Origin of the sequence: Lipingzhangella rawalii (genome assembly GCF_031628175.1) — a bacterium.
GTDB classification, from domain to species: Bacteria; Actinomycetota; Actinomycetes; order Streptosporangiales; family Streptosporangiaceae; genus Lipingzhangella_A; species Lipingzhangella_A rawalii.
The window spans coordinates 449,903-506,636 of sequence record NZ_JAVLVT010000005.1; the positions used below are offsets into that span (position 1 = coordinate 449,903).

Consider the following 56,734-nt stretch of genomic DNA (forward strand, 5'->3'; position numbering starts at 1 on the left):
GGGGGCACGGGGGGGCGGGGGGAATGGCCGTACCTCCCGCGGCGCACGCCGCCCCGGGACGCCGCGGCGGCGGATCCGGCTGCGTTGGCTGCTGGCCTTGATCGTCCTCCTGGCCATTCTGATCCCCGCGGTGACCTGGACCCGGGTGTGGTACACGGCCAGGATGGACGAACGGCCCGCCTCCGATGCCATCCTGGTGCTCGGTGCCAGCCAGTACAACGGTCAGCCGTCCCCCATCTTCGAAGCTCGGCTCCAGCACGCCGCCGAGCTGTACCAGCAGGGGGTCGCTCCCGCGATCGTGACGGTTGGGGGCAGCCAGCCCGGTGACAACTTCACCGAGGGGGAAAGCGGACACAACTGGCTCGTGGATATCGGGATTCCTCCCGACCAGGTGGTTGGCGTCGGGGAGGGCAGTGACACCCTGGAGAGCATCGAGGCGGTGGCCCCGGTGTTCGAGGAGAACGACTGGACCAGTGCGGTGATTGTCACCGACCCGTGGCACGCCCTGCGGTCGCTGAGCATCGCGAACGACATCGGGATCGAGGCGGCGTCCTCACCGGCACGGTCCGGGCCCGCCGTCCAGAGTCGCGAGCTGCAACTGTGGTACATCACGCGCGAGAGTGCCTCGCTGATGTACTACCGCACCTTCGGTGAGAGCGCTGACGTTACGGTGGACGCCGCCTGAGGCACCCCAACGGACGACCCCACCGGACCCACCGTGAGTCAACGCGAGGCCATTGACGAGCTATGCCCAGCTACCATTCTCACGATCGCCAGCGCCGGGTCAGCGAGCCGGCGAAGAGCGACGGTCGCAGCCCCTTCGAGCGGGACCGGGCGCGGGTGCTGCACAGTTTCTCCCTGCGCCGACTGGCAGCCAAAACGCAGGTGGTACAGCCGGGCGTTAGCGATTTTCCGCGTACGCGACTGACCCACTCCCTGGAGTGCGCCCAGATCGGCCGGGAACTGGGCAGCCGGCTGGGCTGTGACCCCGACCTCGTCGAAGCCGCCTGCCTGGCGCATGACCTGGGGCATCCCCCGTTCGGGCACAACGGTGAGGCGGCACTTGACGCGGCGGCACGGGACTGTGGCGGGTTCGAGGGCAACGCCCAGAGCCTGCGCCTGTTGACACGCCTGGAAAGCAAGGTGCTGGACCCGGACGGCGCTAGCGCCGGGCTGAACCTCACGCGTGCCACGCTGGACGCCACAGTGAAGTATCCCTGGACGTGCGCCCAGACCCGAACCGCGACCCGCGGGCCGGCTGCTGCGGGAAAGTTCGGATGCTACACCGAGGACATCGCCGTCCTGGACTGGATCCGTGCGCACGCCCCGCACGGGCGGCGCTGCCTCGAGGCGCAGGTCATGGACTGGGCCGACGACGTCGCCTATTCCGTTCACGACGTTGAAGACGGATTGTACGCCGGGATGATCCTTCCGGAGACGCTCGATTCCGACTCCGAACGCCAACACCTTGCCGAGCTGGCGGCACGGTCCCTGGCGGAGTCGGCTCCGGGACTCGGGGCGCCGCTGTTGGATGATGCCGGTCGTCCGCCCGGCACGGAAGAGTTGCGTCAGGTGCTCGAGGATCTGCTGGGGGAACCGTTCTGGCCACGGCAGATGGCTGGGGACCTCCGCTCCCTCGCCCGGCTCAAGGACCTGACCAGTGCACTGATCGGACGTTTCTGTGGGGCCGCAGAGCGGGCTACTCTGGCCCGGCAGCGTGCGGAGGCACAGGAGTGGGGCCGATACACCGCTGAGTTGATCGTTCCGCGACGTCAGGTGCTGGAGTGTGCGCTCCTCAAAGCGATCGCGGTCCGCTATGTCCTGGGGCGCGACGGGGCACGCGAACACCAGGAGTGGGAGCGGGGCATCGTGACCGAACTGGTCGCGGCGGTCGCGCACGGGGCTCCGGCCACACTCGATCCGGCCCTGCGTCCGGGGTACGTAGCCGCCGGGGACGACGCCGCTGCCCTGCGGGTGGTCATCGACCAGGTGGCGTCCCTGACCGACACCTCGGCCCTGGCCTGGCACCGTGAGCTGTGCGGATGACCTCCGGCCGCGGTGTGGAACTGGGTCCCGTGCGGGCGTGGGGATAGGTCTGCCCAGCACCACCCGGAAACGAGGCACAGCGAGGAACGGAGCCTGCATGGATACGCTCCGTTACCACCCAGCCGGGATCAGTCGCCGTCCCCATCGGCGTCGACGGCACCCGTGAAGGCGAGAAACTCCGCACGGCGATCCGGAAGCCCCCAGGCTGCGAGGGTCTCGGCGACCTCCGGTAGTTCCCATGCGGCGGCTGGCAACTCGGTGACCGCCCACAGGACTTCCTGGCGGTCCTGACTGTAGCTGTCGAAGGCGTCCGGCTGCGCAGTGTCCTGCTGTTTGGACCGGGGGCCGAAAACCAACTCGAAGGCGTCGGCCAGTAGCGGGGACGGGTCGTCGGTCTCCGGGTCCACCCCGGCGAACAGCGTGGGGTAGGCATCAATGCAGATCCACCGGCCCTGCTCACCCAGCAGCCGCGCCGTCAGTGCCAGATAGCCGTGATCGTCGACGTCGGCGAACGGGGAGGGAAAGACCTCGGCGAGATCCGGGGTGCTCAACCAGGGGCCGAGTACCGTCCCCACACGCTGCGGGGCAGCCTCACCGAGCTGGTGAACCAACCCCACCGCCGCCGCGACCGTGCGCGGATCGTCCTCCTCGCCGTCCACGAACCGCTCCAGATAGGCGGTGCTGTCGGTGTCCTGTGGGCCCGCCAGCATCCCCACCGCGTACAGCACCGAGGCGAATTCCTCATCATCGACGAAGGTGGCCCCCTCCAACGCCCGCAGGGCAGGGATGAGGGTCTCGGCATGCTCCGGAAACAGCGCCAACAGGTTCGCGGTCTCCTGGGGCACGAACTCGCCGGAGCGCAGCTGGGAGTCCGTCACCAGTTCCAACAGGTGGGAAACCTCGCCGCTGAGGGCCTCGTAGGTAGCCAGCTCCGCGGCGAGAATCTCGGCCCCCGCGGGCTGGTCCAGCGCCGCCAACTGCGTTCCGGCCCGACGCCGCTGCTGCTCGGTGTCCGCCGTGTCCAGCACCTTCTGGAAGTGGTTCCGCGCCTCGTCGACGGAGACGGAACCAACCCAGGCCACCTCGCTGCGCCATTCCGCCAGGTCCTCCGGCCCCGGAAACCGCGGGACCCGGTCCCCGGGAACGCCGGCGGCGAGTTCGTGGAGCAGGCTGAGGACGTCGTAGGGCTGGGGAGTCTCCGGGTGACAGGCCAGCCGCACCAGGAACGGGACCGCCCACGGTGCGGCGCGGTGTCCGGGCTGCGGATAGTTGAGGATCTCCCCCAGTCGCAGCGCCGACTCCACCGAGGACTCCGCGGAACACAACCCCCGCAGTAGTCCGGGTATGGCTGGCCCTCCGTCCGGGGCCAGCTCACGCCAGTCGACGTCGACAATGCCGCTCAGGGGATGGGTGCTGGGTTGGCTCGCCATGCGCTCGACACTATCGCCCCCGACTCTGCGGGCCGACCGCAGCACGGGCAGTCGGCTGTGGCTGTTTCTGTGTCGGTGTCCACTGTCCGCGTGTCTCTAGACTTGACGACTATGGCCGGACGGATCCGCGCAGAGGACGTCGCAACAGTACGGGAGCGTTCCCCCATCGCCGAGGTGATCGGGGAGTACCTTGAACTACGCAATGCCGGAGGCGACTCACTGAAGGGCCTGTGCCCCTTCCACGACGAGAGCACCCCCTCGTTCCACGTGACCCCCTCGCGTGGCCTGTACTACTGCTTCGGCTGCGAGGCCGGAGGGGACGTGCTGGCCTTCGTGCGGGAGATGGACCAGCTCAGCTTCAGCGAGGCCGTGGAGGCCCTCGCGCAGCGTGCCGGGATCCAGCTGCGCTACGAAGAGGGCGGGTATGTTCCCCGTAACGAGCAGAGTCAGCGCCAGCGGCTCCTCGAAGCGCACCGGGTGGCCGCCGAGTTCTACGCCGAGCAGCTGTTGACCTCCCGGGCCCACGAGGCCCGCCAGTTCCTCAAGGACCGGGGCTTCACCCGTGCTGACGCCGAGCATTTCGGTGTGGGCTACGCGCCCCCCGGATGGGAGGTGCTGACCTCCCACCTGCGGCAGAAGGGGTTCACCGACGCGGAAATCATGCTGGGCGGGCTCGCGAGCCAGGGCCGGCGAGGTCCCTACGACAAGTTCCGTAACCGGCTGGTGTGGCCGGTGCGGGAGATCACCGGGGAGGTCGTGGGCTTCGGGGCGCGACGGCTCGACCCCGAGGACACGGGGCCCAAATACCTCAACACCCAGGAAACCCCGATCTTCAAGAAGAGCAGCCTGCTCTACGGCCTGGACCTGGCTCGCAGAGAGATTTCCCGGCGAGCACAGGTGATCGTGGTCGAGGGCTATACCGACGTGATGGCCTGCCACCTCGCGGGAGAGAAGACCGCAGTGGCCACCTGTGGCACCGCGTTCAGCAGTGGACACGTGCAGTTGCTCCGCCGCCTCGTGGGCGGTCCCTCCTCCGGGAGCAGCGTCATCTTCACCTTCGACGGGGATGCCGCCGGACACAAGGCCGCGGTACGCGCCTTCGAGGAGGCACGCGGCGAGTTCACCCACACCTACGCCGCTATCCAGCCAGACGGCCTGGACCCCTGTGACCTGCGGCTGGAACGCAACGACGCGGGACTGCAAGCCCTGATCGACGCGAAGCGCCCCCTGTCCGAAGTCGTGATGGAGAACCAGGTGGCGCGTTTCGACGTCAACACGATCGAGGGCCAGCTCGCGGCGATCGACGCCGCAGCCCCCGCACTCGCCACCGTGCAGGACCCGGACGCGTGGGAGAAGACCGTGCAGTGGTTGGCGCGTCAGGTCAAGGAAACCAACCTCGACCTCGTCAAGCGCCGGGTACGTGTGGGCGCCTCTGCCCAGCCCGGCCATCGTCAGGACGAGGAGACGCAGCAGCGTCCCGCCCCGGCGACGCGTGCACGCACCTACGACCTACGGGACCCCACCGTGCGGCGGGAGCGCCAGGCCCTCAAGCTCGCGATCCAGTTTCCTCACCTGGCTCGCAGTTTCGACGAGCTGGACCCCACGGCCTTCACCGTCCGCGAGCACCAGGCCATGCACGAGCTGATTCGTGGCCGCGGCGGGGTGGCCGCGGTGGAGTACCCCCAACGCTGGGGGCTGGACCTCTACGATGCGGCCCCCAACGAGGTGCAGGCCGCCTTCCTCACCGAGCTGGCCAGTGAACCGATTGAGGTGGATGGGGAGCTGAGCGAGCAGGCGGCCACCGAGATTCTGCGGCGGATACGGCTGGACGTGGTGAGCCGCCAGATCGCCGAGATCCGGGCGCAGCTGGAGCGACAGGACCAGCAGGGCGACCCCGAGGAGTACAACCGGGTCTTCGTCGAGCTCATGACCCTCCAGGAACGGAAGCGAATGATACAGGAGGGGACGCACGGCGCGATGTGACATCGCGGTGAGAAAACTGGCGCTCTACATGTGGCGAGGTGAGCGGGCACACTGGAGGTGTGGCTCGCGGTACGCTGCCCAGCATTCCGACCAACGGTCGGCCAACGGCCGACCTGGAACCTCACGTCGCCGCACCCGAGCTGGAGTCGGTTCCGGCGGAGGTGCCCGAGGCGGACGTGGCCGAGCTGGTGGGGCTGGAGCCGGATCAGGCCTCGACCCGCAGCGGCCTGGGTGATCTGGTTCGGGTCTATCTCCGCGAGATCGGCCGGGTGCCGCTGCTGACGGCCGAGGAGGAGGTCGACCTCGCCGCGGCCGTCGAGGCGGGGCTGTATGCCGAGCAGCAGCTGTGCGGACACGCGGCCGCACCGTCCTGGGCTCCGCACCGCACCACGGAGGAGCTCCAGGAGCTGGTGCGGCGGGGGGAACAGGCCAAGCGCCAGCTCATCGAGGCGAACTTGCGGCTGGTGGTGTCGATCGCCAAGCGCTACACGGGCCGGGGGATGCTGTTCCTGGACCTGATCCAGGAGGGCAACCTCGGGCTGATCCGCGCGGTGGAGAAGTTCGACTACACCAGGGGCTACAAGTTCTCCACCTACGCCACCTGGTGGATCCGCCAGGCCATCACCCGGGCCATGGCCGACCAGGCCCGCACCATCCGCATCCCGGTGCACATGGTCGAGGTCATCAACAAGGTGCTGCGGGTGCAGCGCCAACTACACCAGGAACTGGGACACGAACCCGACCCGCAGCGCCTGGCCCGGGAGTTGGGGATGGAGTGTTCCCGTATCCGGGAGATCCAGCGCATCGCCCAGGAGCCGATGTCGCTACAGAGTCCGATCGGTGCCGAGGATTCCGATTTCGGGGAGTTCATCGAGGACGCCGACACCGTGGCCCCGATCGAGGCCGCCGCGTTCCTGCTGATGCAGGAGGAACTGGCGGCGCTGCTGGAGACCCTGTCCGTGCGGGAACAGCGCATCATCGAGCTACGGTACGGGCTGCGGGACGGGCGTCCCCGCACCCTGGAGGATGTGGGACGCGAGTTCGGGGTGACGCGCGAACGTATCCGCCAGATCGAGGCGCGGGTCCTGGCCAAGCTACGTCATCCCGCCCGGGCGGAGCGGCTTCGGGGGTTCCTGGACTGAACCCGGGTCTGGTGACCGAATTCCGCCATTTCTCGGTCACCCTGCTGCGGCGGAGTGCCGGGAGCGCTAGGTTCGATAGTGATGACGCGTACTGGCACGTCTGGCGGATCCGCCACGCTGGCTCAACGTAACCGGGTACTCCTGGGGGTCGCGGTGGCTGCGGTCCTCGGAGCACTGTTCTTCAGCGTTCTCACCGTGATCACCACCAACGGGTCCCGCGGTGGTGGGGAAGGTGCTGACCGGGAGCGGGTCGCCTACTTCGCGGACTGGAACACCGCGAACCGTGGATACCGCATCCTGGATGTGGCCGAGAGCGGGGCGGCCGAGCACATGTCCACCCTGCTGTGGGCGTTCGGGGACGTCAACGCGGAGGGGCTGTGCTACATCGACCCGGATGCCAACCAGCCCTGGGAGATCTACCAGCGCCGTTACGACGCCGCGGACAGCGTGGACGGGGAAGGTGACGAGCATGACCAGCAGCTCGCCGGGAGCCTGAACCAGCTGGACAAGCTCAAAGACGACCATGCACACCTGCGCGCCGGGATTTCGCTGGGCGGTTGGAACTGGTCGACGTACTTCTCGAACGCTGCGGCCACCGAGGAGTCCCGCGCGGAGTTCGCGCGGTCCTGTATCGATCTGTGGCTGCGGGGCAACCTGCCGCAACTGAACGACGAGCCCCAAGGCGGCGAGGGTGCGGCCGAGGGCGTCTTTGACGGTATCGACATCGACTGGGAGTGGCCCGGTGGGGGAGGGCACGCGGATAACGTGACCCGCCCCGACGACGGGGCGAACTTCACCCTGATGGTGCGTGAGCTGCGTCGCCAGTTGGATGACTATGCCGAGGAGAGCGGCCGGGATCTGTTTCTGAGCGCGTCGTTCCCGCACAGCGAGGAGCTGATGCGGGCCGGGGTCGAACCCGAGGTCTTTGACTACCTGGATTTCGCCACCGTGCAGGGATACGACTTCACGGGTACGTGGAGCGATGTCACCGACCACCATTCCCAGCTGTACGCCCCGGAGGGGGCGCCCAGCTCCGCCAGCGCGCACGCGGCCGTGCAGCGCTATCTGGACCACGGCCTGCCCGCCGAGAAGCTGGTGTTGGGGATTCCGGCCTTCGGTCGTGGCTGGACCGGTGTGGATCGCGCCAATTTCGGCCGGTTCCAGCCGGGCGAGCCCGCCGAGGGCTCCTACGGTGCGGGTGTCGACCCGTACAACGAGCTTCAGGAACGCCCCGGGCAACGGTTCTTGGACCCGGTGAACGGTGCCTACTGGATCTATGACGGCACCGAGTGGTGGACCTATGACACGCCGTGGATCGTGAACATGAAGGGGGAGTACGCCCGGGAGCACGATCTGGGTGGGCTCATGCTGTGGAACCTGGATCAGGACCCCGACGCTGAGCTGGTCGAGGCGATGGATACTGGCCTGGCGGAGTGACACATAGGTACTCAGAGTGATTCGGAGTGATTCGGAGTGACGCGGTAGTGCACTCCGTGGAGTGGCGGAATGCGGCGTTGCGGGGTGTCGTGGCACCCCCGCGGCAGCCCCCTTCCCCCGCTCTCTAGCACCTCATTGGCCGTGTGGTGCCCACATTGGCCCCCTGGGGGCTCCACTCGTCCGGGGTGGCCCCGAAGCTCCATAGTCACCCCGACGCCACCCGGGTGGCGTCGCGACGATCGGGATTTGGAGTGTGGCCTGGTCGCCCGCAATTGGATCTCGAGCAACTGGCCAGTTGCGTCGATGGGTGGGTGCCGGGGCTTGCACCTGGTGGAGGGGCCTACGGGCGGTGCGTCTCGACGAGACCGGATTCGGGACGCCAGTGACGAATCAGGAGCGCATCGCGCTCTTCGGTCAGGCCAACCGTGACCACCGAATCCAGCTCCAGCCGGAACAGGTGCGCCGCTGGGTCTTGCTGCTGTATCTGGTCGAACAGGGGGCCGGATGTGATTTCCTCGGCTCGGCCCGTGAGTTTGGCGTCCAGCAGACCATCTGGGGACGCGGTGCCGTCTCCCGGATTGCTGTGTAGGGCGAACCGCGGATCGCGGAGAAGGTCGCGGGCCTTGCGGGCTCCTGACATGGACCCGACAGTGATATCGATGTCCCCGAACTGTACCTCGGTTCCGCTGACCCGCGGGGAGCCGTCGGCACACAGGGTCGCGAGGACGTGATGGGTGGCGGCTTCGAATCGCGCCTGCACCTCGGCGGCGAAACTTGGCTGTTCGGTGGTGAACTGCTGCCAGGTGGTCATGGTTTCCATCCTGGCGGGAATCTCTGACATTTACGGCTACGGAACCGCGCGTAGTCCTAGATTCCCATGCGCTCGCGCAGCTTGGCGAGGGCCAGTCCGGCCCGGTGGTTGATTTCGGCGTCCTGGGAATCCAGGCCCTCGTCGAACCGGGCGTGCCAGACGATCTCGTCGGTGGCGGGGGAGCGGCGGGCCACCAGCCGGACCCCCCGTCCGTCCCCGGTCAGTGGCACGTGCTGATTTACCGTGATGGTCGCAGTCACCCGCTCCTGGACGACCTCGGGAACCCGACCCGGCTCGCGCACAGTGACGTGCTGGGTACCCGAGCCGACTTCCAGAAAACTCAGCCCATCCTCGGTCCAGTTCGCCCAGTCGATCATCTCCCAGGGAACGGATCGTCCCTGCGGAAGGTGCAGCCGGTGGTTGGTCACGACGAGGTGCCCATCCGGGGCGGTTGCGTATGCCAGGGCACGCTCCCCGCGCGCCAGGGACAGTCGTGCCCGCACATTGGACGGAACGGCGGAACCGAACAGCCACATCACGATCGGCCTCCGGGGCGGTGTAGAGCGGGGGTGGGCCGGAGCTGGGAGAGCGGTCCACTCACCGGTTGTTGGATGCGCCGGGATCGGAGCTGTCCCCGCGGCTCGCCTCGGCCTGGATGGGCGGGGTGTCGCCTCCGGCGTCGCGCGGCTCGGGTACCTCGTCCCACAGGTTCAGTTCTGTCTGTTCCTGCGGGCTGGGCCGGTCCAAGAAGTCGTGCACACCGGGCACACGGTCGACGATGGTGGTACGTACCTTCCGCCCGGCCCGGGTGACCTGGGAACCGATCAGGCCGGCGGTCTCCTGGGCGGCAGGGCTGTCGGCGACCCGGCGTGCCATGCGGGTGATCTGCTCGTAGCGCCGGCGACCTGCCCGTGTCCCCAGGACGTATCCCACAGCCAGCCCGGCTGCGAAGGTGATCCGGTACCGCATACGTCCTCCTCCACTCGGCTCCTCCAGTGATATCCGAAAGGCTACCCTCGTGGAACCAGCGAGCCGCGGACCGGCACGGAACTCGCGACGATGTGCAGACCACTCCCGCAGATGCGCTAAGGTGGATGCCGTTGGCGCGGCGGACAGCCCGCCGGCAGCGCGATCCCGCGTAGCTCAATCGGCAGAGCAATCGGCTGTTAACCGATAGGTTACTGGTTCGAGTCCAGTCGCGGGAGCTCTCCACGGCCAGGCCCATAGGGCCTGGCCTTTCGCATGCGCCGTGACACCCCCATCGGCTTTTCCTGGCCCCCATGGTCTGGGGGGTTACCCCGAGTCGCCAGAGCGGCCTCGAACCCACCCACCCGCGTCACGGATCGACTATGGCGGCTCCGGACCTTACGCGACATGCGGCGCGGTCGAGCATGTTGGGCCGTTGGAGAAAGAACCGTCTGCCTCCGCCCGGTGCCGATACGCCAAGCTCAGGCGGCCACGCGTGTATGTGTTAGCATCGGTACATATCGATGCAGCGGACCAATGTCTACGCGGACCCCGAGGACCTGGCCCTGATCAAGGAGGCCGCCCGGCGCCGTGGCGTCGCGGAGGCAGAGATCATTCGCGAAGGCCTGCATCTCGCCGCCATGGCGAACCGCGTCTGGGACGATCCCCTCGACTGGCCGACCTTCGAAGGCAGTGGCGAGCCCGTCACCCGCGAAGAGATCACCGAGACTGTCGCCGAGGGGCGCCGCGGCGCATGATCGTCATCGCCGACACCTCCGGAATCATTGCCGCGTCCGACCGTAACGCGCCTGAGGCGGCGGCCTGCCGGTCCGTGCTGGAGCAGGCCGGTACGGTGATCATTTCCGGGCTGGTTCTGACGGAACTGGACCACATGGCCAAGGCCCGGTTCGGCTCCGAAGCGCGGAGCCGACTGCTGGACCACCTCCTCGCTCAGGTACATCGCATGCGTTTTCAGGTCCCGGAGCCGAGTATTGACGTCCTCGATACCGCGCGAGCCGTGCAGCGGCGCTACGCGGCCCTGGATCTGGATCTCACCGACGGCGTCAACGTCGCCCTGGCCGCCCAGTATCGGACCGATGCACTGTTGAGCCTCGACCGGCGCGGTTTTCGAACCGTGCGTCCGCTCACTCCGCATCAGGCGTTCCGCCTGCTACCGGACGACGTCGCATGAGCCTCGGGCTTGTCACGGCGGGCGTCATGATCACAGGAACCTCTGATTGCGATCGCGCATCCGCACCCTTCGCTCCAGCAGCCGCACCGTGTCCGGGATGACCTCCATTCGCCGGCCGATCCGCGCCAGCGACCACTTCAGCACGTACAGCCGTGCCGCCTCGTTGATCTGTTCGGGGGAGCGGCCGGTGCGGCGCAGTTGCCTGCTGTGACGCGTGCGGATTGTGCTCACCGTCTGTCGGGCGATGCCGAAGCGCCGGCCCAGGTCATAGACCGTGGCTCCGGCCTCGTAGGCGGTGACGATCTCCCGCGCCTGGTCGCTCTTGATCTGCTTGGCGCGGGCGGGGAGGCTCGTGCGCTCGCGCGGAGCGACTGGTGCTGAGGCATCGGGGAGCGTGGCCAGCAGGGCCTCCAGATGCTCTGGGCTGCCGGGCCGGGTTCGAGAACAGGAGTTGCCAGGGGAGCCATCCACGGCCAGGCCCTGTGGCCTTGGCCGTTCTGGGCACTCCCCGCCCCCCATCCGCGGCGGCTTTACCCCCATTGGCTTTTCGTTGCCCAGTCCGCTGAGGGGAACCCCCGAGTTGCTATTTCCCCATTCCGACGCACCCCCGGTCAGTCCAGACAGAATTCGTTGCCTTCGGGGTCGGCCATGACGATGTGACCGCCGTTCATGGGGGGATCGGGCTCGTGGCGCTGGATGCGGGTGGCGCCGAGGGCGATGAGCCGGTCGCACTCGTTCTCCAGTGCGGCCATCCGCTTCTCGCCCTCGAGGCCGGGAGCGGCGCGCACATCGAGATGGAGTCGGTTCTTGGTGACCTTGTCCTCGGGGACCTGCTGGAAGAACACGCGTGGCCCGTGCCCCTGCGGGTCTTCGATAGCGGCGGCCGAGTTGCGCTGCTCCTGTGGGACACCGATCCGTTCGAGGAACGTGTCCCAGGCGGCCAGGGGGTCGGAGTCGGGGGCCAGGTCCACGCCGGGCGGTGCCGGGTGGTCATAGCCCAGCACGTCCCGCCAGAAGCAGGACAGGGCCCGTGGATCGTGGGCGTCGACGGTGATCTGGATGGCGCGGCTCATCGGGCGGTTCCTTTCGTTCGGTGGTCCTGGGTGTCGTGCTGGCGGGACGGCTCCATGCGGCCGGGGAGATGTTGGGGCAGGGGCCGGTAGTGCCGACCGGTGAGCCGCGGGGCCGTCGGGACGTTCAGTGCTCCCAATAGGCGAGCTGGCGCAGGGCACGGGTGGTGTGGGTGAAGTCCTCGTCGCCGAGGAGTGCTCGTAGCTCGCTGTTGAAGCGGTCCACCTCCGGTTGGGCGGCCCGTACGGCTTCCTCGCCCGCGTCCGTGGTCTCCAGCACCACCGCGCGGTGTTCGGTCGGGTGCGGTCGCCGGGCGATCAGCTCGGCACGGGATAGACGTGTAACCAGTGCGGTGACCGCGGATTCGCGCAGTCCCAGGACACGGGCCAGCTGCTGCTGGGTGGTTCCCGGTTGGTCCCGGATAGCGAACAGCGCGCCAAGTTGGGCGGTGGTGATGCCGGCGGCGGCGAGGCAGCGTTGGTCCGCGCTGGTGCGTAGTTGGTGTGCGGCCCGCTGGAGCAGGAAGAACAGGCGCTGGTCGGGCTCGGACATGGTTCGATATTGACAGACGCGAGGGGACACGGGATTCTCACTTCACTAATGAATTGAATGTCGCGTCGCAAATCGAGGTGCACTGTGTCCGCATCCCTGAGCCTCACAGCCGCCCAACGGGTCCTCGCGGATCAGCCGTTCAGCCAGTTACTCGGCGCACGCCTGACCCGTTTCGACGAGGGGCGGGCAACCTTGGAGCTTGACATCCGCGATGACCTCCGCCAGCAGCACGGGGTTCTCCACGGAGGAGTCCTCAGCTACGCGGCGGACAATGCGTTGACCTTCGCCGCGGGTACCGTCGCCGGGCCGCGGGTGGTGACCGCCGGGTTCACCATCGACTATCTCCAGCCCGCCGTCGGAGAACACCTGCGGGCTCGGGCGCAGGTGGTGCGCGCCGGACGCACCCGCGTGGTGTGTCGCTGTGCGCTGGTCACCGTGGACGCTTCGGGCCAGCAGACCCACTGCGCCGCTGCTCAGGGCACGGTTTCGGTACTGGCGGCCGGGACGGAGGCCCCGATCGAGCGGTGACGCCGTCGTTGTGTATCCGTTCGGGCGTGCCGCCGGGCGACGCGGGGAAGGACCAGGCCCGACAACCGCTATGCCACAACGGGGGAACCATGTCCTTGACCTTGGGCGGAGGGCCGCTCGCGGCGGACCATCCGAAAACGGTGAACTACCGTCTCGACGGGCCCGAACGTCTGCTGTACGCCAGTCCGTTTCCGCGGCGGGTGCGTGCCGTGCTGGGTGGGGAAACGGTACTGGACACCGACCGGGGGATTCTGGTGCACGAGACCGGACTGCTCCCGGTTCTCTACGCACCCTGGGAGGACGTCCGGCACGGCCATCTGGAGGCCAGTGACCGGCGCACGCGCTGTCCGATCAAGGGGGAGGCCGCCTACTGGCACCTTCGCGTCGGCAGCCAACTCGCCGAGAACGCCGTGTGGTCCTACCCCGAACCCACCGCCGGAGCTCGATGGCTCCACGGGATGGCCGCTGTGTACTGGGCATCGGCCGATGCCTGGTTCGACGAGGAGGAGCGGGTCCATGGCCATCTGCGTGATCCGTTCCATCGGGTGGACGCGCGGCACAGCAGGACTATCGTGCGGGTGTGCCACGGCGAGCACACCGTGGCCCTGAGCTCACGTCCCCTGCTGCTCTCGGAGACGGGGCTACCGAACAGGTACTACATCCCGGTCGACGATGTTGATCCGGCCCTGTTCACCGCGAGCCGAACCCGCACCCGGTGCCCCTACAAGGGTGAGGCCACCTATTGGAACCTGCTGGTGAACGGACGCGAGATCCCGGACGCCGCCTGGTCCTACCCGCATCCGCTGCCCGACGGGCCGGATATCGCCGGCCACGTCTGCCTGCTGCATGCGGAGTTGACCACCGATACCGAACGCCAACCCTGAGCGGCCGGACTGGCCCGAACGGCGGGGTTCAGGCACCGACCCCGGCGATGGAGACCCCGGCCAGGGTGGCCCAGGCCGCGACGATCGCCCACAGCACGGTGGCCGTTCCGATCCATAGGAAGGACTTGCGTGCGCTCAGCCCCAGGCTGATCCCGACGAGCGCGGAGAGTTGGGTGCCCAGTCCGATCGGGCCGAGGGCGGCCAGTGCGGGCACACCCCAGCGTTGGGCGATGCGCTGCGCCCGTTGCCAGCTCCCCGAGGAGGACCGCTCCGCTGCTCCGTTCTCGGCGTCGTCAGTGGCGTCGGTGCCACAGTCGTCCCCGGCATTCCCGACACCGCTGGGTGCGGACTGTACCGGCCGCATCGGCTGTACCGGCTGCGCGGGCTGGCGCCGGCGGGACCGGCGGCGCCGCCACCACACGCGGATCCGGTCCCCGAACCAGGCAGCCACGGCGACGGTGAGGAGGTTGCCGACCGTGCCCGCGATCACCGTGGCGATTGGGTTCAGGCCGGCCAGGATCCCGGCGGGGATGACGATGACCGCCTCCAGCCACGGTGCCGCCCCGCCCAGGAACACCCCGAGCAGGAGCACCAGGTCGGTGGCGGTCATGCTGACTCCTTGGCCTGGGGTTTCGGGAAGGGCCGGCTGGGTGCGAGCGCACGCGAGTCTGATGTGGCCAGCGTGAGTCGCACAATTCAATATACCGTCTGGACGGTCAAGTGGACGGGATGCGTCCGCGTGGTAAGGGGTGATTCTCGCCACTGCCGCGAGGGTGGGTTGGCCCGCGTGCGGGGCGAGAGCCTGTCGGGTGCGGGGGTGGCCGGTGTCGTCAGCCCACTGGTGCCGTGACCACCGGCTCGGTGTCGGTGGTGCTGGCGGGAACCACCATGGGTGTGCCCGCCACCGGATCGGTGATGATCTGGGCATTGAGGTCGAACGTCGTGGCCATGAGTTCGGGTGTGAGTACCTGTCGGGGGGCCCCGGCCTCGACGACGGTGCCGTCGCGCATGGCCACCAGGTAGTGGGCGTAGCGCGCCGCCAGGTTCAGATCGTGCAGCACCATGACCACGGTGCGCCCGTGCCGACTGTTCAGCGTGCGCACCAGGTCCAGGACCTCGATCTGGTGCGCGAGGTCCAGGAACGTGGTGGGCTCGTCGAGCAGAAGTAGATCAGTGTCCTGGGCGAGGGCCATGGAGATCCACGCGCGCTGGCGCTGTCCGCCGGAGAGCTGGTCCAGGGCCCGCTCGGCATGCTCCTGCATTCCGGTGAGTTCCAGGGCCTCGCTGACCGCGTGGTGGTCCGTCGTGGACCACTGGCGGTACCAGCTCTGGTGGGGATGGCGTCCACGCGCCACCAGATCGCCAACGCTCAGGCCCGCTGGTGCCTGTGGGGACTGGGGGAGAACGGCGACTGTGCGGGCGACCTCTTTCGGGGGACGCGCGGCGATGGGGGCGCCGTCCAGAATGACCTCGCCGGCCGCGGGGCGCAACAACCGGCCCAGGGCGCGTAGCAGGGTGGATTTGCCGCAGCCGTTCGGCCCGATGATCGCGGTGACACCCCGGTCCGCGACGGTGAAGTCCAGGTTCTCGGCGATCACGTGGTCGCCGTAGGCCAGCCGGAGACCGGTGCCGTACAGGCGGGAGGGCGTCTCGGTGCCGGTGGTGTCAGAAACGGAAGCCATACCGGTATCTTAGGCTAGCCATGCCTAATATTGAAAGGTCAGCCGGACTGTTGCCGATGGCGGCGCACCACCAGGTACATCAAATAGGGCGCCCCCAGGATCGCGGTGAACACCCCAACCGGTAGTTGGGTCGGCGCGAACAGTCCCGCAGCGAGCTGATCGGCGACCACGGTGAGCGCCGCTCCGACCAACGCGGAGCCGACCAGCGGAGGTTGGGCCCGCCGGGCCAGCCGTAGTGCGATCTGTGGAGCAGCCAGAGCGACGAAGGCAATGGGCCCCGCGGCCGAGGTGGCCACGCACACCAGTAGGGCCGCGTATCCCAACAGTGCCAGTCGGGCGCCGGTGACCCGCACGCCCAGACCCCGGGCGGTGTCCTCTCCCAGGCCCAACGCGGCCAGTGGACGGGCCACGAACAGCGCTGCCGGCACGAGTAGGCCCAGAGCCAGGGCGGTGGGAGCCAACCGTGTCCAGTCCGCCGCGTGCAGGCTTCCGCTCAGCCAGGTCTGGGCGCGCGCGGCGTCTTGGAGGTCGGTCCAGGTCATTGCCCAGTACACGAGGTTTGCACACACGAGGGAGGTGGCCACCCCGACCAACAGCAGCCGGTCACTGGCCAGCCCGGTTCGCCAGGACAGAGCGAACACCACCGCGGCGGCACCCAAGCCTCCCAACAGAGCCCCCACCGGGAGCCCCAGGTCGGCGGCCAGCCCGCTGACTCCACCGGCACTGCCTGCCGTCACGATCACGGCGACTGCCCCGACGGCGGCCCCCCAGGTGATGCCGAGTACGTCCGGGCTCGCCAGGGGATTGCGGGTCAGCCCCTGCATGATAGCTCCCGCCATGCCCAGGGCGGCTCCGACGAGCATTCCCGTCAGGGCCCGCGGAAGTCGTAGCTGGAATACCACGAACTCCGGGCCGGGCTCTCCTCGCCCCACCAGCGTGGCCAGGACCTCCCCGAGGCCCATGGGATAGTCGTCGAAGGCCAGCAGGGCACGAAGCAAACCGACCAGGAGGACCGCGAGTACGCAGAGGTTGACGAGCAGGGTGCGCGGCTGCCACGGCCATGCGGCGACCGGCCCCAGGCGCAGCATCCGCGGACGCGACGCTGTGCCGGTGCTGGGGGATGTGGGCGTCATGGAGTGTGCAACCTTTGTCGTCGTACCAGAGCGATCAGGAACGGCCCACCGAGCACCGCCAGGACGATTCCGACCTCGATCTCTCCCGAGGCGGGCAGTATTCGACCTGCCACGTCGGCGAGCAGAAGGAGTACCGCGCCGCTCAGCGCGGCGTAGGGCAGAGCCCACCGATGGTCAGGGCCGGTGATCCAACGGGCCAGGTGCGGTGCCATCAGGCCGAGAAAGCCGATCGGTCCCGCCGCGGCGACCGAGGCTCCGGTGAGTAGGGCGATGGCCAGGACGCCGACTGCGTGGGTGAGCCATACGCGCTGCCCCAGGGCTGTGGCCACCTCCTCACCCAGCGCCAGGGCGTTCAGGCCGGGGGCGTTCGCCAGGGCGAGAACGAGGCCGGTGGCGAGGAAGGGCAGAACCTGAAGAGTGACCTCGGCGGGGCGCCCGCTCAGCGAACCGATCCGCCAGAAGCGGAACACCTCCAGACTCTGGTGGTCGAGAAGGACCACCGCGGAGGTCACCCCACTGAGTAACGCGGTCATCGCCGCGCCGGACAGGATCAGGGTGACCGGGCTGGGTGTCCGACCACCTCCGGAGGCCAGGGCGAACACGCCCACGCCCGCGAGCAGCGCACCCGCGAGTGCGAACCACACCTGCTCGGTGAACCCGGACACTCCGAACAGGAAGATGCTCAGCACGATCGCGCACGCCGCACCGTAGGTGACACCGAGCAGACTGGGCTCGGCAATCGGGTTTCGGGTGTGACTCTGCATCAGCAGCCCGGCGGCTCCCAGAGCCAGTCCGACCACGAGCCCCAGCAGGGTGCGGGGGATGCGCAGCTCCCGCACGATCGTGCTGGACTCGCCCCCATCGGGAGCCACCAGCGCTCGCAGGACCTCCTCGGCAGGAATGGAGCGCGCCCCCACGGCGATGCTGAGCGCGGTGGCGAGGGCCAGGGCGAGCACCAGGATGGCGAGGCCCGCGTTGAGCCGCCGACGGCGGATGGCGGCGCGATCGGCGAGTCCGGGTGGGTGGCCACGTTCCGGGGACGTGGTTTCGATCACGGGGGAACGTCCTTGCCTACGAGGAAACGATCCGTATTAGGATAGCCAAACCTAAAATAGTGCAAGGAGTTCCATGTTTCACCCCAGCAGGCCAACTCCGGGACCGACTCGCAGCCTATTCGCTGCCCTGATCGGCTGCGCTGTGATGCTCGCCACGGGATGTGGTGAGGCCGGGACGGAGGAAAACACCGCGGGCGACGAGGGCGAGTTCCCCCGAACGGTCGACCACGCGATGGGCGAGACCACCCTGGAATCCGAGCCGGACACGGTCGTCGCCCTGGACACGGCCCTACTCGATGCCGCGATCGCCCTGGAGGCCACCGTGGTGGGGCGCACCCAGTACGCGGACGGCCCCGAACTGCGCGACTATCTCGGCCAGGCGGGCGAGACCTACGCCGGCGACTCCGACATCGTCGGCACGTTGGAGGCTCCGGACCTTGCGGAGATCGCCGCGCTCGAGCCCGATGTGATCCTGTCCGCGAACGTCCGCCACGAGGACATCTACGACCAGCTCTCCGAGATCGCGCCAACCGTGTTCACCGAGACCGTCGGTGCCCCGTGGAAGGAGAATCTCGAACTCGTCGCCACCGCCCTGGGAGCCGAGGAGCGCGCCACCCAGCTACTGGCGGACTACGACGAACGCACCACCGAGCTGGCCGAGGAGATCGTGGCGGCCAACGGTGGTGCGGCGCCCACGGTGGCGCTCGGTCGGTTCGCCGGCGAACCGACGATGCGCCTCTACGGGCCCGACTCCTTCTTCGGTGTCATCCAACAGGACCTGGGGCTGCCCGGGCCCCCGGACGCCCCCGAGATTCCCGAGGACCAGATCATGGCCGAGATCAGTCAGGAGGAGATTCTCGACATCGACGCCGACCACATTTTCGTCGCCCAGTGGCAGGACGGGAGCGGGGAGTCCGCGGAGCAGGCCGACACGTTCACCACCAACCCCCTGTGGGGCCAGCTCACCGGGCAGCAGCACGACGTCGACGACCGCAGCTGGGTCAGCTCCACCAGCATCCTCGGTGCCGAGGCGGTCCTCGACGACATTTCCGAGCTTCTCGTCGAGCAGGACTGACCCTCCCGGGGTGGTGGGGCGACCGAGATCCCACCACCCGTGGTCCCACCAGCACGACGGTCTCCACCCCCGGGCGGCGAGGAGCTGGGACGGCAACAGCCCAGCCGCCTTGGCCCCGATGATGCAGACCCGGGCACACATCGCCTGCTCCCTGCGGGAGTCCCGAGGGTGCGGCGGGGCGGTCAGCCCTCGCCGGTGTCGGGATCGGACGTGGTGGCCAGCCCGAACTCGGACAGGATGCCCTGTGTCAGCGCGAATGCCCGGTTCGCGGCGGGGACGCCACAGTAGATCGCAGCCTGGAGGAAAACCTCTTGCAGCACCTCCGGCGGGGTGCCGTCCCGCAGGGCCGCGCGCACGTGCATCGCGAGTTCCTCCCAGTGCCCCAGCGCGGTGAGGGCCGTGAGCACCATGCACCGCCGGGTCTGGCGGTCCAGTCCGGGCCGGGTCCAGATCTCTGCCCAGGCGTACCGGGTGATCAGGTCCTGGAACGGCTCGGTGAAGGGTGTCGTGTTCGCTTCGGCCCGGTCCACGTGTGCGCTTCCGAGAACGGACCGACGCACTGTCATGCCGGCGGCGTGCCGGGCGGCGTCGCCTCCCGATCGGTCCGGATCGGGGTGGTGCATCGCGGATGTCCTCACTCCGGGGTTTTGCCATGGACGTGGTCGCTGACGAGTTGGGTGACGGCCGCATCGCGCTGCACGTTGACCAGGTGCGCGCTGTCTTCGAGGAGGACGTATCGGGCCCCGGGGATGCCTCCCGAGACCTGTTCGACCACGCCCGGCGGAGTGGAGGGGTCCTCGGCGGCGGCGACGACCAGGGTTGGGGCGGTGACGGAGGGCAGGTCCGGCACCAGGTCGGCACCCTCGATGGCGCCGCAGCAGCCCGCGTAGCCCTCGGCTGGGGTCGCGGCGACCATGGCGCGGGTGCGGGCCACGGTCTGGGGGTTGGCTTCGGCGAACTCGGGGGTGAACCAGCGCCCCACCACAGTGTCGGCAATCGCTTCCGTTCCCTCAGCCCGCACGGTCGCGGCGCGCTGCGCCCAGGCCGATGCCGGCTCCAGACGGGGTGCCGTGCACATCAGGGTCAGTCCCGCCACCCGGTCCGGGGCGTGTGCACCCAGCCACTGGCCCACCATGCCACCGATCGACAGGCCGACCACATGGGCCCGCTCCACACCGAGACGATCGAGTAGCCGCACCACGTCCGACCCCAGGTCCGCCATCGAGTACGGTCCCTGTGGCACCGGCGAGCGGCCGTGTCCGCGCATGTCGAACCGCACCACGCGAAACTCCGCGGACAGGCTGGCCAACTGTGGATCCCACATCTCCAGCGTGGTCCCCAGCGAGTTGACGAGAACCACGACGGGGGCCGTGTCGGGACCGTCGACCGTGTAGTGGACGTCCACGGCTGACATTGCATCAGCTCCTTTCAGTATCGGCTTCGGCAGCGGAATCCGTAGCGCGGGGAATGTGCTCGTTGGATCCTGCGGATCCGGCGGCCCTGTGTGTGGCCAGGGCACGGTCGGTGAATGCTCCGGCGCTGCCCAGGTAGTCGGTGGGGTCGAGGAGACGGGCCAGGTGGTCGCGACTGCGGATCCCCTCCACCCGCGTGTGTAGCTCCGCCACAAGGTCGGTGTCTGGGCGTTCCGTAACGGTGGTGCAGGCCGTGCGTACCAACTCGTGCGCCCGCTCGCGGCCCAGATCCCCCGCGAGGTCGGCGCTGACCCGTTCGGCCAGGAGTACCCCACCGAGCCGGTCCAGGTTGGCCCGCATGTTCGACTCGTTGACCCGCAGCCGCTCGACGCAGGTCCGCAGCCAGGTGACCGCTGATCCGGTTCGGCTCAGCAGCTCACGTACCGGCATCCACTCGGCGTGCCAGGCGCCCGCGGCCCGCTGGTGTTCCTGCACCATCGTGTTGAACAGGGTCGACACGATGCCGGGGGTCTGCTGGGCACAGGCCAGGGCAGTGACGGCGGCGATGGGATTGTGCTTATGCGGCATCGTGGACGAGCCGCCCGTGGTGCCGTCGCCGTGTTCGCTGAGCTCGCCGAGCTCGGTCTGCGCCAACAGGGTGACGTCCCGCGCCACCGTGCCCACGGACCCGGCGATTCCTCCCAGCGCGGCGGCCAGCTCGGCGATCCGACTGCGTTCGGTGTGCCAGGGCAGGTCCGGGGCCGTCAGGCCCAGCTCGGCGGCGTAGACCGTGAGCATCTGCGGCCCCGGGGCGTCGAAGGCGGACAGTGTGCCCACCGCCCCGCCCAGCTGCACGGCCAGGCGCTGGGAAGCCACCTGTTCGAGGCGGTGGCCGCTCGAGTCCAGGCCGTGCAGCCAGGATGCCACGACCGCGCCGAAGGTGGTCGGTAGCGCCTGTTGGAGTAGGGTCCGCCCCACCATCGGGGTGGTGCGGTGGGCGGCAGCGAGCGTCGCCAGCTGGTGGGTGAGCTCGGCGAGTTCCGACCGGATCGCTGCGCAGGCCCGGCGGGCCACCAACATCATCGCCGTGTCCACAATGTCTTGGCTGGTGGCTCCGAGGTGCACCAGGGATGCGGCCGAACCGTGCCCCCATTCGGTGAGGATCTCGCGCAGCCGGTGCACCAGGGGGATGACCGGATTTCCGCCTGTGGTGGAGTGACGCGCCAGCTCCGCGGGATCGAGGTGCTCCGCGACACAGGCGCGGTCGATCACCTCGGCCTCGGCCGCGGGAATCGTTCCGAGGCGGGCGTGGGTTCGTGCTAGCGCGGCCTCGGCCTGCACCATCGCCACGATCCACGCGTTGTCGTCGATCTCCGCTGCGGCGGAGCCCCGAGCGAACAGCGGTCCGAACAGACCCCCCACCGGTTCGTCTTCCTGCACCCGCCCCCCCTCAGACGTCGAAGAACACGGTCTCGTCCGGACCCTGGACCCGAATGTCGAAACGATAACCGTAGCTGTCGGCGTCGGCGATGAGAGTTGCGCGCGCCGCAGGATCCCCGATCGACGTGAGCACGGGATCCCTGGTGTTCGCGGCGATCTGATCGGAAAAGTAAATCCGGGTGACCAGCCGGTGCAGCAGTCCTCGAGCGAATACGGACACGTCGATGTGCGGGGCCTGCATCGTTGCCTGGGGGCCGCGCACGGCCCCGGGAACCAGGGTACGGATCGCGTATCGACCCTGCGCATCGGTGCAGCACCGTCCGAAACCACGGAAACCGGCTCGGGACAGCGCCCCGTGCGGATCATCCGGATGGTCGAAACGGCCCTCGGGGTCGGCCTGCCACGTCTCGACCAGTCCGTCGGTGATCGGGTGCCGCGCACCGTCGTACAGCGTGCCGTGAATCCACACCCCCTGCGGGTCGTCCTCGGGCACCACGAGTGGCCCATCGGGCCAGGATAGGCCGAGATGCAGGTACGGCCCCACCGTCTGGGCCGGTGTGGTGGCGGGTTTCGCATCTGCCTGGGTCACGCTCTGCTCCTAGGTGTCCGATTCGAAGGGGGTGGCCTCGCGCCCCCGCAGCACGATGTCCCACTCGTAGGCCAGGGCCCACTCCGGCTCGGTGGCCTGTGCGTCGAACCGCGCCAGCATCCGCTCCCGAGCGTCGACCGGAACCGAGTTCCACATCGGATCCTGGTCGAACAGGGGGTCCGCGGGAAAGTACATCTGGGTGACCAGGCGTTGGGTGAACGCCCTCCCGAACAGCGAGAAGTGGATGTGGGCCGGTCGCCAGGCGTTGTGGTGATTGCGCCAGGGGTAGGCCCCCGGTCGGATCGTCACGAACCGGTAGCGGCCGGCGGCGTCGGTGACGGTGCGACCGACACCGGTGAAGTTCGGGTCGAGGGGGCTGGGCCAGTTGTCGTTGGCGTGCCGATACCGCCCTCCAGCGTTGGCCTGCCAGATCTCGACCAGGGTGTGCGGCACGGGCGCACCACCAGAGTCCCGCACCTGTCCGTGCACGATAATCCGCTGGCCCTGCGGCTCGCCCTCGTGCTGGCACGTGAGGTCGTGGTCCCGCTCACCGAGACGCCGGTCCCCCAGGAGCGGGCCGGTCAGTTCCGTGAACGTGTGGGGCAGGTGGACCAGGGGCCGGGTGGGATGTCGCAGTGTGGTACTGCGGTATCCCGGGTAGTCCAGCGGTGGGTGGCTCGCGTGGTCGCGTACGTACCCGGTGGTGGGCGATGATGACATTGCTGACTCCCGTGTGTGATGTCCGGGGCCGAGCGACGTGCACCGCCGGCGACGCCCGGCCCCGCGCTCCGGTCAGGCGTGCAGCACCATGGCCAGTCCCTGACCGACGCCGATACAGATCGCGGCCAGCCCCCAGCCGCCACCGCGGCGACGGAGTTCGTGGGCGAGCGAACCCAGGATGCGGGTTCCGGACGCCCCCAGGGGATGGCCGATGGCGATCGCACCCCCGTTCGGGTTCACGATGTCGGGGTCCAGGTCCGGCCAGGACCGTAGGCAGGCCAGGGACTGGGCGGCGAAGGCTTCGTTGAGCTCCACCACGTCCAGGTCGGCCCACCCGATCCCCGCCCGGCGCAGGGCCGTGTTGGCGGCCGCGACCGGACCGATCCCGAAGGTGTCCGGATCGACCGCGGACACCCCGCGGCTGACCACCCGGGCCAACGGCGTCTGTCCGGTGGTACGCGCCCCCTGCTCGTCGGCGAGGAGGATGGCCGCGGCGCCGTCGTTCAACGGTGAGGAGTTTCCCGCCGTAACCGTGCCGTCGGGGCGGAAGGCCGGCTTGAGCTTGGCCAGCTGCTCCATGCTCGTCGAACGGATTCCCTCGTCGCGGGAGAGCTCCGTATCGGGAACCGTGACGACCTCGGTGTCGAAGATCCCGTCGGCCCAGGCTTGGGCCGCCTTTTCGTGACTGCGTAGGGCGAAGGCGTCCTGCTCCTCGCGGGTGATGCCGTGGCGCTCGGCCAGACGCTCGGTGCACTCGCCCAGGGAGATCGTCCACTCGGCCGGCATCGCGGGATTGACCATGCGCCATCCCAGAGTGGTGGAGTGCAGGGTGGCATCGCCGGCCGGAAACCCTGCGGCCGGTTTGGGTAGCACCCACGGTGCCCGGCTCATCGACTCCACCCCGCCGGCCACCACCACGGAGGCGTCACCAACCGCCACGGCCCGGTTCGCGGCGATGGCCGCCTCCAGACCCGATCCACACAGCCGGTTAAGGGTCGCACCGGGCACACTTGTGGGCAGTCCGGCGAGCAGTCCCGCCATCCTGGCCACGTTGCGGTTGTCCTCGCCCGCCCCGTTAGCGTCACCGACGTAGATGTCGTCGATGTGGGTGGGGTCCAGCTCGGGAGAGCGACCCACCAGCGCCCGGACCACGTGGGCGGCCAGGTCGTCGGGACGGGTCTCCGAAAGAGCGCCCCGGTACTTGCCGATGGGGGTGCGCACCGCGTCGAGCACGAACGTGGCGGACATGGTTCTCCCAACTGTCTCGGTCTCTGCGCGGCGCGGGTCACGCCGGCGTGTCTACTGTGCCCGCAGTCGCCGCAGCGCCGAAAGTTCCGTCTCGGTTGGGCTGGGCGTGGTGGTGAGGTCGGGGGCGATGGCCAGGGGCCATCCGGTTGCCGCTCGGGCCTCGTCGGCGGTGACACCGGGGTGGAGGCAGGTCAGTGTGAGTTCCCGGGTCTCGGGGTCCGGCGTGAGGATGCCGTAGTCCGTGATCACCTGCGAGGGGCCGGTTCCGCGCAGCCCGAGTTTCTCCCGGTCCCGGGGGCCGCTGCCGTAGCCCACCGAGGTGACGAAGTCGACCGGGTCGACGAAGGTTCGGGTGCTCTGCCGCACGACCACGATCACCTCGCCGCAGGATGCGGCGATTTCGGGGGCTCCGCCGGCACCCGGCAGACGTACCTTCGGGGCGGTGTAGTCGCCGACCACAGTGGTGTTGATGTTACCGAGGCGGTCGATCTGGGCCGCACCCAGGAATCCAACGTCGATGCGTCCCGGCTGGAGCCAGTAGTTGAACACTTCGGGTACGGACACCACGGCGTCGGCGGTGTCGGCGAGGATCCCATCGCCGATGGACAGGGGAAGCGTCTCCGGCTTGGCCCCCAGAGTGCCCGACTCGTAGATGAGCCACAGTCCGGGAGCGTGGGTGCGGCGGGCCAGGTTGGCGGCCACACTCGGAAGGCCGATCCCCACGAAACAGGCCATCCCGTCGCTGAGGGCGCGTGCCGCGGCCACGGTCATGCGTTCGTCGGCGGAGGCGGTGTCCGTCGCCTGGGGTGAGGCCGCGGTCGCGTCTGCTGGTCCACCGGATGCGCTACCCGTCACGTGTTCCTCCTGGGGTGGTGGCCTGTGGGGTCAGGACCTGTGTGTCCAGCCAGTGTGTGAAGCGTTCCCGATCCCGGCTGATGGCGTCCCAGTTCTGGTAAGCGGTGTTGTCCCGTTCGTAGTAGCCGTGCGCGTAGGAGGGGCGGGCGCCCTGCGGGGCCTCGGCGACCGCGGTGACCACGCGGCTGGGGAGAACGACCGCCCCGGGGACCGGTGTCAGCTCGGGGACGATCTCCTCGACGGTGACCAGACTGGCTCGGGCGGCAAGGAGCGCCTCCTTCTGCACCCCCGTGATGCCCCAGAGTTGAACGTTGCCGGTGCGGTCGGCCCGCTGGGCGTGCACGATGGTGACATCCGGGGTGAGGGCGGGAACGGCAGTCAGGTGTTCGCCGGTGAAGGGGCAGGTGATAGGGGCGATAGTGGCGGTCTGCCCGACCAGGTCCGTTCCGACGTAGCCCCGCAGTACAGCGAAGGGAATTCCGGAGGCCCCAGCAACGTACCGGTTGACCATACCGGCGTGGCTGTGTTCCTCGATCTCCAGGGGACGGGGCCACCCGTTCTGGATGGCGTCCCGAAATCGGTGCAGGGAGCCCACGCCGGGATTCCCACCCCAGGAGAACACCAGCTTCCGGGCACAACCGGCGCCGATCATCTGGTCGTAGACGATGTCCGGAGTCATCCGCACCAGGGTCAGGTCACGGCGGCGCTGGCGGATGATCTCGTGCCCGGCGGCCATGGGAATGAGGTGGGTGAACCCCTCCAGCGCGACGGTCTGTCCGTCGGCGATGAGTTTCCCGATCGCCTCCTGCAACGGCAGGATCATGCCGACCCCATCTCTGTTCGGACTACGAATTCATGTTCTTAGAGCGAACATCAAAGCGAACATGACGCTAGCCGGTCTCGGTGCTAGGGGTCAAGCACACCCTCGTGCCAGATCGGCCCATGCCGGTCCGGCAGGACCGAGGCGTGGGCGGACTGGTGGTCGTGTCCCGCAGCTCCAGACCAACGAGATCAACGAGGCGAACACTGCTCGGGCGCGGGCCCTGGTCCGGGTGTTACGCGCGTGTCGAACGTGTGGCGATTTCCAGATCGGCTTCGATACGCGCGGTCGTGGCGAGGAGGGCGGGAAGCAGGTCGCGGCGCAGGTCCTCGACCGGGGCCCGGCTGGAGTGTGCCGAGACGTTGGCCGCGGCGACCACGGTTTGGGAGCTGTCGCGGATGGGTGCGGCGACCGAGCGCAGTCCCTCTTCGAGCTCCTGGTCCACGATGGCCCAGCCCTGGCTGCGTACGCGTTCGAGTTCGGCGCGCAGTTTGGCTGCGCTGGTGATGGTTCTGGAGGTCAGGCGCCGTAGCTCGGCCCGCTCCAGATACGCCTCCACCTCCGGATCGGATTTACCCGCCAGCAGTACCCGGCCCATCGAGGTGGCGTAGGCCGGAAAGCGAGTTCCCACGTTGATGGACACGGTCATGATGCGCGAGGTGGGCACCCGTGCTACGTAGACCACGTCGTCGCCGTCCAGAACGGAGACCGAGGAGGATTCCCGGACTTCGGTGGCCAGTCGTTCCAGGTGGGGTTGGGCGAGTTCGGGCAGACTCGCCGAGGACAGATAGGCATACCCGAGTTCGAGGACCCGCGGTGTCAGCGCGAATCCCCGACCGTCACTGCGAACGTATCCCAGATCGGTGAGTGTCAGCAGGAAGCGCCGAGCCGCGGCCCGAGTCAGGCCGGTCGCGCGGGCCACCTCGCTGAGGGTCATGGTCGGGCTGTCAGCGGTGAACGCGCGGATCACCGCGAGTCCCCGCTCCAGCGACCGTACGAAGTGGTCCTCCCGCGACGCCGCGTCCTGGTCCGGCTCAGTGCTCATGGGTTCCCTCGGATCGAATCGATCGTGCGCGGTGGCCGTCTCCCGGGGAGGGTTCGGTCGGTGCCACCCCTGCCTTCGTGATGTTCCCAAACGCGCCGGCGTCCCGCACCTCTCGTCGAGGGTAGCCCGTGCTGGTGGTCTGCTCCGGGGGGCGGTGGTGGTGCCGTTCTGGGGTTCGGTGACGTGATGCTTGACGCAGTGACGGCCATCACTTATGTTCGGCCAAAGAACTTGTGTTCGCCTGCCGCACGATTGTGTGTTGTTGGCGAAGTTGGCGTTTTGGGAACGCGCGCCCCCGTCCCCGAGCGCGGGCGACAGCCGCACGGAGTCGCGCTCTGAGTAGTGCCGGGATCGTTCCCGCCGCCTCGCCCCCTTCGACCTCGGCCCGTACCCACCCCACACAGTGCAGGAGCGACGATGGCACTCTTCGACACCGACGTCTGGTCCGGACGCATCTTCACCGGAGACTGGACCGTATCCCGGGGTGGCCACAGCCCCGTCGTCTCCCCAGCCACGGGAGTCGAACTCGGGCGGGTCGGCTTCGCCGACGCCGAGGACGTCAGCACAGCGGCGGCTACAGCGGCCAGGGTGCACAGCGACTGGGCCGCCACCCCCTACTCCGAGCGGGCGGCCGTCCTGCGCCGGGCCGGTGAGCTTCTCCACGAGCACAGCGCGGAGATCGCCGACTGGCTCTCTCGGGAAAGCGGTGCGGCCGCGGGAATGGCCGGATTCCAGGTCCGCGTCGCCAGCGCCGAGTGCCAGGAGGCGGCCGCCCTGGCCAGCCAACCCCACGGCGAGATCCTACGGACCGAGAAACCCCGACTCAGCTTCGCCCGCCAGGTGCCCGCCGGGGTCGTTGGTGTCATCGCCCCGTTCAACGTGCCACTGATCCTCGGCATCCGCTCCGTGGCGCCGGCCCTCGCCCTGGGTAACTCCGTGCTCCTCAAACCCGACCCCCGCACCGCGGTGTGCGGTGGTGCCGTCCTGGCGGAGGTGTTCCGGCGAGCCGGCGTTCCGGAGGGGGTGTTCCAGGTGCTGCCCGGCGGGGCGGACGCGGGAGCACGGCTGGTCACCGACCCGAACGTGCGCATCATCTCCTTCACCGGGTCCACCGAGGCCGGGCGGAAGGTCGGCGAGCTCGCCGGGCGGCACCTCAAACGTGCGCATCTGGAACTGGGGGGAAACTCGCCACTGGTCGTCCTCGACGACGTCGACATCGACGCCGCGGTGGCCAACGGGGCCTGGGGGTCCTTCCTGCACCAAGGACAGATCTGCATGACCTCCGGACGGCACCTCGTGCACGAGCGCATCGTCGAGGACTACGTCGAAGCCCTGGCTGCCAAGGCCGACGCGTTGCCGGTCGGCGATCCGAGCGACACGACGACGGGCGCGGCCCTCGGGCCGATCATCGACACCGGCCAGCGGGACCGGATTCACGCGATGGTGACCGGCAGTGTGCAGGCAGGCGCACGCCTCGCAGCCGGCGGCACCTACGAGGACCTGTTCTACCGGCCCACCGTGCTTGCCGAGAACGGCACCGACAGTCCTGCCTACGCCCAGGAAGTCTTCGGCCCGGTCGCCCCGGTGCTGAGCTTCTCCTCCCTCGACGAGCTGGCCGATCTCGCCGCCAGCGGACCCTACGGCCTGTCCCTGGGTGTTCTTACCCGCAACCCGATGCGTGGGCTCGAACTCGCCGACCGGATCCCCAGCGGAATCGTGCACATCAACGACCAGACCGTGGACGACGAAGCCGTGGCCCCCTTCGGCGGACTCGGCGCCTCCGGAACCGGGTCCCGACTGGGCGGCACCCGGGCCAACCTCGACGCGTTCACCGAGACCCAATGGGTCACCATGCAGGCCGAACCCGCCAGTCATCCCTTCTGAGGTGCGCCGCGGCGCCCGTATCCGCGTGCACCGCTCCGTGCGCGTGTGGCCAGCGCGCCTCCCTGATGGCCTGGAGCCTGTTCCCGAGGGTGACGGGCGGATAGTCTGCCCGGGCATCGAGACGTGGTGCCGGTGAAGCTGTCGATGTCGCCGGCACCGACAGCGCGGGAGCCAGGGCGGTTACGGAGGTAGCACTGTGCATGCTGACCATGCGGGGAATGTCGCCACCGCGGGACCCACCAACAGCCTGTTGGACGTCCCCGGGATCCGAGTCGGGCACCACAGCGCGCACGACGCCGGCCGGCTCACGGGCACCACGGTGGTGCTCGCGCCACCGGGTGGGGCCATCGGCGGTGTGGACGTACGTGGTGGTGGCCCCGGAACACACGAGACCGATCTCCTCGACCCGCGTAACGCCGTGGACCGGGTGAACGCGATCGCGCTCTGCGGAGGCAGCGCCTTCGGCCTGGTTGCGGCGCACGGTATCGCCGAGCGCCTCGCCGAACACGGCGAAGGGGTGCGAGTTGGCTCCGAGACGGGCATGGTCGTGCCCATCGTCCCCGCGGCGGCGCTGTTCGACCTGGGACGCGGCGGTGGCACCACCCCCACCTCCCGCCCGGACCAGGAGTTCGGTGCCCGCGCCTACGACGCGGCCGTGGACCCCGACACCAGTGCCGTACTCACCCGGGGCAGTGTCGGCGCCGGCACCGGGGCGGTCACCGGTGCCCTCAAGGGTGGACTCGGAACCGCCAGCGCCGTCCTTGAGGACGGCAGTACGGTCGCCGCGTTGGCAGTCGTCAACGCGGCTGGATCCGTTCTCGATCCGGCCACGGGCGAACTGTACGGTCAACGCCACCTGCTCGACACCGACCCCAGGCCGGCACGACCAGCCGCCGAGGAACTCGCGGAACACACCGAGCGGATAGCGCGTACCCCGACCGTGTCCCTGAACACCACCCTCGGTGTCATCGCAACCGACGCCTCGTTGCCCAAAGCACGGTGTGCCAAGGTCGCCGGGGTTGCCCACGACGGCCTTGCCCGTGCGATCCGGCCGGTGCACTCCATGTACGACGGAGACACGGTGTTCTGCCTGGCCACTGGAGTCCGCCCCGAACCCGGGCAGGGCGCCCTGCACCGCCTGCTCACCGTGGCGGCGGACTGCATGACCCGGGCTGTCGTCGACGGGGTCCTCAGCGCAACCTCGGTACGTACCCCCGCCGGCCGGTGGGACAGCTACGCGGACGCGTTCCCCAGTGCCGTATCACTGGCCTAGTTCGGTGGTGCAGGGCATGACGGTTCCACCCCGCGGACCGCACAGGGGGCCGGGCCTGCCCTCGGGTGGCGGGGAATGCACCCCGGGCGCGGTGTCCGACCCCGCCCGCGCCCGCATTGACCTCTCCTGGGTCCACGCACTGGGGGTCGTCTCCCAGGCACCAGAAGCGCCACCCCATACACGTACCCCGGTACCGGCCAGGGCCACGTACCACCCCCGGAGGCGGCCCCGGAGATGGTGTGTGCGCTTCGCGTAGCCCCGAGACTGGAGACGATGCCTTACCGACACGTGACGTACCGTACCGACAACTCGGACCTCGCGCCCGGGGTGGTGTTGCGCTCCGCCCCGGGGCATCCGGGATTCCCGGTTCGGCTTGCCAGCGAGCTCCTGTTGCGTGCCCGGGAGTATCTGGGATCGGATCCGTTGCATCTCTGGGATCCCTGCTGTGGCAGCGGCTATCTACTCACGGTGCTTGCTCTGGCCCAGCGTCGGCACGTGGCCAGTGTGTTCGCCTCCGACATCGACAGGGACGCCCTGGGGCTGGCCACCCAGAACCTGGCCCTACTCGCCGACGACGGCCTGGAACAGCGGGCTCGAGCGCTCCAACATGACGCGGATCGTTTGGGAAAGCCGAGCTTGATGGAACGCGCCCGGGCCGCGCACCGACTCGCCGCCCTGCGCGCGGCCACCGGCGGTGCCGTTCCGTATGCACTGCGGCCCCAGGATGTGTTCGCGCCCGAGACCACGCCGGCCGCGGTGGATGTGGTCTGCACGGACGTCCCCTATGGGACACTCACGGATTGGTCCGGAGCGGTTCCGAACCCACAGGCGCCCATTCGGGGACTGGTGCGCCAGCTCGCACACACGGTGCCGCCGCACGCGGTACTGGTTGTGGTCGCACGCACGCGCAAGATCGTGCTACCGCCGGCCCTCCAGCCGCTCCAGCGCGTTCGTCTCGGAGCCCGAGCGGCGGTACTGGTGCGGGCTGGTGACGCGGCGGAAACACTCGACTGAGCCCGCCCCAGCATCGGAGTGACGCGTCCACCCCGGCCGGGGTCCGTTAGCCTGGCCGGCATGACAGCCCCTCAGGACCGGCCGTACACGATTCTCAGCTGCGCCATGTCGGTCGACGGTCGCATCGACGACGCCACCGAGCAGCGGCTGCGGTTGTCCTCGCCAGCGGATTTCGCTCGCGTCGACGAGATCCGTGCCGGATGTGACGCGATTCTGGTAGGTGCCGAGACCGTTCGGCGAGACAACCCCCGCCTGGTCACCCGGTCCGAGGAGCTCAGGGAGCGGCGTCGCGCCGAAGGACGCACCGCCGACCTGATCAAGGCCACCATCACGACCAGTGGACAGATCGCCCCCGACTCCCGCTTTCTGACGACAGGTGACGCCCCCCGCATCGTCTATACGGGCGGCGTCGCCCACAGTGCGACGGCGGCGCGCCTCTCGCACCTACCGGATGTCACCGTGGTGGACGTGGGGGATCCCCCGAATGTCACCGCGGTCGCCAGCGACCTGCTGGCACGGGGCGTCCACAGACTCATCGTCGAGGGCGGGGGAGCGATCCACACCGCGTTTCTCACCCACGGGCTCGCGGACGAGCTGCGCCTGGCCGTGGCGCCCTTCTTCATCGGGGACGACACGGCCCCTACCTTTGCCCGCCCCGGAAGCTACCCCCACGACGCAACCAATCCGATGACACTGATCGAGGTCGAGCAACTGGATGGGGTGGTCGCATTGCACTACCTGTTGTCCGGAGCGCGGCAGTGAACGGCGACGTTCGCGGTGCCGCGACAGCAGACGAGGTCGCCTGGCTGCACATGGCTTGCCGCCTGGCGTTCGCCAGCCCGCCATCCCCGACGGCGTTCCGGGTGGGTTGTGTGATCATCGACGCTGATGGGCGGCTCCTCAGCCAGGGCTACTCCCGACAGCACGATCCCCACGACCATGCCGAAGAGGCTGCCCTCGCGGCGATCACCCCCAACGATGCCCGGCTGCGCTCGGCAACATTGATCAGCTCACTGGAGCCCTGTGTCGCTCGCGCCTCCCGACCGCGGGGGTGTGCCCTCCTGATCGCCGACACTCCGATTCCACGCATCGTGTACGCCTGGCGGGAACCCACACTGTTCACCGCCGGTGGTGGAGCCGAATTCCTGGAGCGCCAAGGGCGCACGGTTGTCGAGGTGTCCCGGCTCGCCGCGGAGGCGCGTACACCCAACGACGGTCTACTGCGCGCGCCGCGCCCGGACCACGTCTCCCAGCCCTTGCCAGTTGCGGATGGGTGACGGGTAGCTGCGGGAGGGCGCGTGCGGACCGGTCAGTTTTCGGTGTCGTCGGTGCCGTGACCCGAGCCTGCATGGTTCTCTTCCGCGTGGGCGTCATCGACGTCCGTGCCCGTCGTCTCGTCAAAGTCCCGCAGCAGGGTTGCCGAGCCGGGCTGCTCCGGATCGTCACTGACCCCGATCTCCGACAGTCGCCAGTCGTGCCCGGCCACCCGCATACTCTCGCCGAGCGTGAGGGTGTGCTCACCCGACTGCCCGTCCTCCTCCACCAGGAAGGTGACCGAGGGCTCAGGGCCGTCCCCGTAGTCCGAGACCTGCACCATGGCGGTACCGTCAGTGCCCTCCACCGAGGTGGGGACCCCTTCATCCAGCTGGACCCGGTCGGGCTGTTCCCCCAACACCGGGGCCGTGGCCGTCTCGGACGCCATGTCTGCCTCGGTCGCCGTCCCCGTGGAGCAGGCGCCGAGAAGGATAAGGGTCAGGCAGATACTGCCAACTGTGGCGACGGCTGCGCGGGCGGTAGCAACACGATTGCGCGCACGTGTTCGGACAGCCATGGGACGTGGACTCTTTCTGCTGGTGTCTCTGCTACGGGCAGGTACGTTGGTACGTGCCGGTCAGGGCCAGGCCACATGAGCGCACGCGCCGGCACCACGGGGCCAGCCGCCCTGCGACTGCCGCCGTTTGCGGTCATTCTCCCATCCCCGGGAAACACGCGGGGACGCTCCCCGGGAATCGGCGTGGCAGAGTTTGGGCCCCCCGGTGTCGTGGGCGGTGCCACGTGCGTCCGCTCGCCTGTCGAGGAAGGTAACCTGGGACGACAGACTCCCGCGGCATGGTGGCGCGCACCCGTCGGTTTCACACCCCGGGGAGGCCGCAGCGCGCCCCGAGGCGGGCAGGGTAGTGGTGTCGTGGATCCCCCAAGGTGAACTGGTAGAGGACGTCGATGACAGTGGCAGGTGAAGACCAGGCGGTGGGTGACGTCCAGGACGTCCGTTCCCTCCAGGACAAGTGGCGCAGGCGCTGGGACGAGCAGAACCCGTTCCGCGCCAGTGAGGACCCCGCTGACGACCGTCCGCGCCGCTATGTCCTCGACATGTTCCCGTATCCTTCCGGGGACCTGCACATGGGGCACGCTGAGGCTTTCGCCATGGGCGACGTCATCGCCCGGTACCGGTTCCAGCTCGGAGAGAATGTCCTCCACCCCATTGGCTGGGACTCCTTCGGGTTGCCAGCCGAGAACGCGGCCATCCGCCACGGGAACCATCCGGCAGACTGGACCTACGCAAACATCGAAACGCAGGCCGAGTCCTTCCGACGCTACGGCATCGCCTTCGACTGGAGCCGGCGACTGCACACCAGTGACCCGGAGTACTACACGTGGAACCAGTGGCTGTTCCTGCGCATGTTCGAGCGGGGGCTCGCCTACCGCAAGGACGGCCAGGTGAACTGGTGCCCCCAGGACCAGACGGTCCTGGCCAACGAACAGGTGGTTCAGGGCCGCTGTGAACGCTGCTCGGCGGAGGTGATCCAGCGCAGCCTGCCCCAGTGGTACTTCCGGATCACCGACTATGCTGACCGGCTGCTGGAGGATATGGACCAGCTGGAGGGCAACTGGCCGGATCGGGTGCTGCTGATGCAGCGCAACTGGATCGGGCGGTCCGAAGGCGCCGATGTCGCCTTCACGATCGAAGGGCGCGATGAGCCCGTCACCGTGTTCACCACGCGCCCGGACACCCTCTACGGCGCGACCTTCTTCGTGGTGGCTGCCGACGCGGCTCTCGCCGAGGAGCTGTGCACTCCGGATCGGCGCCATGAGCTGGAGGAGTATCGCCAGCAGGTTGCCAAGCTCACCGATATCGAGCGCCAGTCCACCGAACGCCCCAAGACCGGGGTGTTTCTGGGACGCTACGCCACCAATCCGGTGACCGGCGAACAGATCCCGGTGTGGGCGGCGGACTATGTGCTCGCCGACTACGGACACGGCGCCATCATGGCCGTGCCCGCTCACGACCAGCGGGATTTGGACTTTGCCCGGGCGTGCGACCTGCCGGTCCGCATGGTGGTGGACACGGGGGAGGGGGACCCAGCGGAGACCGGCGTCGCCACCACCGGTGAGGGCACCCTCGTCAACTCCGGCCCACTCGATGGCCTTTCCCCCTCCGAGGCGATCCCCCGCATCATCGAGATCCTCGCTGAGCGAGGGACCGGGGCGGCGTCGGTCAACTACCGGCTGCGTGACTGGCTGGTGTCCCGGCAGCGGTTCTGGGGAACCCCGATTCCGATCGTGCACTGTGCGGCCTGTGGTGAGGTGCCGGTACCGGACGAGGAGCTGCCCGTGCGGCTTCCGGACAGCCTACGCGGTGCGGACCTGGCGCCCCGCGGAGTGTCGCCGCTGGCCACCGCCACCGAATGGATGAACGTCTCCTGCCCCAAGTGCGGTGGGGAGGCCACTCGCGACACCGACACCATGGACACCTTCGTGGACTCGTCCTGGTATCCGTGGCGGTACTGCTCGCCAAACCTCGACACCGCTCCCTTCGACAGGGACAAAGTGGCCCAGTGGGGCCCGGTCGACCAGTACGTGGGCGGTGTCGAACATGCGATCCTGCATCTGCTCTACGCCCGGTTCGTCACCAAGGTCCTGTACGACATGGCGATGGTGCCGTTCACGGAGCCCTTCACCCGGTTGCTGAACCAGGGGCAGGTCATCAATCAGGGCAAAGCGATGTCGAAGTCTCTGGGCAACGGTGTCGACCTCGGAGCCGAGATCGACGCCTACGGTGTGGACGCGGTGCGACTCACCGTCGTGTTCGCCGGCCCCCCCGAAGAGGACATCGACTGGGCTGACGTTTCTCCCGGAGCCTCGCTTCGGTTTCTCAACCGTGCCTTGCGGGTGATGACCGAGGCGGGAGCCGCCTCGGCTCCCGGCGCGGACCCCAGCACCGGGGACCTGGGCTTGCGTAAGACGACACACCAGAGCCTGGACAAGATTGCCACAGCCGTGGAGAACTTCCGGTTCAACGTGGCCGTGGCACGTGTCATGGAGCTGGTCACCGCCACCCGTAAGGCCATCGACAGTGGCCCGGGGGCCGCAGATCCAGCCGTGCGGGAGGCGGCCGAGTGTATCGCGGTCACTCTGTCGCTGGTCGCCCCCTACGTCGCCGAGGAGGGCTGGGAGCGCCTCGGGCACACAGGATCGGTCGTGATCGGCAACTGGCCCACTGTGGACCCGGAGCTGCTGGTGGAGGAGACCGTGACTTGTGTGGTCCAGGTGGCGAACAAGGTACGCGACAAGCTCGAGGTTCCTCCGGACATCACGGAGGAGGAGCTGCACCGTCGCGCCCTCGACTCGTCGCGGGTCCGTTCCTTCCTCGGGGACCGGGAGATACGCAAGGTCGTCGTGCGGCCGCCGAAACTGGTTAATATCGTTCCAGGTTGAGTGATCGTTGCCTGGCGTACCGCCGTTCGGGAAGCCCCACGTGGCATCCCCGCGCGCGCCATCGTCCGAGGCCGAGACGCGGCTGTCCACCCAGGGGGAGGTCTCAGTGGTACGCCTCACGTCGGCTGGACCGCGGGTGGGCGCCGCACTGACCGCCGTGGTCTTGGTGGCCGGGGCTGGTGTGACCGCAGCACTTCTGTGGCCCGGGAATGGGGCCGCCGAGGAGGCCGGCGACGGCGATGCCTTCGCCCAGGCCCCGAACTGTTCCCTGGTGGACGAGGACATCCGCGACGCGGCCGTCCCCGAGGGCACCGTCCAGCGGGACGAACAGGGCCCGCTGGACGGGGGGCAACGCACCATGTGTGCCTGGTCGTCCCGGACGGATGGTGACGACGGGGTGCGTGGTCTCGCGGTGGACTTCGAGGTCTACTGGAGTGACAGCGGTGGTGCCGACCCGACGGACGGGGCACACCGTGCCGAACGGCGCCTGGACAGCGCACTGCCGGAGGCACCGTTTCCGGAGGCCGCCGAGGCACTCGGATCCGACCCCCGGGCCGGACCCGCCGCGACCGGTAGCGGACGCGAGGTGGCGTTCCGCCGGGACAATCTCGTGGTGTGGGTGTGGTTCGGCGGTGTCCGCAGTGACAGCGGGGAGGGGATTCCTGGCGGGGAGGCCCACGACACGGCACGGACGGTTGCGGAGGAGATCGCCACACGGTTGTGATGGGACACGCGAGGCGTTTCCCCGTGGCCGTAAGCCATAATTGGTCCGACGCCGAGGCCCGGTTTCGGTCACGATAGGTGTCGTGGCCGGTATTCTTCCGAGCGGCTGGCCGCCGGTGCGGGCCGTAGTGGCGACGGGATCCAGACACATCTAAGGAGGGCCTGATGGCACAGCCGCCCGGAGGCCCCCCACCCGGTGCACCGGGCACCTCCGGTGGCGCAGGGGAACAACCGCCCGGCGGCGGTTACGGTTCCACCCCCCACGTCGGCGAGACCAGGAGCCATTGGCGCACGCCGTCGGGTATTACGAGCATCATTCTGGCCGTGGTCGCGGTGCTTCTTCTGGTCACGGCAGCCCTGACCTACATGTGGGCCCGTCCCGACCCGGTGGTGCACGAGCGCGCGGTGGACTGTGCCGCACTGGAGGTCGAGGCCCTGGACGAGTTGGTGCCCGACGCCGAACGCACGGGGGACGAGCCAACCGCACAGGACGGCTACGACGAGCTGAACTGTGAGTGGGAGAGCCGCGCGGACGCCGGTGGGATTCAGGGATACGCGACGATACTGCTACGCCGCCATGACTCCAGTTTTGGTTGGGACAGCGGAGACGACCTCGCCGCCGAGGATCTGGAGCAGGAGGCCGACAACCACGACGCTAACCCCACCGACGGGATCGGCGCCCGGGCCTACACCTACTACGACAGCGAACACCAGACCGGGTGCGTGGCCACACGCACGGACAACGTGTTCCTCCGAACCTGTTACGACTCCGCCGAGGACTTCTTCGACCTCGAGTCCGTTTCGGAGGAGGAGGCGATCGCGGGTGGTACGGAACTCGCCACAGCGTTCGTCGAACACATCGAGTCTCAGGAGTACTGAGTAATGACGGTGGCTTCCGACACGCCCACGGCCCGAAGGAGAGCGACGTCTCGGCGACGTTCTTTCGGGGCCGCCTTGGGCATACTGAGCGCCGTGGCACTGGCGGGTGGGGCGCTGGTCACCACCGCGAGCACTCCCCAGTTCGTGGACACCTCGACGGTGCCTATGTCGGCCACGACGGTGTCGGCGTCCCCCGGTGACCAAGATGTCGCTGTGGACAGCGCCGGGGCGAGGCCGGGCCAACCCGCGGTGTACGGGGAGATTCCCGCGTGTGGCACCGTCGGCACCGGCTGGCTGGCCGAGCTGGTTCCCGACCCCCAGCTGACTGTCGACACCGTCGAGGAGGTGTCCGGAGATGCGGGGGTGGGGGAGCGGCAGGAGTGCCGTTGGATCAGTGACTCGCTGGGTTTCGGGGACCGGTACGGCTACGCGTCGGCGACGTTCGTCCGCAGTGGGCACGGTGCCGACCCCGAGAGCATGGAACACCTGGCACAGGAACTCAGGGACCGTGCGGGTGGGCAGGAGGCCAGTACGGTCCCGGACCTCGGCGACGCCGCCCTGTCCTGGTACAACCACGCCGAGGCGCTCGGGTGTGCCGGAATGGTGACGGGCAACGTGCTGGTCGTGGGCTGCTACGACCAGCAGGCAGATGGCGACAGTTGGGGCAGTCTGGACCCACCGGAAGCTGTGCAGGCCGCTGAGGAGGCGGTCCGCGGCCTCTGGGGGAGTTTGCGGGCCGAAGGACAGTCTGGCTAGGCCATGCCCGGGGACGGCTGGAATGTCCCCGGGGCCGTGGCACTCGAACCACCGCCCCGTTGGCTGCCGGTGTAGGGGCGTGCGCGCGAGGCTGGCCGGCGTGGACCGGCACCCTGTGGGACACGAGGACCACCCGGGCCACACTCCCCCGAGGGCAGGGATCGTGGTCACGGGCATTGCCAATCCGCCGGCGGCCACCACGGGGAGCGTACGCACGGACACCACAATCCCCCCGGACTGGGGGCCCGGTGCCGAGCACCACCCTGACCCACCGACGGCAGACACCCGCCACCAAGGGGCCGGCGCAGCGGCCAGTCGTCCCCGACCACACAGTGGGCGAGAGACCAACCCGGCCAGTGGGTGTCAGCGTGGCGTTGGTGTGCGCAGCCTACGGTATGGACGTCCTTCCGGGCGGTGGGACATCGAACATCCACACCGATTCCGGAGGCCCTCGTGCTACACGCCGGCCGGGTCCCCGTCACCAACCGCGGTGGTCAGTACACCCAGCGTCCCCGAGCGCCCCGTGACTCTGGGCCGGCGCCACACACGTTCGGGCACCTTCGCACTGCGGGGGAGACCACGGTGATCGGAGGGGATCGACGAGCCCGCACACCCGGGCCCATGGGGGACGTGGGTGCGCAGCGCTCGGAGGTGGATTGGGGGAGGGGTGCCGGCCCCCACGCAGGCCCTGCGGCCGTGTCCGATCGGTGGTTCGAGTCGGGCCGGAGGGAGCCTTGGCGGCCCCCAGCGGTCGCACAGCCAGCGGGGCTCGTCACACGCGGCGCAGTACCGCAACCACCTTCCCCAGGATGGTGGCGTTGTCTCCACGCAGGGGCTCGTAGTTGTCGTTCCTCGGTAGCAGCCACACGCTGTGGTCGTCGTCGCGCCGGAACACCTTCACTGTGGCTTCGTCGTCGAGAAGGGCCGCCACGATGTCGCCGTTGCTGGCTTCGGGTTGCTGGCGAACCACGACCATGTCCCCGTCCGTGATGGCCGCGTCCACCATGGAGTCCCCGACCACGGTGAGTGTAAACAACTGTCCCTCACCCACCAGTTGTCGCGGCAGCGTCAGCACATCCTCGATCGACTCCTCGGCGAGGATCGGCCCTCCAGCGGCGATCCGCCCTACCAGTGGCACCTCGGCAGCGCCACTGCGGGCCCGTCGGGTGGTGGACGTCGTATCCGTGCCGGTTGCGCCTCGTCCCGTGGGGCGGATCTCGACCGCCCGTGGACGGTTCTGGTCCCGGTGCAGGTACCCCTTGCCCTGAAGCACCTTGAGCTGGTGCGCGACACTGGAGGGGCTGGCGAGCCCCACCGCGTCGCCGATCTCCCGGATCGACGGGGGGTAGCCACGCGCCTGCAAGTACCGGGTGATGAAGTTGAGTACGCTTCGTTGACGCGCCGTGAGCCGCGTGGTCGAGCCGACGTGACCGGCGGCGTCACTACCGCTGGGGCCGGTGGCCGCCACGGCCTCGCTCGCCTTGTTCGTGTCCGGCACGTCTGGCCTCCTCGGGAGTCGAACTGGTGCGGCCCCGGGGTCGGGGTACGGGTGCCACCGCGGCCCACAACGCTGCCGGGTCGCCGCCCAGCCTCAATTTATCTCCTGTCCTGTGTGACATCAAACAAACGTTCGAGGTGGCCGTGCGGCACAGGGGTGCGGCGGGCGGCGTGGGTCGTTGCTGGTTCGGCTCGACGCGCCCGCGGTATGGGGGTGTCGAAGCCTGGTGCTCGCGGTACGCGAGGGTGCTCGGTGTGTCGGGGTGGCCTCGTGCCGCAACTTGCGATTCGGTGCGGTCAGTCGTAGGTTGGATCCCACGGGTCGGCACAACATATTGTGTTTGTCGATATTCACACGTCCATAATTTGTGTCGAGACGCGTGCGGATGTTAGGCGGTCGTCCACTGTGGCGGCGCCGTTGCGGATCGGGCCCAGATGAGGCGGAACGGGGGAACGGACGATGCACTGCCCGTTCTGTCGCCATCCGGACACGCGGGTGATTGACAGTCGTTCCACCGAGGACGGTGCGGCCATCCGACGGCGACGAAACTGCCCGGACTGTGAACGGCGGTTCACCACGCAGGAGAGCGTGTTGCTGATGGTGACCAAGCGCTCCGGTGTCACCGAGCCGTTCTCCCGGACGAAGATCATCGCGGGGGTTCGTCGGGCGTGCCAGGGTCGTCCGGTCTCCGAGGACGCCCTGGCCGTGCTGGGGCAGCAGGTGGAGGACGAGATCCGCGCACGTGGAAGTGCCGAGGTGCCCTCACACGAGGTCGGTCTGGCCATTCTCGGCCCGTTGCGGGAGCTGGACGAGGTGGCCTATCTGCGGTTCGCCTCGGTGTATCAGGGCTTCGACTCGTTGGCGGACTTCGAGACCGCGATCGCCGATCTGCGCGGGCGGTCGTCTTGAGGGCCTGGCGGGACGTGTGGGCCGGTGTGCGTTGGGAATTGTGCGAGTAGCAGGGGGAGCGAGATGACGGAGACCGTGAGCGGGTCAGGGGCACGCAAAGGCAAGTCCGCACAGCGCACGAAGGGCTTGCGGATCCAGCGTGTCTTCACCACGCCCGGCGTGCATCCCTACGAGGAGGTCACATGGGAGCGCCGGGACGTCGTCATGACCAACTGGCGCGACGGCACGGTCAATTTCGAACAGCGTGGTGTGGAGTTCCCCGCCGACTGGTCCATGAACGCCACCCAGATCGTGGCCAGCAAGTACTTTCGTGGTGCGCTCGGAACCCCGCAGCGGGAGTGGAGCCTCAAACAACTCGTGGACCGGGTGGCCGGGAAGTACACCGAGACCGGACGGGAACAGGGCTACTTCGCCAGTGACGAGGACGCGGAGGTTTTCGATCACGAGCTGAAGTACGCGCTGGTGCATCAGCTGTTCAGCTTCAACTCCCCGGTCTGGTTCAACGTCGGTACCGAGTCCAGCCAACAGGTCTCGGCGTGCTTCATCCTGTCGGTCGACGACACCATGGAGTCGATCCTCGACTGGTACAAGGAGGAGGGGATCATCTTCAAGGGGGGCTCCGGCGCCGGGGTCAACCTCTCCCGAATCCGCTCCAGCGCCGAACTCCTGTCCTCGGGGGGAACTGCCAGCGGCCCCGTCTCGTTCATGCGGGGCGCGGACGCCTCCGCCGGAACCATCAAGTCCGGCGGGGCCACCCGGCGAGCCGCCAAGATGGTGGTGCTGGATGTCGATCACCCCGACATCGAGGAGTTCATCGAGACCAAGGCGCGCGAAGAGCACAAGATCCGTGCCCTGCGCGACGCCGGGTTCGACGTGGATCTGGGCGGCGCGGACATGTTCAGCGTGCAGTACCAGAACGCCAACAACTCGGTTCGGGTGTCGGACTCCTTCATGCGCGCGGTGGAGTCGGGATCGGAGTTCGGACTGACCTCGCGCACCACCGGCGAGGTGGTCGCCACCGTCGACGCCCGAAAGCTGTTCCACTCGATGGCGCGGGCCGCCTGGGAGAGCGCCGATCCGGGGATCCAGTACGACAGCACCATCAACGACTGGCACACCACCCCGGAAAGTGGGCGGATCAGCGCGAGCAATCCGTGTAGCGAGTACGTTCACCTGGACAACTCCTCGTGCAACCTGGCCTCGATCAACCTGCTGCGGTTCCTGACCGAGGACGACACCTTCGATGTCGAGCGGTTCGTCAAGTTGACCGAGCTGGTTATCACCGCGATGGACATCTCCATCTCCTTCGCCGACTTCCCCACCGAGAAGATCGGGGAGACCACCCGGGCCTTCCGCCAGCTCGGCATCGGCTACGCGAACCTCGGGGCGCTTCTCATGGCCACCGGGCATGCCTACGACTCCGACGGCGGCCGGGCCGTCGCGGCCTCCATCACCTCGCTGATGACGGCCGTGTCCTACCGGCGCTCGGCCGAGCTCGCCGGCGCGGTGGGTCCCTATGACGGCTACGCCAAGAACGCGGAGTCCCATAAGCGGGTGATGCGCAAGCACAGCGCCGCCAACGACGACCTCCGGATCGTCGGCTCCCTGGAGAAGCCGATCTACGCCGCCTCGACCAAGGAGTGGCAGGAGTGCCTGCGGATCGGGGAGAAGAACGGCTGGCGTAACGCCCAGGCGAGCCTCCTCGCCCCGACCGGAACCATCGGTTTCATGATGGACTGTGACACCACGGGAGTGGAGCCGGACTTCTCGCTGGTGAAGTTCAAGAAGCTGGTCGGCGGCGGGTCGATGCAGATCGTCAACCAGGGGATTCCGCGTGCTCTGGCCAACCTCGGATACCAGCAGGAGCAGATCGAGGCGATCGTCGAGTACATCTCCGAACACGGGCATGTGGTCGACGCCCCCGGTCTGCGCCCCGAGCACTATCCGGTCTTCGACTGTGCCATGGGTCGGCGCTACATCGCCCCGATGGGCCACGTGAAGATGATGGCCGCGGTGCAGCCCTTCCTGTCCGGAGCGATCTCCAAGACCGTCAACGTGCCCGAGGAGGCCTCGGTCGAGGACTTCGAGGAGATCTACTTCGAGGGATGGCGACTGGGACTCAAGGCACTTGCGGTCTATCGGGACAACTGCAAGGTAGGCCAGCCCCTGTCGGTCTCCACGAGTGAGTCGCAGGAGCAGCCCAGCGAACCGAAGGTGGTTGAGGTCAACCGGCCCGTGCGGCGTCGCCTACCGAAGAAGCGCCCCAGCCAGACCGTGTCCTTCACGGTCGGGGGGGCCGAGGGGTACATCACCGCCGGTTCCTATCCCGATGACGGGCTGGGCGAGGTGTTCATGAAGCTCGGTAAGCAGGGTTCCACCCTGGCCGGGGTTATGGATGCCTTCTCCATCGCCATCTCGATCGCCCTCCAGTACGGGGTGCCCCTGGAGACCTACGTCGAGAAGTTCACCAACATGCGGTTCGATCCGGCCGGCATGACCGACGACCCGGACATCCGCATGGCACAGTCAGTGGTGGACTACATCTTCCGTCGGATCGCTCTCGACCACCTGCCCTACGAGAAGCGGGCGGCCCTGGGTGTCCTGTCGGCGGAGGAGCGTGCCGCGCAGGCCGCTGGTGAGGACCCGGCACAGGTCGCGGCACAGGTCGAGTCCTATGCCCAGTCGGCCCCGGTCACCGACGGCGCCGAGTCCACCGAGAGCACCGGCTCGGAGGTGTCGACAGCGCACACGGACACCCCGGAGCCGGCCTCCACGCAGCGAGCCTCGGAGGCCGCCGCGACAGAGAAGTTGAAGGAGGGGTTCCTCGCCGACGCGCCGTTGTGCGTGACCTGCGGGACCAAGATGCGCCCCTCGGGCAGCTGCTATGTCTGTGAAGGGTGCGGCTCCACCAGCGGGTGCAGCTGAAAGCGAGCATCCTCGTGAGGCGGGGACGCAGGTGAGAGCGGTGGCCCGAGTGGGATTCGGGCCACCGCTCCGCTTTGGGGCAGGCGTCGGTTGCGTCGACTGCCCCATGGCGTCCTGCTGAGTGCCGTGTGACTGGGCAGACGTGACGTACGTGAAGTACTTTACGTACTTGTGTGGCGATGACGCGCTGACGGCACGTCCGGTGGAAGGCGCCAAAGTTGACAGCCGTGCATTATGACAGCTGCACCGATGCCCGTGCGCATCTCAGGGCACTTCTGGATGCGGCCGAAAGGGGGCGGGTGGCGCGACAGTACGCCGCGAGTCGGCCCGGGCCGCCATCGTGGATCACGAGCGGCTGCGCCGTTACCTCGCTACGGTCACTCCATCCCGGGCGCAGGTGGTCCCCGCAGCCGATGACTGGTCCGTCTTCATCGCGGGACTGCCCGTCGCCGCGGACGGGGCGACCTTCGACGAAGCACGCGAGGAGATGATCGGCGCGCTACGGGATCGTGCCGAAGACTGGCAAGATCGCCTGCTCGACGCTCCGAACCACCAGGAGAACTGGGGGTTGGTCCAGTTGATCAGCCTGAGCGACGACGGGGAGTTGCGCGACTGGCGTGTAGGGAAGCAACGGTGACCTGGCCGCGGCCTACACGCGAGGATCACGAGCGCTTCTGCACGATAGAAGGATGGCGTCGTGTGCGGAACGCTCGTGGCGGCACCGGCACCCACCATGTCACCTATGCGTTGGACCTTCCGGACGGCCGGATCCTACGGACCCGGACCTCCCATCCCGTGGACCGCACCGACTAGGGCCGGGGCATCTGGACGCACGTCCTCCGGGATCAGCTCCAGGTGGACGAGGCGACCTTCTGGGCCTGTGTTCAGAAGAGGATCCCCCGGATCGGGGAACAGAGGCCGAGGTCGCGGCGATGAGCAGGGAAGAGGCCATGGGCAGGATGAAGAGGTACTGGACCGAGGGTGGATGATCGTGGGACTACCGCATCACCGGAACAAGTATCCCGCCCCAGTATCTCCAACCGTATCGTCGCAGTCCCGGCCAGCCGCTGTGGTGGCCGTGTGGCGGAGTCGGCCGTTGCGCCGGCTCCCCCACGGTGCCTCGGGCGTGGAGATCCCCGCTGTCGCGCTGTTGGACGGATTACCGCAACGCGGTTCGGGGTAGCATCCCTCGCACCGACCGAAAGGCAACCCGCGATGCGGATAGCGGACATACTGCGAAGCAAGGGAACGACGGTCGCGACGTGTGAGCCGGGGACAACGGTTGCCAGTCTGGTGACGGCACTGAACGCACACAACGTCGGCGCCCTCGTCGTTATGGACCAGGGCGGCGTCGTCCGGGGCATCGTCTCGGAACGCGATGTGGTGCGGCGCCTCGCCGAGCACGGCCCCAGTCTGTTGGAACAGCCCGTATCCACCATCATGACCGCCACGGTGATCACCTGTGGCCTCGAGGACACTGTGGACACCCTCCGGGAGCTGATGACCGACAATCGGGTTCGGCACGTCCCCGTCATCGTTGACGGGGAGTTGTCCGGAATTGTCAGTATCGGGGATGTGGTGAAAAGCCGGATCAGTGAGCTGGAGAACGATCGCCAGCATCTGGAGTCCTACATCTACCGGTGAGGCTGCCGCGCACCTCCGGTCAAGGACTGTTCCCCGAATTCCGGTCACACGCGTGGCGCGACTACCCGAACCGCTGGCGGGAGAGGTAGGTTTCTCGCACCACATCGGTCAGTTTCGCCCGCGGGCGCGGTTTCTACAATCGAGACAAAGGAATTGCGGGAACGGGTTCGATCCGGAAAATCTGGAGTAGATTTGGGTTCCCTGATGACGAATCTCCTGCGTCGGGCCGGAGGTGCGTTTCGGCTGCTGCGGTGGTGGAGCGCCGCCGAATTCATCTATCTGCTCGGGATCCGCCATCTCCACGGCGGACACTCCTGGCAGTTTCGCCTCGGTCAGGTGCGCGAACACCAGAACCGTCTCGACGGGGCGGCGCAAGCGTACCGGGAAGCGATCGCCGACGCACCACACATCCCCGAGTACCACCTTCGGCTGGGGCGGGTTCGACAGCGTCAGGGCGAGTTCGCCGCGGCCGAGGAGCTGTACTCCACAGCGATTTCACACTGTCCTGATCACGCGCCGTGGTTGCGGCAGCGGGCACGTCTACGTGAGGCGCGGGAGGACTGGAGCGGAGCGGTCGAGGACTATTGCGTGTTGCGGGATCTTGATCCCGACTCCAAGAAGACGCGACTTGCGCTGGGGAAGGCCACGCGTAAGGCGCATGGTCCGTGGGCCGCGGTTTCCGTGTATCGACAGGCCCTGGAGCAGTGGGACGAAGACAGCGAACTTTCCCGGAAGCTGGCCGAGTCCTACGAGGCCGGGGGAAACTGGAGTACTGCCTGCGAGGTGCTGCGCCATCTGCTGCACACACAGCACCGACATGCCGAGACCAGCTACCGGATGGCACGGTTGCTGGATCGAATCGACCGTGTTGCTTTCGAGCTGGACGGGCCGGACACGGTCGTCCCGGTCGCTTCGGACCAGCGGGATTCCGGTGGCGGGGCAGCAGCCGAGGCACGGCTTCGCTTCGAGGCGGCGCTGCCGCCACGTGAGCCCGTCCGCGTGAGCAGTCTCCGACGGTTCGTTATCGGGCTTGCCCGGCGTCGAGTGCTGTACCGACTGGCGATGCGTGTCCCCAGGCTGGCACAGCGGGTGCACCGTCGGGTAGCGCTTCCCGAGACGCGGGTACGTCGCCTGTTTGAGCTGGGGACTCTGTACGAGCGCCAAGGCCGCCTCGCCGAAGCGGTCCAGACCTACCGGGGCGCGGTCACGGCACTTCAGTCCGTCGACTCGATCTGGGTACACAAAGCCGAACCGGAGTGGCGATTCCGGCTGGCCTACGCGGAACATCAGCTAGGTACAGAGCAGACGGAGTCCGACGAGGATGTCCGACTGTCGCGCCTCGTCGCACCGGCGGCTCCACCCACGCGCGCGGAGCGCGCCGAGGCCGTGGACCAGTCTCCACCCGGCGGGCATGTCCAGGCGCTCGTGCAGAGTACGGGACTGCGACTGGAGGGTTTTCTACTGCCACAATCCCCAGAGACCATCGATATTCACCTCGACGGTCGACCGGTCAAGCAGGTGGCGGCGAATCCCCGCCAGTGGCTGCGTACGTTCAACTTCGAGTTCACCCATCGGGTGTTGGCGGAGTTTCCGGAGCATTCCCGGCTGACCGTGTGGAGCGGGGATCGGCTCGTGTGGGCCGATCGTGGTGCGGGGCACCTGGACATTACGGTTCCGGGGGGGAGCGGTCGGCTGAAGGAGCTCCTGGAGTCCGGCCACAGCATCAGTAAGAAGGGGGTGCTCGCCCGTCCGGCAACCGAGGTGGCGGATCGGCAAATGCGCTACCTCAAGGCCTACCGGGAGGCCAGGGACCAGTTCGAAGAGGTTCTCGGCAAGAAGCTGTTCCTGCTGTACGGGACCCTGCTCGGCTGTTACCGCGACGGTGCCTTCATCGCAGGCGATGACGACTTCGACGTGGCCTACGTGTCAACGGCCACGGATCCCAGTGCGCTCAAGTGGGAGCTGCGGGAGAACGCCCTGGCCCTGCTACGGGCCGGCTACGATATCGCGATCACGGTGAGCGGTCGCCTGTTCAAGCTCCGCCTCAACGAGATTTGGCTCGACATCAACCCCCTGTGGTTCCACAACGGGCGCGCCTGGTCCTTCGACGTCCACGACCTGTCCCTCGACGATGTAGAGCCGGTGCGGGTTATGGACTTCATGGAGCACCGCGTCTATGTCCCCAACAATATTGAGGCGTTCCTACGGGACAACTACGGGGACCAGTGGCACGTTCCCGATCCGGGGTTCCGCTACTACCGGGACAACAACGTGCTGCGTGTGTTGCGTCGATCCTGGTTGACCCCCAGCGAGGCCCGGGAGTTCTCCCGGCTTGCCGAGGCCGAACGCAGCAGAAATCCCTCGGCCGGTCGATATGTGGGCATTGGGGATCCTGCCGACACCGGATTCACGGCATGACCAGCAGACCAGCAGCCACGATTGGACCCACGGGCTCGGTTAGGAGGCGAGGGTGGCCACGAAGCCTGTCGTTTACGTCGGGATGAGCGCTGATCTCATCCATCCGGGACACATCAACATCGTGCAGCGCGCCACTGAACTGGGAGACGTGACGATCGGGCTGCTGACTGACGCTGCGATCGCCAGTTATAAGCGGCTGCCACACATGACCTTCGAGCAGCGCCGGGAGGTCGTTGCCAATCTCAAGGGAGTCACCCGTGTGGTCGCTCAAGAGACCCTCGACTACGTCCCCAACCTCCGCTGGCTACGCCCTGACTACGTCGTGCACGGCGACGACTGGCAGACCGGGGTCCAGAGCCAGACCCGCCAGCGTGTGATCGATGCGCTGGCCGAGTGGAACGGAGAGCTGGTGGAGGTTCCCTACACTCAGGGCATCTCCTCCACCCAGCTCAACGCGTCGGTGAAACAGGTGGGGACCACGCCCAACGTTCGGCTGTCCCGACTGCGGCGCCTCCTGGACACCAAGGACATCGTGCGCATCCTCGAGGTGCACAGTGGTCTCACCGGGCTGATCGTGGAGTCAACCTCCCGGTTGGTCGACGGCAGGTTCGAGGAGTTCGACGGCATGTGGTCGTCTTCCCTGACGGATTCCACAGCCCGCGGCAAGCCCGACACCGAGGCGGTGGACATCTCCGCGCGCTTGCAGACCGTGAACGAGCTCTTCGAGGTCACCACCAAACCGTTGGTTTTCGATGGCGATACCGGCGGCAAGCCCGAGCATTTCCCGTTCACCGTGCGTTCCCTGGAGCGGCTCGGAGTGTCCGCGGTGATCATCGAGGATAAGCAGGGCCTGAAGCGCAACTCGCTCTTTGGGACCGACGTGGAACAGACGCAGGCGCCGATTGAGGACTTTTGCCAGCTGGTGCAGATCGGGAAAACCTCGCAGGTGACCCAGGACTTCATGATTATCGCGCGGATCGAGAGCCTGATCCTGGACCAGGGAATGACGGACGCGATCGCGCGGGCGGAGGCCTACGCGGGTGCCGGCGCTGATGCCATCATGATCCACAGTCGGAGCCGCGACGGCGCAGAGATCTTCGAGTTCGCGAACCGGTTCTCCCGCATGCCCAAGCGGGTCCCACTCGTTGTGGTTCCGACGTGTTACCACCAGATCACCGAGACCGAACTCGCCGAGGCGGGCGTGAACATGGTGATCTACGCCAACCACATGTTGCGTGCCTCCTACCCGCAGATGCGCAGGGTCGCCGAGACCATCCTGGAGAACGGGCGGGCACTCGAAGCGGATCCCTACCTCGCCCCCATCAAGGACGCACTGGCCATCATCCCGGAGAACGCCCAATGATTGACCCCGCACGTTTCGTCGAGCACTGCACCGCAAGCGGCGTCACCCTGTATACGGGGGTCCCGGATAGCCTGCTCAAGCAGCTCGGCGGGCACATCATGGCCACACTGCCCCGAGAACAGCACGTCATCGCCGCCAACGAGGGCGCGGCCATCGGCATCGCACTCGGACACTATCTCCGCACGCGAGAACTGTCCCTCGTCTATATGCAGAACTCCGGCTTCGGGAACACGGTGAACCCGCTGCTGTCCCTGGCCGACCCGGACGTCTACGGTGTGCCGATGCTCCTGGTGGTGGGGTGGCGCGGCCAGACCGGGGTTAGGGACGAACCCCAGCACGTCAAACAGGGACGGGTCATGGAGCCGCTGCTGGAGGCGCTCGACCTGCCCTGGTCCGTGTTGCCCACCGATCCGGACAAGGCCGAGGAGTGCGTCTCCGCCGCCATCGCCACCGCAACCGAGAAGTCCTGCCCCTACGTGCTGCTCGTGGAGAAGGGCACCTTTGCCACGGGGGCGACCCCACCGGCCACGGCCTCGGGCTCCGACCTGGCCAGTCGGGAGGACGCCCTGTGCGCGCTGACCCGGGCCGTGGAGGCGGACGCGGACGCGGACACGGACACTGACACTGTCATCGTTTCCACCACCGGAATGCTCAGCCGGGAGCTGTTCGAGTACCGGGAGACCTCCGGAACGGACGGTAGCCGGGACTTTCTGACCGTGGGTGGCATGGGGCACGCCAGCTCCATCGCCCTGGGCGTTGCGCTGCGGGAACCCGAGCGGGAGGTGTGGTGTTTTGACGGTGACGGGGCGCTGCTGATGCATCTCGGCAGTCTCGCCGTGATCGCAGATCACGCACCATCGAGCTATTTCCACGTGGTGTTCAACAACGGGGTGCACGACAGTGTCGGGGGGCAGCCCACCTCGATCGACAACGTCAACGTCGCAGCGACCGCCCGGTCCCTGGGCTACCGGTACGCGGACACGACCTCGGATATTGCCCAGCTGCCGCAGAAGATCGCCGCCATGCGGGACCACGGCGGGCCCGCGTTGCTGGAGCTGCGAGTCCGCCCCGGAAACCGTCCGGACATCGGGCGTCCGACCCGGACGCCGGCCGAGAGTAAGCACGCGTTCATGTCCGCACTGGCGTCGGGGCCTCCGAACGGTCAGGCCCCGAAACGAGACACAGGTGGTCGTGATGCGGGAACGGCGAGGGGCGGTAGCGAGTGACCGGAAACAGCACGTCCCCGATCACCGGGGACACCGTTTCGCGGGACGTCCGATACGGTCCCGGGGTGATCACGGCGACCGGTGCAGCCGTGCGGGATCTGGGTGGACGGCGCGTGCTGCTGGTGTGCGGCACCCGCTCGTTCGCCGACTCCGGGGCACATCAGCTCCTGGAGGGGCTCGAAGAGCAGGCCACGGTTCGACGGTGGAGCCAGTTCGCGCCCAACACCGACGCGGCCGACCTCGAACAGGGACTCGCGGTTCTCGCGGACTTTCGCCCGGATGTCGTCCTTGGGGTCGGGGGTGGGAGCGCGATGGACATGGCCAAGCTCCTGTGCGCCTTCGCCGGGGTGGCGGACCGGGAGAAGCTCCGGGCGGCCATCCGGTCCGGGGATCCGGTGCTGCGGCGGGACCCGCATCTGGTCCTTGCCCCCACCACCAGCGGATCCGGAAGCGAGGCCACGCATTTCGCCGTGGTCTACGTGGACGGCACCAAGTACTCCGTGTCCGGTCCGCAGCTGCGCCCGGACCGTACCCTGTTGGATCCGCGACTGGCCATGAGCGGATCCCCGTACCAGCGGGCCACCTCCGGTATCGATGCGGTCGCCCAGGCGGTCGAGAGTCTGTGGTCCGTCGGTGCCACCGATCGCAGTCGTCGCCGCGCCCGTGCCGCGCTGCGGCTGTTGCTTCCCGCGATCGAGTCCTTTGTGCAGGAACCGGAGGAACGCACGGCGCGCGCGATGGCGGTAGGGAGCCATCTCGCCGGCCGGGCCATCGACACCACCAAGACCACGGTGGCCCATGCCCTGTCCTACGGCATAACCACGGGATACGGCATCAGCCACGGCCATGCGGTGGCCCTCACCCTGGGAGCGTTCATCGCCGAGCACGCGCGCGCCCAGCCGCGGGACCTGCGGGCTGGAGTGAGCGCGGAGCAGCATGCCGTCACGATGGCCCACGTCCTGGAAGCGTTCGGCGCCACCACCCCGGCGGAGGCGCGAGACCGCTTCGTGGCGTTGTGCCACCGCCTGGGGCTGGCCACCAGCCTGTCCGAGCTGGGAGTTCCGAGCGCGTCCGCGGCCCGGGAACTGGCTGGGGGAGTGAACGTGGAGCGTCTCGGCAACAATCCGGTGGTCTTCGACCATGATTCACTGCAACGGTTGCTGGACAGCGTCTACTGACCCCCACAACAGCCCCGGGGTCTTGCGTCGCCTGTGCGGGGAATCTGTCGGATCCTTCGGTTTGGCCTATGCCCACGGAAGCGCGTTCCTTCGTGGGTGGCGGCGGGGATGTGCCACCATGTTCGGACTCGCTCCTCGGGAACCGGCGCAGGCGCGGTGACGTCCGAGAGTCAGCCGAACACACGAAACGTCCTCGCAAGGAGTACCAACGCATGTCCTTCGCACAGTCCGTGCGTGGGGCCGCCGAGTCCGTGGTTCAGGGCCAGGACCCACGGGAGGCGGTCTCCGAAGCGCTCGGTCAGGCGAGCGAGGGGATCGGGCTCGATCCGAACGACTTCTTGGCGGCGCGGGAGCAGGGCGCCTCCGTTGGAACCCGGATCGAACAGAAGACCTCTTCGCTCAACAACGCAGACGAGGCAATCAATCACAGTAAACGGGAGATGACCCGGGAAGGGCCGGTTCACGTCATCTCGCCACTGGTGGTGCCGCGCAACCGCACACTCGGCGCACTGATCCCCGTGGCGCTGGTGGCGATCGTGGGCATCATAGGCTCGGTGATCACGGCGTCCATCGACGTCAGTGCCCGGGCCGTGGGCATGGACAGCGCCCTGTGGCTGACCTATTTCGGTCCCCTGTTCTGGCTGCTGGTCATCCTGCTCGCAGTGTTCATGTGGTGGCGTCAGGGACTGGTGATGGTTCCGGATGGGTGCCAGGCTCTGGTCACTCGCTTCGGGAAGTTGGAGCAGATCGCCGATCCCGGGCAGTTGACCCTGTGGAACCCATTCAAGCGGGTCTCCTACATCGTTAACATCGCGCGTGAGTACCCCTACAACGCTCCGATCCGGGAGGCGCCCACCAAGAGTGGGGTCAAGGCGTCGGTGGATCTTTTTGTTCAGTTCCGGATCGAGGATCCGGAACAGTTCATCTTCGTCCTGGGTGGGGTGCACGGTTTCCAGGAGAAACTGGACAACGCGATCAGTGAGACCACCCGGAGCCTGATCTACGACCAGGAGGCCGCCGAGATCTATGACCTGGTCGGCGAGAACACGGTGGGTCTGCTGGATCAGCTCAACCAGCAGTTCCTGCCGGCGGTGCGGCTGACCAACGCCAACATTACCCACGCCGAGCCCTCGAGCCAGGAGTACCGAATGAACCTGGCCGCTCCGGAGATGGTGCGGGTGGGCAAGGAGGCCTACACCTACGAGTACGAGCTCCAGATGCGCAAGGAGCAGAACGAGGGTGACCTCAACCGGGAGCTGGCCTCCCTCAACGAGACACTCTCCTCGATCCAGGCGGACATCGCCCAGTACCAGGCACAGATGGACACCGCACTGGAGCGCGAGAACAACCGGGCACGTGCCGTGGCCCGACAGCGGTTCGTCGAGGCAGAGAGCAGCGCGCACGCGAACGCGGCCCTGCTGGAGGCCCAGGCCCTGGACATCCGGTCGGTCAGTGCGGCCGAGGCTCCGGAGATCCTGAACTATCGCTACCGCCAGGAGATGCTGGAGAAGCTGGAATCGGTCGCGGACAGCCTGCCGCAGGTGGTGCAGGTCGGCGACGACGGCAACAGCATCAATTTCCTGGAGATCGCCAAGCAGATCGTCGGGACCACGGATAACGCACTGTTCTCCGAGGAGGACATGGCTGCCATTCACGGCCGGCTGTCCACCATCCAGGAGCGGATCGCCTCCCGGGAGGAGGAGATCAACGAACTGTTGCGCGCAGACGAGGAGTCCGAGGAGCCGGAGGTCGCGGCGGATCAGGACACGAGCGGGGATGTTGTGGAGGAGATTCGCCGGTCGGTTTCCGACGACGCGATCGAAGAACGTCTCGACTCGCTCACCGAGCAGCAGGGCGCCGACGACGCTGGAGCGCATGCGACCAGTCCACAACCGCCGTCGGCAGAGTCCGGAGGTCACAGCTGGCATGGGCCCGCACCTGGCGGACCGTCCGGCCCGGTTCAGGGAGGTGAGTGATGACGGAGCCAGCGCAGGGTCGCGCCTCCTCCAGCATCAAGGAGGCGGTTGCCGCCTGGGGAGACGTCACCCGGCTGTTGCGCAGCGGGGACCAGGGCCAGGTTGTGCCCGTCGTCGTTCCCCGCAACAGCGGCGGCGGCATGAAGTGGATGTTCCTGGTCTGGATCGGGGCCTATCTGCTGTCGGTCGGGGTAATGGGGCTGCTGTTCGGCAGCGAGACGTTTCGCGGGCTCTTCCTGGTGCCCGTCCTGTTCGGCCTGATCGCCTTCCTCCTTGCTCTCGTGTGGTGGTGGCGCACGGCCATCGTCGAGATCGAGCAGGGCACTATCGGCGTGTTGACCAAGTTCGGACGGGTCGTCGGGGAGCTTCCCCCGGGACGTCACTACCTGTGGAACCCCTGGTCCGAGGTTGACTACGTGGTGGACACCTCGACCGAGATTCCCTACACGGCACCGGTGGTGGCATGTCCCACGAAGGAGGACGTCCCCCTCAAGTCCATCGAGTTCTTCCTCAAGTTCCGCATCACCGACGCCACAGCCTTCGTCAAGACGATCGGTGCCAGCAACTTCGATCTCGTGCTGGCCAACGCAGTACAGGACGCGATCCGGCAGCGCAGCCACCAGGTGGAGACCGAGCGGGCCCACGACCTACGAGGCTCGGATGTCGCCGACATGCAGGAGTTGCTGAACCGTCAGCTCAGCCGGTATGGCGTGCGCATCATGGGCTGCAACATTCCCGATGTGCGGTTGCCGGACCAGTACCAACAGCACCTGGCGACCCGGGAACGCGTCGCGAAGGAACTCAGCGCCTATGAACAGGAGTGGGAGCTGACGCGTAAGCGGCGCATCGACACCCTACTGATGGACATTGAGCGATCCAAGAAGACCCGCGACGCCAAGATCGTCGAGGTGAGCGCCGCACTGAACAAGGCACGCAAGGACGTGGCCCAGGCACTGGAGGAACAGGAGACCGAAGCGCAGCGGGTCCGACACGAGATCGAGGCCAAGGGGCGCTCTGACCTGGTAGCCGCCCAGAACCAGGCCAAGGCCCAGCAGCGTCTCGCCACGGCGTACCGCGACAACCGGGCCATGCTGGAGTACGAGTTGGCGCGTCGGGAACTGGACGTCGGCGCGAAGCTCGCCGAGCATGCCCCCCAGCCGGTGGTGGTCCGCACGGATGAGGGAGCCGGGGACAGTTCGGCGCTGTCGACGCTGGTCCTGGCCCAGCTCCTCCCACAGCTCGGAAGCTCGCAGCGACGTGCTTCGGCCGGGGGCTCGGCGGGTCGGTTGTCCGGGGATAGTTCGATCGAGGATCGCGCGGACGAAGCCATGGAGCAGTTCCAGGGCCAGGCGGCCGCGGCCGCGGCCCAGATGCGTGAGCAACAGCAGCAGGCACAGCGCGGCGGCCAGGGCAACCAGCAGGCCCAGAGTGGCAATCAGCGTGGTCAGCAGCAGTCTGGACGACGTCGGTGATCCGCCGCCGGCAGTAAGTAGCAGTTAGTAATCGGGGCGGCCCCACTGCTTGGGGGCCGCCCGACAGGTCTCAGGCCGCGTGCGCGAGTTCCGTATAGGCACAGGAGATATCGACTCCATGGCGGGCCGCGATATCTGCCAGATCGGCGATTTCCGCGGCCTGTGCGCGCACCTGCTCCTCGTCGCCCGCCGCCCGCGCGAGCCGCATGGACGACACAGCTTCGTAGATGCGCAGGTGAAGCGTCGTCATGAACTCAATCATGCTCTCCCCCTGTCCCTGCCCGGTCGGTAGCTCCCGACCGGTTCGCGGGTGTTGCCGCATCCCTGTCTACCGGAGGAGACCTAAGGTCGGGATGAGGTAGCAGCGATGAGACGCCCGCGATGTCCGGACGTCGGCTCGTGTGTCCATCTCGTCGGTGGTCGCCCCGGCGGGGCAGTTTCGGTCCGGGCGACAGTAGCCGTCATCCGTGCGTGGCTGCACCGTTCAGTATTCGGTCCAGGAGTACCAGGGGCCGTGGAGGTGCTTATAGACCGCACCGCCGTGTCCGGGGACGAAAGTTCCGGTCGGAAGCTCGTCCTCGGTGTGGGCCAGCCCCGAGGAACGCAGAATGCCCGCACCCCGGACATCGAAACGCACCGTCTCGGTATCTCCGGGACCTTCGATGTGCACTCCCGATTCCAGCCGGTACAGGCCGACGCGTTCACCGTCCAGGGGGATCGTGGTGGAGGGGTTGAGTTCGGCTGCCTGCTGGAGCAGGGCGTCCTCGGAGGCGACGACCCGAGCCTGGAGGGGCAGGTCCGCCAGGGCCAGAGTCACCGTGGTGGCGGCCAATACCGGGGCCGTGATCCAGCGGAGCCAATAACGCCGGATCATCGGACGTGCTACGCACAGCGCGATTCCCAGTCGCAGCGCGCCCATGAGTGCCAGCAGCATTCCGCCACCCACCGCCAGCACCAGGCTGCCCAGGTGACGCCCTGGGAAGCTGTCCTCCACCAGTAGTGCGGCGCCGACAACAGCGCAGGCCGGAAGGTAGATCCGCCCGGGAGGACGCGACCCCCACGCCGTGAGCCGTTGGGCCAGCGTCGGGGGCTGGGCAAGCTCCAGCAGTCGATCCACGGATTCGGGTCCCTGGGCCGAGGACTGTCCGTGCTGCGGCGCGGACGGGCGTGACGACGATGACGACGAGGACGAGGAAGACGTGGCGGACATGGCGTGCTCTTTGTATTCTCGCGTGGTTACGGGCGGAATGGTCCAGGGGGCGTGTCCGGACTGCCTCGGTGGGGTCGAGGTTCGGCCTCGTCTCCAGCATAGTGGAGGGGAGGGGCTTGATCGGGGCGTTTCGCTGGGCCGGGGCGAGCCTGGGGCCAGGTGGTGGACCGGCGATCCCAGCGGGAGCGTCCCAGTCGATCGAGTGTCAGACGTCCGGGTGCGGCCGCGACCAGTAGGCAGGTCAGTGCCAGGATGAGTAGCAGCGGTGGGTCATAGCCGGGCAGCACGGTTCCCGCCACGGTCTGCGTCTCGGACAGCCACAGCGCGGCCAGGAAGCTTATGGATACCAGGATGGCGGCCAGGGGGGTCGCCACACCCACGGCCAGCGCCGCCCCACATACCAGCTCCACCAGGGCACTGCCCTCAGCGACGTAGCGCGGTGTGGGCAGTCCGGCCATTGCCAGCGCCTGTTCTGTCGGGGCCGGGGCGGAGAGCCGCTGGGCTCCCCGCGCCAGCAGCACTCCACCCACCCCACAGCGAGCGACAAGCGCAGC

The 56,734-nt window shown here is 68.0% G+C and carries 54 protein-coding genes and 1 tRNA gene (2 of these 55 cut by a window edge); 30 read left to right on the forward strand and 25 right to left on the reverse strand.

The features are described from left to right. Together RIF23_RS12990 and RIF23_RS12995 are read left to right on the forward strand one after the other, a co-directional pair. Positions 1-685, forward strand: partial view of a YdcF family protein gene (locus RIF23_RS12990; RefSeq protein WP_310912752.1) — the 3' portion only. The gene continues 284 nt to the left of window position 1, outside the view; 685 of the gene's 969 nt are visible here — the last part of the coding sequence; its start codon lies beyond the left edge, outside the window; the stop codon is at positions 683-685. A 62-nt stretch (positions 686-747) separates the two neighbouring features. Beyond that, complete coding sequence (locus RIF23_RS12995; protein ID WP_310912753.1) at positions 748-2,046, forward strand: deoxyguanosinetriphosphate triphosphohydrolase; 1,299 nt, start codon at positions 748-750, stop codon at positions 2,044-2,046. A 128-nt stretch (positions 2,047-2,174) separates the two neighbouring features. Here RIF23_RS12995 and RIF23_RS13000 read toward each other — a convergent pair whose 3' ends face one another. Beyond that, complete coding sequence (locus RIF23_RS13000) at positions 2,175-3,476, reverse strand: hypothetical protein (protein ID WP_310912754.1); 1,302 nt, start codon at positions 3,474-3,476, stop codon at positions 2,175-2,177. Positions 3,477-3,587: 111 nt separating this feature from the next. On the opposite strand from RIF23_RS13000, the gene dnaG reads away from it, so the two are divergent. The 3 genes from dnaG to RIF23_RS13015 all read left to right on the forward strand — a co-directional run bounded on the left by dnaG (position 3,588) and on the right by RIF23_RS13015 (position 8,038). Next, positions 3,588-5,459 carry a DNA primase gene (dnaG, locus tag RIF23_RS13005; protein ID WP_310912755.1) on the forward strand — a complete coding sequence of 624 codons (1,872 nt, stop codon included), beginning with the start codon at positions 3,588-3,590 and terminating at the stop codon, positions 5,457-5,459. A gap of 59 nt (positions 5,460-5,518) precedes the next feature. After that, positions 5,519-6,601: an RNA polymerase sigma factor RpoD gene (gene rpoD / locus RIF23_RS13010; protein ID WP_407659461.1), complete on the forward strand. Its 1,083-nt coding sequence runs from the start codon at positions 5,519-5,521 to the stop codon at positions 6,599-6,601. Positions 6,602-6,682: 81 nt separating this feature from the next. Next, positions 6,683-8,038, forward strand: coding sequence for a glycoside hydrolase family 18 protein (locus tag RIF23_RS13015; RefSeq protein WP_310912756.1), 1,356 nt, complete (start codon positions 6,683-6,685; stop codon positions 8,036-8,038). 340 nt (positions 8,039-8,378) lie between these two features. Here the strand turns inward: RIF23_RS13015 and RIF23_RS13020 are convergent, their stop codons facing one another. The 3 genes from RIF23_RS13020 to RIF23_RS13030 form a co-directional block, all read right to left on the reverse strand. Then, positions 8,379-8,849, reverse strand: a complete 471-nt coding sequence (locus RIF23_RS13020; protein WP_310912757.1) for a pyridoxamine 5'-phosphate oxidase family protein — start codon at positions 8,847-8,849, stop codon at positions 8,379-8,381. Positions 8,850-8,905: 56 nt separating this feature from the next. Continuing rightward, complete coding sequence (locus tag RIF23_RS13025) at positions 8,906-9,385, reverse strand: hypothetical protein (RefSeq protein WP_310912951.1); 480 nt, start codon at positions 9,383-9,385, stop codon at positions 8,906-8,908. Positions 9,386-9,446: 61 nt separating this feature from the next. Further along, the gene (locus RIF23_RS13030; RefSeq protein WP_310912758.1) at positions 9,447-9,818 is read right to left on the reverse strand and encodes a hypothetical protein; all 372 of its coding nucleotides are present in this window, start codon (positions 9,816-9,818) and stop codon (positions 9,447-9,449) included. Between the two features lie 163 nt (positions 9,819-9,981). Between RIF23_RS13030 and RIF23_RS13035 the strand changes: the two genes are divergently transcribed. The 3 genes from RIF23_RS13035 to RIF23_RS13045 all read left to right on the forward strand — a co-directional run bounded on the left by RIF23_RS13035 (position 9,982) and on the right by RIF23_RS13045 (position 11,007). Beyond that, a tRNA-Asn gene (locus RIF23_RS13035) sits at positions 9,982-10,054 on the forward strand. A gap of 285 nt (positions 10,055-10,339) precedes the next feature. Then, on the forward strand, positions 10,340-10,573 hold the full coding sequence (locus tag RIF23_RS13040) for a ribbon-helix-helix domain-containing protein (protein WP_310912759.1): 234 nt from the start codon (positions 10,340-10,342) through the stop codon (positions 10,571-10,573). Beyond that, positions 10,570-11,007, forward strand: coding sequence for a type II toxin-antitoxin system VapC family toxin (locus RIF23_RS13045; RefSeq protein ID WP_310912760.1), 438 nt, complete (start codon positions 10,570-10,572; stop codon positions 11,005-11,007). Before RIF23_RS13040 ends, RIF23_RS13045 begins: the two co-directional genes overlap by 4 nt. 30 nt (positions 11,008-11,037) lie before the next feature. On the opposite strand, the gene RIF23_RS13050 is transcribed toward RIF23_RS13045, so the two are convergent. The 3 genes from RIF23_RS13050 to RIF23_RS13060 form a co-directional block, all read right to left on the reverse strand. Beyond that, positions 11,038-11,478, reverse strand: a complete 441-nt coding sequence (locus RIF23_RS13050; protein ID WP_310912761.1) for a hypothetical protein — start codon at positions 11,476-11,478, stop codon at positions 11,038-11,040. Between the two features lie 140 nt (positions 11,479-11,618). Beyond that, positions 11,619-12,080 (reverse strand): VOC family protein, encoded by a 462-nt coding sequence (locus RIF23_RS13055; RefSeq protein ID WP_310912762.1) that lies wholly within the window; start codon positions 12,078-12,080, stop codon positions 11,619-11,621. A gap of 124 nt (positions 12,081-12,204) precedes the next feature. Continuing rightward, positions 12,205-12,630: a MarR family winged helix-turn-helix transcriptional regulator gene (locus tag RIF23_RS13060; protein ID WP_310912763.1), complete on the reverse strand. Its 426-nt coding sequence runs from the start codon at positions 12,628-12,630 to the stop codon at positions 12,205-12,207. A gap of 57 nt (positions 12,631-12,687) precedes the next feature. Between RIF23_RS13060 and RIF23_RS13065 the strand changes: the two genes are divergently transcribed. Further along, positions 12,688-13,158 carry a PaaI family thioesterase gene (locus RIF23_RS13065; protein ID WP_310912764.1) on the forward strand — a complete coding sequence of 157 codons (471 nt, stop codon included), beginning with the start codon at positions 12,688-12,690 and terminating at the stop codon, positions 13,156-13,158. 89 nt (positions 13,159-13,247) lie between these two features. After that, positions 13,248-14,042 carry a DUF427 domain-containing protein gene (locus tag RIF23_RS13070; RefSeq protein ID WP_310912765.1) on the forward strand — a complete coding sequence of 265 codons (795 nt, stop codon included), beginning with the start codon at positions 13,248-13,250 and terminating at the stop codon, positions 14,040-14,042. A 28-nt stretch (positions 14,043-14,070) separates the two neighbouring features. Here RIF23_RS13070 and RIF23_RS13075 read toward each other — a convergent pair whose 3' ends face one another. From RIF23_RS13075 to RIF23_RS13090, 4 genes are all read right to left on the reverse strand, one after another. Then, a complete protein-coding gene (locus RIF23_RS13075) occupies positions 14,071-14,652 on the reverse strand; it encodes a hypothetical protein (protein WP_310912766.1) in 582 nt (193 codons plus the stop codon). Positions 14,653-14,872: 220 nt separating this feature from the next. Continuing rightward, positions 14,873-15,724, reverse strand: a complete 852-nt coding sequence (locus RIF23_RS13080; protein ID WP_310912767.1) for an ABC transporter ATP-binding protein — start codon at positions 15,722-15,724, stop codon at positions 14,873-14,875. Between the two features lie 38 nt (positions 15,725-15,762). Then, positions 15,763-16,857, reverse strand: coding sequence for a FecCD family ABC transporter permease (locus RIF23_RS13085; protein ID WP_310912768.1), 1,095 nt, complete (start codon positions 16,855-16,857; stop codon positions 15,763-15,765). After that, a complete protein-coding gene (locus RIF23_RS13090) occupies positions 16,854-17,912 on the reverse strand; it encodes a FecCD family ABC transporter permease (protein WP_310912769.1) in 1,059 nt (352 codons plus the stop codon). Before RIF23_RS13090 ends, RIF23_RS13085 begins: the two co-directional genes overlap by 4 nt. Before the next feature lie 73 nt (positions 17,913-17,985). Here RIF23_RS13090 and RIF23_RS13095 point away from each other — a divergent pair, with 73 nt between their 5' ends. Continuing rightward, positions 17,986-18,987, forward strand: a complete 1,002-nt coding sequence (locus RIF23_RS13095) for an ABC transporter substrate-binding protein (protein WP_310912770.1) — start codon at positions 17,986-17,988, stop codon at positions 18,985-18,987. A gap of 182 nt (positions 18,988-19,169) precedes the next feature. Here the strand turns inward: RIF23_RS13095 and pcaC are convergent, their stop codons facing one another. The 9 genes from pcaC to RIF23_RS13140 form a co-directional block, all read right to left on the reverse strand. Further along, complete coding sequence (pcaC, locus tag RIF23_RS13100) at positions 19,170-19,610, reverse strand: 4-carboxymuconolactone decarboxylase (RefSeq protein ID WP_310912771.1); 441 nt, start codon at positions 19,608-19,610, stop codon at positions 19,170-19,172. 11 nt (positions 19,611-19,621) lie between these two features. Then, a complete protein-coding gene (pcaD, locus tag RIF23_RS13105; RefSeq protein ID WP_310912772.1) occupies positions 19,622-20,401 on the reverse strand; it encodes a 3-oxoadipate enol-lactonase in 780 nt (259 codons plus the stop codon). Between the two features lie 4 nt (positions 20,402-20,405). After that, positions 20,406-21,839 carry a 3-carboxy-cis,cis-muconate cycloisomerase gene (pcaB, locus tag RIF23_RS13110; protein WP_310912773.1) on the reverse strand — a complete coding sequence of 478 codons (1,434 nt, stop codon included), beginning with the start codon at positions 21,837-21,839 and terminating at the stop codon, positions 20,406-20,408. A 10-nt stretch (positions 21,840-21,849) separates the two neighbouring features. Continuing rightward, the gene (gene pcaG / locus RIF23_RS13115) at positions 21,850-22,428 is read right to left on the reverse strand and encodes a protocatechuate 3,4-dioxygenase subunit alpha (protein ID WP_310912774.1); all 579 of its coding nucleotides are present in this window, start codon (positions 22,426-22,428) and stop codon (positions 21,850-21,852) included. Positions 22,429-22,437: 9 nt separating this feature from the next. Next, positions 22,438-23,148 carry a protocatechuate 3,4-dioxygenase subunit beta gene (pcaH, locus tag RIF23_RS13120; RefSeq protein ID WP_310912775.1) on the reverse strand — a complete coding sequence of 237 codons (711 nt, stop codon included), beginning with the start codon at positions 23,146-23,148 and terminating at the stop codon, positions 22,438-22,440. Positions 23,149-23,220: 72 nt separating this feature from the next. Next, the gene (locus RIF23_RS13125) at positions 23,221-24,396 is read right to left on the reverse strand and encodes a thiolase family protein (RefSeq protein WP_310912776.1); all 1,176 of its coding nucleotides are present in this window, start codon (positions 24,394-24,396) and stop codon (positions 23,221-23,223) included. 51 nt (positions 24,397-24,447) lie between these two features. Continuing rightward, positions 24,448-25,167 carry a CoA-transferase subunit beta gene (locus RIF23_RS13130; RefSeq protein WP_310912952.1) on the reverse strand — a complete coding sequence of 240 codons (720 nt, stop codon included), beginning with the start codon at positions 25,165-25,167 and terminating at the stop codon, positions 24,448-24,450. A 73-nt stretch (positions 25,168-25,240) separates the two neighbouring features. Then, on the reverse strand, positions 25,241-26,074 hold the full coding sequence (locus RIF23_RS13135) for a CoA transferase subunit A (RefSeq protein WP_310912777.1): 834 nt from the start codon (positions 26,072-26,074) through the stop codon (positions 25,241-25,243). 232 nt (positions 26,075-26,306) lie between these two features. Beyond that, a complete protein-coding gene (locus RIF23_RS13140) occupies positions 26,307-27,116 on the reverse strand; it encodes an IclR family transcriptional regulator domain-containing protein (protein ID WP_310912778.1) in 810 nt (269 codons plus the stop codon). 417 nt (positions 27,117-27,533) lie between these two features. On the opposite strand from RIF23_RS13140, the gene RIF23_RS13145 reads away from it, so the two are divergent. The 5 genes from RIF23_RS13145 to RIF23_RS13165 all read left to right on the forward strand — a co-directional run bounded on the left by RIF23_RS13145 (position 27,534) and on the right by RIF23_RS13165 (position 32,564). Beyond that, positions 27,534-29,000, forward strand: a complete 1,467-nt coding sequence (locus tag RIF23_RS13145) for a benzaldehyde dehydrogenase (RefSeq protein WP_310912779.1) — start codon at positions 27,534-27,536, stop codon at positions 28,998-29,000. 196 nt (positions 29,001-29,196) lie between these two features. Next, positions 29,197-30,273 carry a P1 family peptidase gene (locus RIF23_RS13150; protein WP_310912780.1) on the forward strand — a complete coding sequence of 359 codons (1,077 nt, stop codon included), beginning with the start codon at positions 29,197-29,199 and terminating at the stop codon, positions 30,271-30,273. Between the two features lie 273 nt (positions 30,274-30,546). Beyond that, positions 30,547-31,287, forward strand: coding sequence for an rRNA methyltransferase (locus tag RIF23_RS13155; RefSeq protein ID WP_310912781.1), 741 nt, complete (start codon positions 30,547-30,549; stop codon positions 31,285-31,287). 60 nt (positions 31,288-31,347) lie between these two features. After that, positions 31,348-32,049 (forward strand): RibD family protein, encoded by a 702-nt coding sequence (locus RIF23_RS13160; protein ID WP_310912782.1) that lies wholly within the window; start codon positions 31,348-31,350, stop codon positions 32,047-32,049. 50 nt (positions 32,050-32,099) lie between these two features. After that, positions 32,100-32,564 carry a cytidine/deoxycytidylate deaminase family protein gene (locus RIF23_RS13165; RefSeq protein ID WP_310912953.1) on the forward strand — a complete coding sequence of 155 codons (465 nt, stop codon included), beginning with the start codon at positions 32,100-32,102 and terminating at the stop codon, positions 32,562-32,564. 32 nt (positions 32,565-32,596) lie between these two features. On the opposite strand, the gene RIF23_RS13170 is transcribed toward RIF23_RS13165, so the two are convergent. Beyond that, positions 32,597-32,989, reverse strand: coding sequence for a DUF6406 domain-containing protein (locus tag RIF23_RS13170; protein WP_310912783.1), 393 nt, complete (start codon positions 32,987-32,989; stop codon positions 32,597-32,599). Positions 32,990-33,507: 518 nt separating this feature from the next. Here RIF23_RS13170 and leuS point away from each other — a divergent pair. The 4 genes from leuS (at position 33,508) to RIF23_RS13190 (ending at position 38,361) form a co-directional block, all read left to right on the forward strand. Further along, on the forward strand, positions 33,508-36,003 hold the full coding sequence (leuS, locus tag RIF23_RS13175) for a leucine--tRNA ligase (RefSeq protein ID WP_310912784.1): 2,496 nt from the start codon (positions 33,508-33,510) through the stop codon (positions 36,001-36,003). Between the two features lie 40 nt (positions 36,004-36,043). Then, positions 36,044-36,727, forward strand: coding sequence for a hypothetical protein (locus RIF23_RS13180; protein WP_310912785.1), 684 nt, complete (start codon positions 36,044-36,046; stop codon positions 36,725-36,727). 164 nt (positions 36,728-36,891) lie between these two features. Then, a complete protein-coding gene (locus RIF23_RS13185) occupies positions 36,892-37,605 on the forward strand; it encodes a hypothetical protein (protein WP_310912786.1) in 714 nt (237 codons plus the stop codon). 3 nt (positions 37,606-37,608) lie between these two features. Beyond that, a complete protein-coding gene (locus RIF23_RS13190; protein WP_310912787.1) occupies positions 37,609-38,361 on the forward strand; it encodes a hypothetical protein in 753 nt (250 codons plus the stop codon). A gap of 772 nt (positions 38,362-39,133) precedes the next feature. On the opposite strand, the gene lexA is transcribed toward RIF23_RS13190, so the two are convergent. After that, positions 39,134-39,829: a transcriptional repressor LexA gene (gene lexA / locus RIF23_RS13195; RefSeq protein ID WP_310912954.1), complete on the reverse strand. Its 696-nt coding sequence runs from the start codon at positions 39,827-39,829 to the stop codon at positions 39,134-39,136. Between the two features lie 489 nt (positions 39,830-40,318). On the opposite strand from lexA, the gene nrdR reads away from it, so the two are divergent. The 10 genes from nrdR to RIF23_RS13245 all read left to right on the forward strand — a co-directional run bounded on the left by nrdR (position 40,319) and on the right by RIF23_RS13245 (position 54,970). Further along, on the forward strand, positions 40,319-40,768 hold the full coding sequence (gene nrdR / locus RIF23_RS13200; RefSeq protein ID WP_310912788.1) for a transcriptional regulator NrdR: 450 nt from the start codon (positions 40,319-40,321) through the stop codon (positions 40,766-40,768). 63 nt (positions 40,769-40,831) lie between these two features. Further along, entirely contained in the window at positions 40,832-43,693 is a 2,862-nt protein-coding gene (locus tag RIF23_RS13205) for a vitamin B12-dependent ribonucleotide reductase (RefSeq protein ID WP_310912789.1), read from the forward strand. Positions 43,694-44,033: 340 nt separating this feature from the next. Then, entirely contained in the window at positions 44,034-44,330 is a 297-nt protein-coding gene (locus tag RIF23_RS13210) for a prevent-host-death protein (protein ID WP_310912790.1), read from the forward strand. Between the two features lie 578 nt (positions 44,331-44,908). Beyond that, positions 44,909-45,337, forward strand: coding sequence for a CBS domain-containing protein (locus tag RIF23_RS13215; RefSeq protein WP_310912791.1), 429 nt, complete (start codon positions 44,909-44,911; stop codon positions 45,335-45,337). Between the two features lie 204 nt (positions 45,338-45,541). Further along, the gene (locus RIF23_RS13220; RefSeq protein WP_310912792.1) at positions 45,542-47,755 is read left to right on the forward strand and encodes a tetratricopeptide repeat protein; all 2,214 of its coding nucleotides are present in this window, start codon (positions 45,542-45,544) and stop codon (positions 47,753-47,755) included. A 52-nt stretch (positions 47,756-47,807) separates the two neighbouring features. Continuing rightward, positions 47,808-49,118, forward strand: a complete 1,311-nt coding sequence (aepX, locus tag RIF23_RS13225) for a phosphoenolpyruvate mutase (protein ID WP_310912793.1) — start codon at positions 47,808-47,810, stop codon at positions 49,116-49,118. Further along, entirely contained in the window at positions 49,115-50,344 is a 1,230-nt protein-coding gene (gene aepY / locus RIF23_RS13230; protein ID WP_310912794.1) for a phosphonopyruvate decarboxylase, read from the forward strand. The genes aepX and aepY overlap by 4 nt, the downstream gene beginning before the upstream one ends. Beyond that, on the forward strand, positions 50,341-51,522 hold the full coding sequence (locus RIF23_RS13235) for a phosphonoacetaldehyde reductase (protein WP_310912795.1): 1,182 nt from the start codon (positions 50,341-50,343) through the stop codon (positions 51,520-51,522). Before aepY ends, RIF23_RS13235 begins: the two co-directional genes overlap by 4 nt. A gap of 212 nt (positions 51,523-51,734) precedes the next feature. Beyond that, complete coding sequence (locus tag RIF23_RS13240) at positions 51,735-53,498, forward strand: SPFH domain-containing protein (protein ID WP_310912796.1); 1,764 nt, start codon at positions 51,735-51,737, stop codon at positions 53,496-53,498. Then, the gene (locus tag RIF23_RS13245) at positions 53,498-54,970 is read left to right on the forward strand and encodes an SPFH domain-containing protein (RefSeq protein WP_310912797.1); all 1,473 of its coding nucleotides are present in this window, start codon (positions 53,498-53,500) and stop codon (positions 54,968-54,970) included. Before RIF23_RS13240 ends, RIF23_RS13245 begins: the two co-directional genes overlap by 1 nt. A 70-nt stretch (positions 54,971-55,040) precedes the next feature. Here RIF23_RS13245 and RIF23_RS13250 read toward each other — a convergent pair whose 3' ends face one another. The 3 genes from RIF23_RS13250 to RIF23_RS13260 all read right to left on the reverse strand — a co-directional run. Next, positions 55,041-55,232: a hypothetical protein gene (locus RIF23_RS13250; protein ID WP_310912798.1), complete on the reverse strand. Its 192-nt coding sequence runs from the start codon at positions 55,230-55,232 to the stop codon at positions 55,041-55,043. Between the two features lie 222 nt (positions 55,233-55,454). Beyond that, a complete protein-coding gene (locus RIF23_RS13255; protein ID WP_310912799.1) occupies positions 55,455-56,180 on the reverse strand; it encodes a hypothetical protein in 726 nt (241 codons plus the stop codon). Between the two features lie 26 nt (positions 56,181-56,206). Further along, positions 56,207-56,734, reverse strand: the 3' portion of a protein-coding gene (locus RIF23_RS13260) for a DoxX family protein (protein ID WP_310912800.1). 3 nt of this gene lie beyond the right edge of the window; 528 of the gene's 531 nt are visible here — the last part of the coding sequence; its start codon lies beyond the right edge, outside the window — the gene reads right to left on this strand; the stop codon is at positions 56,207-56,209.

Coding starts and splice junctions, on each gene's coding strand:
- pcaD (WP_310912772.1), bottom strand. CDS start 20,401: ATGTCAGCCGTGGACGTCCACTACACGGTCGACGGTCCCGACACGGCC.
- RIF23_RS13085 (WP_310912768.1), bottom strand. CDS start 16,857: ATGACGCCCACATCCCCCAGCACCGGCACAGCGTCGCGTCCGCGGATG.
- RIF23_RS13125 (WP_310912776.1), bottom strand. CDS start 24,396: ATGTCCGCCACGTTCGTGCTCGACGCGGTGCGCACCCCCATCGGCAAG.
- RIF23_RS13135 (WP_310912777.1), bottom strand. CDS start 26,074: ATGATCCTGCCGTTGCAGGAGGCGATCGGGAAACTCATCGCCGACGGA.
- RIF23_RS13020 (WP_310912757.1), bottom strand. CDS start 8,849: ATGACCACCTGGCAGCAGTTCACCACCGAACAGCCAAGTTTCGCCGCC.
- pcaH (WP_310912775.1), bottom strand. CDS start 23,148: ATGTCATCATCGCCCACCACCGGGTACGTACGCGACCACGCGAGCCAC.
- RIF23_RS13220 (WP_310912792.1), top strand. CDS start 45,542: ATGACGAATCTCCTGCGTCGGGCCGGAGGTGCGTTTCGGCTGCTGCGG.
- RIF23_RS13065 (WP_310912764.1), top strand. CDS start 12,688: ATGTCGCGTCGCAAATCGAGGTGCACTGTGTCCGCATCCCTGAGCCTC.
- nrdR (WP_310912788.1), top strand. CDS start 40,319: ATGCACTGCCCGTTCTGTCGCCATCCGGACACGCGGGTGATTGACAGT.
- RIF23_RS13080 (WP_310912767.1), bottom strand. CDS start 15,724: ATGGCTTCCGTTTCTGACACCACCGGCACCGAGACGCCCTCCCGCCTG.
- RIF23_RS12995 (WP_310912753.1), top strand. CDS start 748: ATGCCCAGCTACCATTCTCACGATCGCCAGCGCCGGGTCAGCGAGCCG.
- dnaG (WP_310912755.1), top strand. CDS start 3,588: ATGGCCGGACGGATCCGCGCAGAGGACGTCGCAACAGTACGGGAGCGT.
- RIF23_RS13045 (WP_310912760.1), top strand. CDS start 10,570: ATGATCGTCATCGCCGACACCTCCGGAATCATTGCCGCGTCCGACCGT.
- RIF23_RS13030 (WP_310912758.1), bottom strand. CDS start 9,818: ATGCGGTACCGGATCACCTTCGCAGCCGGGCTGGCTGTGGGATACGTC.
- RIF23_RS13040 (WP_310912759.1), top strand. CDS start 10,340: ATGCAGCGGACCAATGTCTACGCGGACCCCGAGGACCTGGCCCTGATC.
- RIF23_RS13215 (WP_310912791.1), top strand. CDS start 44,909: ATGCGGATAGCGGACATACTGCGAAGCAAGGGAACGACGGTCGCGACG.
- pcaC (WP_310912771.1), bottom strand. CDS start 19,610: ATGCACCACCCCGATCCGGACCGATCGGGAGGCGACGCCGCCCGGCAC.
- RIF23_RS13055 (WP_310912762.1), bottom strand. CDS start 12,080: ATGAGCCGCGCCATCCAGATCACCGTCGACGCCCACGATCCACGGGCC.
- RIF23_RS13095 (WP_310912770.1), top strand. CDS start 17,986: ATGTTTCACCCCAGCAGGCCAACTCCGGGACCGACTCGCAGCCTATTC.
- RIF23_RS13145 (WP_310912779.1), top strand. CDS start 27,534: ATGGCACTCTTCGACACCGACGTCTGGTCCGGACGCATCTTCACCGGA.
- RIF23_RS13140 (WP_310912778.1), bottom strand. CDS start 27,116: ATGAGCACTGAGCCGGACCAGGACGCGGCGTCGCGGGAGGACCACTTC.
- RIF23_RS13255 (WP_310912799.1), bottom strand. CDS start 56,180: ATGTCCGCCACGTCTTCCTCGTCCTCGTCGTCATCGTCGTCACGCCCG.
- RIF23_RS13130 (WP_310912952.1), bottom strand. CDS start 25,167: ATGACCGTGGCCGCGGCACGCGCCCTCAGCGACGGGATGGCCTGTTTC.
- RIF23_RS13190 (WP_310912787.1), top strand. CDS start 37,609: ATGACGGTGGCTTCCGACACGCCCACGGCCCGAAGGAGAGCGACGTCT.
- RIF23_RS13000 (WP_310912754.1), bottom strand. CDS start 3,476: ATGGCGAGCCAACCCAGCACCCATCCCCTGAGCGGCATTGTCGACGTC.
- RIF23_RS13060 (WP_310912763.1), bottom strand. CDS start 12,630: ATGTCCGAGCCCGACCAGCGCCTGTTCTTCCTGCTCCAGCGGGCCGCA.
- RIF23_RS13250 (WP_310912798.1), bottom strand. CDS start 55,232: ATGATTGAGTTCATGACGACGCTTCACCTGCGCATCTACGAAGCTGTG.
- RIF23_RS13165 (WP_310912953.1), top strand. CDS start 32,100: ATGGCTTGCCGCCTGGCGTTCGCCAGCCCGCCATCCCCGACGGCGTTC.
- RIF23_RS13240 (WP_310912796.1), top strand. CDS start 51,735: ATGTCCTTCGCACAGTCCGTGCGTGGGGCCGCCGAGTCCGTGGTTCAG.
- RIF23_RS13155 (WP_310912781.1), top strand. CDS start 30,547: ATGCCTTACCGACACGTGACGTACCGTACCGACAACTCGGACCTCGCG.
- RIF23_RS13170 (WP_310912783.1), bottom strand. CDS start 32,989: ATGGCGTCCGAGACGGCCACGGCCCCGGTGTTGGGGGAACAGCCCGAC.
- RIF23_RS13185 (WP_310912786.1), top strand. CDS start 36,892: ATGGCACAGCCGCCCGGAGGCCCCCCACCCGGTGCACCGGGCACCTCC.
- aepY (WP_310912794.1), top strand. CDS start 49,115: ATGATTGACCCCGCACGTTTCGTCGAGCACTGCACCGCAAGCGGCGTC.
- RIF23_RS13245 (WP_310912797.1), top strand. CDS start 53,498: ATGACGGAGCCAGCGCAGGGTCGCGCCTCCTCCAGCATCAAGGAGGCG.
- RIF23_RS13070 (WP_310912765.1), top strand. CDS start 13,248: ATGTCCTTGACCTTGGGCGGAGGGCCGCTCGCGGCGGACCATCCGAAA.
- RIF23_RS13025 (WP_310912951.1), bottom strand. CDS start 9,385: ATGTGGCTGTTCGGTTCCGCCGTTCCGTCCAATGTGCGGGCACGACTG.
- RIF23_RS13160 (WP_310912782.1), top strand. CDS start 31,348: ATGACAGCCCCTCAGGACCGGCCGTACACGATTCTCAGCTGCGCCATG.
- leuS (WP_310912784.1), top strand. CDS start 33,508: ATGACAGTGGCAGGTGAAGACCAGGCGGTGGGTGACGTCCAGGACGTC.
- RIF23_RS13075 (WP_310912766.1), bottom strand. CDS start 14,652: ATGACCGCCACCGACCTGGTGCTCCTGCTCGGGGTGTTCCTGGGCGGG.
- RIF23_RS13015 (WP_310912756.1), top strand. CDS start 6,683: ATGACGCGTACTGGCACGTCTGGCGGATCCGCCACGCTGGCTCAACGT.
- RIF23_RS13205 (WP_310912789.1), top strand. CDS start 40,832: ATGACGGAGACCGTGAGCGGGTCAGGGGCACGCAAAGGCAAGTCCGCA.